We start from the raw sequence: 57,671 nt of genomic DNA, 5'->3' as shown, positions 1-57,671 counted from the left end.
TTATTTTTCACAGGATTTTAAAAATCAGATATCGGGAGCCAACAGTATTACCGCATTGCAGGGCTTGTTAGGAAAAGATTTTACAGATCAGGAGCTTAATTACAGAGGTCTGGAAAGAAAAGATTTCAGTCTGAGAGCGGGACAATCTAAATTACAATCAGGGCAGCTTTTTTTCAACTCTGAAATTCCGGTGAATGAAGACTGGAAAGTGTATTCCTTTGGAGGCTACAGCTACCGTTTGGGAAATGCAGGAGGATTTTTCCGTCTTCCAAATACAGAAAGAAACATCAATGCCGTTACGCCCAATGGATATTTGCCGCAAATTGAAGCTAATGTGAATGATTATTCCTTAGCCGGAGGAATCAAAGGAAAATGGAACGGCTGGAATGTAGATTTGAGCAATACTTTCGGAAAGAATGTTTTTAATTTTGGGGTGGTCAATACATTTAATGCCTCTCTGGGCGACAATTCACCGAGAACCTTTAAAGCAGGAGGATCTGAATTTTCACAAAATACCCTGAATCTGGATCTCTCAAAAAAATATGACGTACTTCATGGCTTAAATGTGGCTTTCGGAGGAGAATACCGCTATGAAAATTATAAAGTGAATGCAGGAAATGAAAATTCTTACGTCTCCTATGATATTTTTGGTCGTGTAGTGACCGCTGCTACCCCTGACAATGAAAAGGTATCCGACTTCTTTGGAGCTACAAGACCTGCCGGTTCTCAGGTATTTCCAGGTTTCAGCCCGGATAATGCCGTTTCAGGAAGCCGGAACAGTTTAGCGGCCTATGCTGATGTTGAGATTGAACCAACGGATTGGTGGTTATTGGAAGGAGCGGTACGTTTTGAAAATTATTCAGACTTCGGTTCTACCTTTAATTATAAATTGGCTACCAATGTAAAGCTGGCTAAAAACTTCAACTGGAGAGGAGCGGTTTCCACAGGATTCAGAGCGCCTTCTTTAGCACAGATTTACTACAGTTCTACCTCTACCCTGATCCAACAGGGACAGACCACGCAGGTGGGTACTTTCAGAAACAATTCCGAAGCAGCTCAGGCCTTAGGAATCCCGAAACTGAAACAGGAAACGTCACAGTCTTACAGTACGGGAATTACCTGGAAGATTCCTTCTTTAAGTTTGGTATTTACAGCGGATGCTTATCTGATAAAGATTAAGGATAGAGTGGTACTTACGGATCTGTTTTTCCGTCCGTCCGGAAGCTTTACCCCGGGATCAGACCAGGCAGTTCTTCAGGGAGCCTTTGATCTTGCGAGAGCCAGTGCGGCGAATTTCTTTGCCAATGCAGTAGATTCCCAGACCAAAGGACTGGATATCACGGTTTCCCAGAACACAAAGATATCAGAGGGAATAGCTTTGGAAAACAATTTAGGACTTAACCTAAATCAGACCAGAAGAGTGGGAGATATTCATGCTTCGCCGAAATTGGTAAGCCAGATTAATAATTATTTTTCTGAGCCCAATAGAGTCTATTTTGAAGAAGCTGTTCCCCGCATCAAAGCGACGCTGGCCAATACCCTGAAATTTTCCGCGCTTACGGTTGCTCTCAGAAACTCCTACTTTGGAAAAGTGACAGATGCGGATGTCCTGGATGCCAATTTTGACGGCGTTACCGAAAACAGAGAACACTTCATTTTAAATGACCGTTTTGTGACCGATCTTTCCGTAGGCTATGATTTCAACAAAAACATTTCAGCCACAGTTGGAAGTAATAATATATTTAATGTAATGCCTTCCAAAAGCCCAAATATCAATTCATTGACGGCGGATAATCAGTTTGTGTATTCCAGACAGGTTTCGCAATACGGGATAGGTGGACGTTTTGTTTTCGCGAGGGTAGAATTTAAATTTTAAAAACAGATAAAGATAAAAGCAAAAAACAGAGAACCATTCTCTGTTTTTTTGTTTGAGCGAATAACAAAAAGTACTAATTGCAAAACGTGGGAATGGATAGAGATCACATCACTTTAAAATTTCACGCAGATTTTTCAGATGATGCAGATTTTTCATCATCTGTGAGAAAAAAAATCAAACCATTAAGATTCTGTTAAGCTTTTAAGAATATTAAGTTTTTAGCTTCGCTTTAAGACGTGCAACTTAAAAAATCATTTGATTTTTTCTTAACTGACCTTTCATCCTTCATTGATCTTAATGTTTAAAAAAGCGTGAAATGGAAATCTGTTCCATCAGCCAAATCTGCGAGAGCCCATTATTATAAACCCTGTTTTGTAGTTTTAAAAAATCAAAATGTATATTTTAGACAACGAAACCTTATAGGTTTTTAAAACCTATAAGGTTTGATTGCATTTATCTTACTCCTAAAATTTTGAAATTGAGGCAGCAAAAACAATTACTCTGCTCTTTCTTTTTCCTCAAATTTGATGTTCTTCTTACTGATTTTCTTTTTACTGCTTCCAAAAGTATAATTAACACTTAATCTGAAGCTTCTGCCGTCCCAGTAGTTATTCATGTATTGCGTATTATCAGAGAAATACAATTCCCCTCGGTATCTCTGGGCAAAAATATTGGTCACCGTTGCATTGATCTGAAGTTTCTTTTCCATGAGTGAAATCTTTAGTCCTGAAGCCATTTCCGGGAAAGCATGGAAATAGGAATTCACGTTTTTATAAGCAAAGCTGTGGCTGTAATTCAGGAAGAATACAAGCGTCTTGTTTTTGTTTAAAGTAAATGTATTGCTGATGTAATAGCCGAATGAACTGCCTTTCTGAGTTTCCGCATCAATATTGAATACAGATGAATTCTGAAGCGTGGCATTCATCGCGATGCTGGTTTCCCAGAACTTGAAAAAAGTATCCGTATAAGAAGCATTAAGACCCCAAGAATTATTGTTGTAATAGTTCAGATAGGTTGAAATCTGTGAAATATCATCAATGGTAGAGATTTGACCGAATGCATTCTTCATTCTCAGATAATACACACTGGTTGAGAATTTATTATTGAAGGTATATCCCAATTCCCAGTTATTGATGTAAGCCGGTGTCAGCAAGGGATTTCCTGAAGAATAAGAATAGGGATTGGAGTACCAGCGAAACGGATTAAGATTTCCCATACTCGGGCGGTTGATCCTTCTGGAATAGGAAAAACTGAATACATTTTTATCTTTTTTATACGAAATGTACGCAGATGGAAACCATTGTCCGTAATTGTATTTGTTTTCTGAATTGGAAGAGGGTGTAAAACTTTCTGCATTGGTATGTTCATAACGAACACCTGCTTTGGTTTCCCAGTGCTCCCCGAATGTTTTGGCATAACTGAAATATCCGGCATAATTTTCTTCCTGATAGGTGAATAGGTTAGCTCTTGAAAGATCCGGAACATATTGTCCGCCATTCAGATTAAAATACCGAATGTCCGAACTGTTTTTAAACTGATTAAACTTCACTCCGGTTTCAATGGTTCCGAAAGAGAAAGGAAGTTCCAGATCTGCCTGAGCAGAAAAGATCTGTGGCGAGATCAGAGACGTTGTTTTTACATCCTGAACAGAATGATCAGAAAGGGTAAGGGTAGAAAAATTCACTTCCGTATCCGAATTGTTCTTGTAAAAATTTCCTGCAATGCTCAGTTTCTTCCCCAATGTATCAAGCTTAAGGTCATAATAGGCGCTTAAGGTATGAGTTGGAAGTTTTTCCCGGTGAAAAGTATTGGTTAAAAGGTTTTCCTCATTAAGACTAGTATCAATATTTTTTGTGGTATTGACGATGTCCATCCCGGATTTTTGATGCGCATAGATGTACTCCATTCCAATCTCAGCGTTTTTACTGATTTTATAAGACATATTAAGGGTTGGCGTAAGTTCCTTCCACATGTCTCTTCGGATGGAGTTGCTGTAGTTTTGGGAAGCTCCGATAATATTGTAATTTTCGTCGGTACGCTTGGCTGAATCATAATACGTCAGTTTCAGGCTGCTGCTGAATTTTTCGGTCTGATAATTAAGCGAACCATTGGAACTGAAGCCGGAATAACTTCTCTGGATGAGGTTCGAGTTGATATTTCCGCTGAACCCTAAATTCGGATTCTTTTTCAGGATAATATTAATGAGTCCGCTGTTGCCCTGGGCTTCGTATTTTGAAGGAGGCGTTGTGATCACTTCTATTTTGGAAATGTTCTCTGAACGGATGGATTTCAGATAATTCAAAAGAGCATTTCCTGAAAGATTCAGCATTCTTCCGTTGATCATTACGTTTACGCTGCTTTTTCCGGTAATTGAAATAGAGCCCATGTTTTCATCTACTTTCAGCATAGGAACATTGGCAAGGGTTTCCGTTGCGTCCATTCCCTGGGAAGCTATCGATGCTTCTACATTAAAGATAAGACGGTCTGCTTTTCTTTCAATAAGTTTTTTCTTGACCAAAAGATTGATCTGTTCCACATGTTTAATGCTGTCTTTTTGAACCTGTGCAGATAGCGCTGCTGATAAAAGGGTGCTGATAAGGATATATTTCAGTTTCATAGTTTAAAATCTTGGCCCAAAGGTATTTTCAAACTTTTTTTTATGAAATGGCGTTTAGATTTCAGCACAGATTAATCCGCTCAAAATATTTTCATCGGAAAAAAAACGGGTTTCGTCGGAAATGTGTAGGAATTTAAAACGTATGAAGCTTAAATTTGGGCATGAAGCAAAAACAAGTTCTCCTCCTGCACGTTTTTTATTGGCTGTTGATTATTTTTAACGGCCTCCTTTCCAGGGCAGTGTACAGTAAATCTGGTCTTGATGTTTTGGATGTAACCATCTTTCTAGCCAATTTTCTTGGTTTTTACGTTAATTATTTTTTCATCGCGCCACGGTTTTTCAATCCGAATAGATTCTATATGATGATCGTCGTTTTTTTTGTGGGTGTATTTGTTTTTGTTCTTTTCAGATATTCAATGGAAGAACTGTTGCTTCCTGCGCTGACAGGTTTTAGAAATTATGCAGAAGGAACAACGTTTTTGTATTATTTTTACGACAATATTTACTATTCGAGCTTAACGGTTTTCGTGAGTACCAACCTGTGGTTCTTTAAGTATTATTTTAAAGTTGAAGAAGAGCGTAACAGGCTTGTTGAAGAAAGAAAGCATGCTCAGCTTCAGGCATTGAAAACGCAGATCAATCCTCATTTTATTTTTAATTCTTTAAATAACATCTATTCTCTGGTGTATCAGAATTCGGATAAAGCACTTCCCGCTATTGAAAAACTGAGTGAACTGCTGAGGTACAGCACCAAAGATCTTGAGAAAGATGTCATCAGTCTGGATAAGGAAATAGGCTATATTGAAAGTTTAATTGGTTTGGAAAAGCTCAGAATCAAAAATCCTGAACTCTTGATTATTGAAAAGAACATCAATCATCCTAAAATCAATATTTCACCCATGCTGTTGGTCCCGTTTGTGGAAAATGCTTTTAAACATGGGGATTTCCGGGATAAAGGTTTTGTATTAAAAGTGTCGGATGACAATAAAGTTCTTCATTTTTACCTTCACAATTATAAAAACCAGAAAGTCAAAGATACCGCATCCGGAATCGGGATCGATAATGTGAAAAAAAGACTGGAAATTCTGTATCCGAAGAAGCACGAGCTCTATATAAAAGACCTGGAATCCGAATTTATTGTAGATTTAAGAATTATTTTCCCTTATGAAAACGATTAAATGCATCATTGTAGACGACGAACCGCTGGCGATATCCCTGCTGGAAAATTATGTCCGGAAAATTCCTTTTTTAGAACTGGTTTTCTCTGCGGAGAATCCTATTCTGGCATTGGAATATATACAAAATAATGAAGCGGATCTTATTTTTCTGGATATTCAGATGCCTGAACTTTCAGGAATTAATTTCATGAAAATTGTTGGGGAAAAGAAAAAATATATTTTGACAACAGCCTATTCCGAATACGCACTGGAGGGGTATGAGCACAATATTATTGATTATCTTCTGAAACCGGTTTCTTTTGAACGTTTCTATAAAAGCGCAGTGAAGGCACAGGAGCGTTTCTCCTTTTCTGAAAATAATGAAGAATACTATTTTTTTGTGAAATCTTCCGGGCAGCAGCATCGCATCAGCTTTAATGATATTCTGTATATCGAAAGCATCAAAGATTATGTGAACATTAAAACTTCAAATGAGGAATATATTGTTTTGGATACACTTAAATCTCTGGAAACCCAGCTTTCTGAAAGATTTGTCCGCGTTCATAAGTCATTCATCGTGAATCTGGATCAAACTAAAAATATTGGGATCAAGAAGATTGTTTTAGTCTCTGAACAGGAAATTCCGATCGGAGAAAGCTATCGGAGCCATCTTCTGAGTAAGATAAAATGAAAAGCGGCTTCCTTAGAAGCCGCTTTTCTATGATTAATTAAATCTAACAATTAATTTTCCTGTCTCTTAATCAGGTTAAGTGCAGAACCTGCCTTAAACCAATCAATCTGCTGATCATTATACGTATGGTTGGCCATGATAATGTCTTTAGTTCCGTCAGCATGAACGAATTCTAACGTCAGCTGTTTTCCCGGAGCAAACTGATCTAGATCTAAGAAGTTAACCGTGTCATCTTCCTGGATTTTGTCATAATCAGCCTCATTAGCGAAAGTGATTCCCAACATCCCTTGTTTTTTAAGGTTGGTTTCATGGATTCTCGCAAATGATTTTACCAATACCGCTTTTACACCAAGGTGTCTCGGCTCCATAGCTGCGTGCTCTCTTGAAGAACCTTCCCCGTAGTTCTGATCTCCCACAACGATGGTAGGAATTCCAGCGGCTTTATAAGCTCTCTGTACGGCCGGAACTTCACCATATTCACCCGTTATTTCACTTTTAACGTGGTTCGTTTCCATGTTGTAAGCATTAACAGCTCCAATCAACATATTGTTTGAAATATTGTCAAGGTGACCTCTGTATTTCAACCATGGTCCCGCCATAGAAATGTGGTCAGTTGTACATTTTCCGAAAGCTTTGATCAATACCTTGGCTCCTTCGATGTTTTTACCATCCCAGGCCGGGAATTCTTCCAATAGCTGAAGTCTGTCTGAAGTAGGACTTACATTTACCACAACTGAAGAACCGTCCTCAGAGGGTGCCTGATATCCGTTATCATCTACAGCGAATCCTCTTGGTGGCAATTCAGAACCTTTAGGCTCATCCAGTTTCACCTGCTCACCGTTTTCGGCTGTTAATGTGTCTGTAATCGGGTTAAAGTCTAGTCTTCCTGAAATCGCTACTGCTGCTACCATTTCCGGGGAAGCTACAAAAGCATGGGTATTCGGGTTGCCGTCAGCTCTTTTTGCAAAGTTTCTGTTGAAAGAGTGGATAATCGAGTTTTTCTCCCCTTTATCAGCGCCTTCTCTGTCCCACTGTCCGATACAAGGCCCACAAGCGTTCGTAAAGATTCTCGTATTCTCAAATTTTCTGAAAGAATTTAAGAATCCGTCTCTTTCTGCTGTGAATTTCACCTGCTCAGAACCCGGGTTGATCCCAAGGATTGCTTTAGGTTTAACCCCTTTGGCTACGGCATCTTCTACGATAGAAGCAGCTCTTGATAAATCTTCATACGAAGAATTGGTACAAGAACCGATCAATGCCCATTCTACCTCTATTGGCCATCCGTTCGCTTCAGCTTTAGCTCTGAATTCAGCGACTGGTGTCGCTAAGTCCGGAGTGAAAGGTCCATTTAAGTGTGGCGTAAGCTCAGAAAGGTTGATCTCGATTACCTGATCAAAATATTGTTCAGGGTTGGCGTATACTTCAGCATCACCCGTTAAGTGTTCTGCAATTTTATTAGCGGCATCTACTACATCCTGTCTTCCTGTTGCTGCCAGATATCTTCTCATGGAATCATCGTATCCGAAAGTAGAAGTGGTCGCTCCAATTTCAGCACCCATGTTACAGATGGTTCCTTTACCTGTTGCTGAAAGAGATTCTGCTCCTTCTCCGAAATATTCTACGATGCATCCTGTTCCACCTTTTACGGTTAGAATTCCTGCCACTTTTAGGATAACGTCTTTGGCAGACGTCCATCCGCTCATTTTACCGGTTAATTTTACCCCGATAAGTTTTGGCATTTTTAGTTCCCACGCCATTCCGGCCATAACGTCTACTGCATCTGCACCTCCTACACCAATGGCCACCATTCCTAAACCTCCCGCATTTACCGTGTGAGAGTCGGTACCGATCATCATTCCTCCCGGGAATGCATAATTTTCAAGGACCACCTGGTGAATGATACCGGCTCCCGGCTTCCAGAAACCAATTCCATATTTATCACAAACAGAGCTCAGAAAGTTGAAAACCTCCGAGTTTTTGTTGATACCTTCCTGTAAATCTGCTTCTGCACCTACTCTTGCCTGGATCAGGTGATCCGCGTGAGCTGTTGAAGGTACCGCTACTTTAGCCTTTCCAGCCTGCATAAACTGTAAAAGTGCCATCTGTGCGGTGGCATCCTGCATGGCTACTCTGTCCGGTGCGAAATCTACATAAGAGTTTCCTCTTTCATGCGCTGATGTGGCATTTCCTTCCCAAAGATGGGTGTAAAGGATTTTTTCTGAAAGGGTAAGAGGTTTTCCCACGATTTGTCTTGCCGAAGCAATTCTTTCCGGGTAACGCTCGTACACTTTTTTGATCATATCAATATCAAAAGTCATATCTTAATTTAATTTTTCTCTTTTTAAATATACTTTCCCGTCATTCACTGAATGCTTAAACGGAAAAAATCTTTCGTTACTACGATTCATCAAATTCTGTTCCTTAGGCTTGTAAAAAGGATATTTCTAATCAATAATGGGGATGTTTTATTTCTATCAAGTTAAGAAAAAATGGAATTTCAAGTCCCAATTTTATGTAAAATAATTCTTAATCGGTCTTAAATGGAAAGGTTCTAAACAAAAATTGAAAGATTTTAAATCCCTCAGGACTAAAATCTTTCAATGATATTATTTTAAAAAAGTCCTGAGACTTCGTTACATTCTATTAATGGCCAACCTGAACCAGCTCCTTGATCGGTGGAGCAAATTTAGTCAGGTCAATACCTTCAACCGCTGCTTTGTACTCGTCGATATTAGGAATTCTTCCGATAATCGCTGAAAGAACAACAACCGGAGTTGAAGCTAATAAAGATTCTCCTTTTTTACGTTCAGAATCTTCAACGACTCTTCCCTGGAAAAGGCGGGTAGAAGTGGCCAATACAGTATCTCCTTTAGCCGCTTTCTCCTGGTTACCCATACAAAGGTTACATCCGGGACGCTCCAGATACATCATGTTTTTGTATTCAACACGAGCTTCGCCTTTTGGAGCATTATCATCAAATTCGAAACCTGAATATTTTTCTAAAAATTCCCAGTCTCCTTCTGCTTTTAACTCATCGATGATGTTATAGGTTGGAGCTGCTACTACAAGAGGTGCATTGAATTCTACCTTACCTTGCTGCTTTTCGATGTTTCTAAGCATTTGAGAAACAATTTTCAAATCTCCTTTGTGAACCATACAAGATCCTACAAAACCAAGATCTACTTTTTTCTCTCCACCATAGTAAGAAAGGGTTCTGATCGTATCGTGAGTATATCTCTTGGAAACATCATCATTGTTTACATCCGGGTCAGCAATCATAGGTTCCACGATGATATCAAGGTCCACAACAACTTCAGCGTAATATTTAGCATTTGAATCCGGAGTTAAAGCAGGTTTCTCACCTGATCTGATCTCTGCAATTCTCTTATCTGCTTTATTGATTAATCCCTGAAGAACCTGGTTGTGATTATCCATGCCCTTGTCGATCATGATCTGGATTCTGCCTTTTGCAATTTCCAGTGATTCAATCAGGGTTTCGTCTTCAGAAATGTTGATAGAAGCTTTTGCCTTCATCTCTGCCGTCCAGTCTGTAAAGGTAAATGCCTGGTCAGCTGGAAGTGTTCCGATGTGAACCTCAATGATTCTACCCTGGAATACATTTTCTCCTCCAAACTGCTTAAGCATCTGAGCCTGAGTCGCATGAACCACATCACGGAAATCCATGTGTTCTTTCATGTCTCCTTTGAATGTTACTTTCACGGATTCAGGGATTGGCATAGATGCTTCACCGGTAGCCAGTGCAAGAGCCACTGTTCCTGAGTCTGCTCCGAAAGCAACTCCTTTAGACATTCTTGTGTGAGAGTCACCACCAATGATGATTGCCCACTCGTCTATCGTAATATCGTTAAGAACTTTGTGAATTACGTCCGTCATGGCGTGGTATTCACCTTTCGGGTCACGGGCTGTGATCAAACCGAAATCGTTCATAAATTTCATTAGTTTTGGAATATTAGCCTGAGCTTTTTTATCCCATACTGAAGCGGTGTGACATCCTGATTGGTAAGCACCGTCAACAATCGGAGAAATCACCGTTGCGGCCATTGATTCCAGTTCCTGAGAAGTCATAAGACCTGTCGTATCCTGAGATCCAACGATATTAACTTCTACACGAACGTCAGAACCTGCGTGCAATACTTTTCCCGGTGTAGAACCTACAGCATTTCTGTTGAAGATTTTTTCTACTGCGGTAAGACCTTGTCCCTCGTGAGAAATCTCTTTAGATGGAGCGAAAACAAGAGGAGTCTCTATTCCTAAAAGTTTCGCAGCAAATGTCTGAAGCTTTTTACCGAATACAATAGCGTAAGATCCACCGGCTTTGATGAATTCCATTTTCTGAGGCGTGAATGCCTTGGCAATGTCAATAAGCTCCTGGTCGCCGTTATAAAGTTTTTTTGTTTTAGTGTTGATGGTAAGAACAGTTCCTGTAGCCACAGAATATGCTTCTTCAAGAATCGGCTCTCCTGCTTCGTTACGGATTGGCTGTCCGTTCTCGTCCAGCTTTTTTACCCAGTTTTTAAGGTCAAGACCAATACCACCGGTAACGTCTACTGTCGTAAGGAAAATCGGAGAAATACCGTTTGTTCCTCCAACGATTGGAGCAATATTTACGAAAGGAATGTATGGGCTCGCCTGCTTACCAGTCCATAAAGCCACGTTGTTTACCCCTGACATTCTGGATGAACCTACACCCATCGTACCTTTTTCAGCAATAAGCATCACGCTTTTGTCAGGATGTTGTGCCTGTAAAGCTTTAATTTCTTCCTGTGCCTGAGGAGTGATCATACATTTTCCGTGAAGTTCACGGTCTGATCTTGAGTGAGCCTGGTTACCCGGAGAAAGTAAATCGGTTGATATATCACCTTCACCGGCGATAAATGTTACCACTTTAATTTCTTCAGCAATTTCCGGAAGTTGAGTAAAGAACTCAGCTTTTGCATAACTGTCAACTATTTCCTGTGCGATTTCATTACCGCTATTGAATGCTTCCTTCAGACGGTTCGTGTCCGCATCATAAAGGAAAACCTGTGTCTTAAGAACATTGGCAGCCTGCTTAGCGATAGAAATATCATTACCTAAAGCTAAATCCAGCAATACCTCAATGGAAGGACCTCCTTTCATATGAGATAATAACTCAAAAGCATACGCCGAGGTTATTTCTTCTACTACGGATTCACCGAGAATGATTTCTTTTAAAAACTGAGCTTTCACACCTGCTGCACTGGTAGTTCCGGGTAAGGTGTTGTAAATGAAAAATTGAAGAGAATCTGATCGGTATTCGTTACCTGAGTCTTTAATTTGTGCAATGATTTCGCTTAATAATCCGGCACCGTCAATTGGCTTTGGATTTAGCCCCTGGTTTTTTCTTTCCTCAATCTCTTGGATGTAATCCTGATACATATTCATAATAATAGAAGTCTTTTAAAATTTTAAAAGTAGAATCAATTCTGTTATTCTTAACAGGGTTATAAATTACAATAAAACATTTAAAGTTGCCGCAGCAAAACGACTATAGTAATAAACAACATCATCTACCTCCTTAAAAAATGCGAGATAATGTTCAGTTTCGAAGTGAAGTATAGATGATCTCTAATAGAAGTGTACGTAGTTTACCTGCGGTTTGTCCTGTTGAAAAACTCTCTTTGGGTAAGATTTATACACCTTTTTGACAGCATGACTGCCAGAAATTATATCTCCAAAACGTTTTTAGATTATCAAACACTTAAAAAGTGTTCCCAAATTTACGGATTTTTAATATTTTTTATACTCTAAATTATTTAGATTCTTTATAAATATGATTTTGATAATTTCTATTTTTGGCCGTAGTTTTGCACGCAAATGGTGAATATGAAAAATATCCTGAATTTTTTATGCGTATTTATTTCGATTTTCGTTTTTTCTCAGACGAAATCCGTGAAAAAACTACCGGTGAAAAATGTAACGAAAACTGTAGTAAAAAAGGTGCCTTCAGCTCCTAAGCCAAACCCGGATCTTGTAACGATCCATCAGGATCTTCCTGTTCTGATCCCGAAAAAGGAGAACGGAAAATTCGGATACGTGAATCAAAACGGAAAATTCATCATCAAGCCTGAATATCATATTGCGGTCTTTTTCTATGAAGACTGTAATTTGCTGAATTCTCCCAACCTGAAGGCAAGGAAGTTCGGAACTGATGACTATGCTACGGTTGAAAAAGATATGATCTCTTACCGTGTAGACAAAACAGGAAAAAGAGTGTATCAGTTCAAAGATGCTGATCTCGGAAAGTGTAAGTTTGGAGACTATAAACAACAGCTTTATCAGGCCTATGTTCTGAATGGTTTTTACGGAATCATTGAAAAAGCCAAATTCGTGAACGCGGCAGATTACAGACAATATCAGATCTATCCTCAATACCAGTATTTGTATATCATGGAAGGCGATGACACCTCAGATCCGATGATTGTAGCTTCTCACAACGACAGATTCGGAGTGATTGATGTGAATAATAAAGTGATCATTCCCTTTGAATATTCCAATATCAAAAGAAACTTCAGCTGGAAACTGGGAAGAATGTTTGAAGTCACAAAAGACGGGACGAACTATTATTATATTGATGTGAGGAATAAGACGTATTAATGGCATTGGGCTGTTGGCGGCTGGCTTCTTGCTTCTTGCTTTTTGAAATGTGGAGAGAATGAATCTTTAACGTTTAAAAATCTCGCGCAGATCAAACAAATTGAACAGATCTATATAATTGGATTAACCTCTATAACTCAAATCCCGCACCTCGCATCTCAAAACCTCGAAACCCGTTTCCCGAAAACCCGTATTTTTTTTGTAATTTCGCGGCTGAAATAAAGGGGTGCTTTAACAGGCTGAGATTATACCCAATGAACCTGGAACGGATAATGCTGTTTAGGGAAATTTGAAAATGTACCAATGGAACCGTATAACAATATACCAATCTCATTGCTAGACTGTTAAATTAGTAAATTGTTACATTATTTAATCCGCCCCTTTTATTCATTAAATTTTAAAGATTTATAGAATGAAGGGATTATTTTTTTTAGGGCTTACTGTAGGCTCTGCAGCCTTTATCCAGGCTCAAAATAAGGATTCTCTGAAGATCAGGGAAATTGAAGCGGTCAGTTTCACAAAAAGACTGCCCGTTGCTAAGGAAATCATCAACGTACAGAAAGATGTAGACAGCAGAAATCTGGGCCAGGATCTTCCGATCCTCCTGAAAAATCAAACTTCCATTATCTCTACTTCTGACGCCGGAAACGGGGTGGGCTATACTGGATTCAGGATCCGTGGGGTGGCCGGAAGAGGAATCAATGTGATGATGAACGGAGTTCCGTACAACGATTCTGAAAGTCAGGGAACTTTCTTTGTGAATGTTCCGGACCTTACAAGTTCAGCCTCACAAATCGTGATTCAGAGAGGTGTGGGGACTTCCAATAATGGTGTTTCAGCGTTTGGAGCGAGTATCAATGTGATCTCCAAAGAACCGGACGAGAAGATGTATTTCAAGACGGATGACAGTTATGGTTCATTCAATACCTATAAATATTCAGCGGAGGCAGGTTCCGGGAAATTCTGGAAAAACAGACTTTCGGTGATGGGTAGATATACGAAAATTCATTCCGATGGATATATTGACAGGGCTTCCTCTAATCTTGACTCTTACAACTTCACAGCATTATTTGAAGAAGGAAAAACAAGGCTTCGTCTGATGGCTTTCGGAGGAAAAGAAAAAACGTATCAGGCCTGGAACGGGATCGACAGACCGACTTGGGAAACGAATCCGAAGTTCAACTATTCAGGACAATATACAGACCTGGTTACCGGAGAAGAGAAGTTTTATGATAATGAGACAGATAATTACAGACAAAATCATTATCAGCTTTTGTGGGAGCAGAAATTCAATGACAACTGGAGTTTAGAAACTACGCTTCATTACACAAAAGGAAGAGGATATTACGAAAACTACAAAAGAGTAGATGAAACGGATGTAGAGGCTACCCATTATTCCAATTATAATCTCCCTGTACCTGTAGTGAATGGCGCTCCGGTAGAAATAACCGATTTTATCAGAAAAAAGTGGCTGAACAATGATTTTTACGGTGCTGTTTCCACATTGTATGGAAAGCTGGATAATGTAGATCTTAATTTCGGTGTGGTGGCTAACCAGTATTACGGAAGACACTTTGGAAATGTGACCGGAGTTTATTTTCCGCAGATCAATGAATATGAATACTACAGAAACCGTTCTGTGAAAACTGAATTGGCAGGTTTTGCAAAAGCGTTGTGGAGAACGGGAGATCATTTTGAATTCTTTGGAGATCTTCAGCTCAGAAATATTGATTACGATACAAAGATCCTGACAGCAGGAGATGGAGAAGGCGGTAATCTTGATAAAAACTGGCTTTTCTTTAATCCAAAAGCGGGTGTGAATTATAAGATCGGAAACGGAAAAGTATTCCTTTCCTACGCCCATGCACAACGTGAACCGAACAGGGATGACCTGATGAGCGACAATAATGTGAAAGCTGAAAAATTACATGATTTCGAAGCAGGTATTGAAAAGCAGTTTGGAATAGTATCCTTAACGGCCAATCTATATTATATGTACTATCTGAATCAGTTGGTGCTGAACGGACAATTGAACAATGTAGGCGCATTTATCAGAACAAACTCAGGGAAAAGCTACAGAAGAGGAATTGAGATAGGAGCATTGGCTAAGCTTTCCAAACAATGGGAAGTGACCGGAAATGTCAGCCTTAGCCAGAATAAAAATCTTGATTTTAATATTAAAAATAATGGCGTTCTTCAGAATCTTGGAGATACCGAAATATCATTCTCCCCGAATGTGATTGCCAATCTGGGGCTGAAATTTAATCCCAACAAGAATTTCCAGTTTGCTTTGATGAACCAATATGTTGGAAAACAGTATCTGGATAATACAGGGGATAAAAACCTGCAGCTGAAAGATTATTTCTTAACCGATTTTAATGCCCAGTATCATTTTACCATCGCACATAATGATATCGCTTTAAAATTATTGGTGAATAATCTTTTCAACAAAAAATATCTGAACAATGGAGCCGTTTACAGTGGCGATCCATATTATTTTTCACAGGCAGGAACTAATTTTATGTTTGGGATCAGCTGGAAAATTCAATAATCTGTAAAATAATTTACCAAACAGGTTTTAATACTTTCAATTTTATACATATTTATCAAAAGACTGTTTCGGCAGTCTTTTTTTATATCCGTTAAATCTCTTCAAAAAGTCACGAAAAAATTATAAATTTGCTGCCAAATGAATATTTCAGCTTACATTTTAGAATATCTGAAACAATTTGGAACTGTGACGGTTCCGGGCTTCGGTGTGTTTTCGCTTAAAAACTCCAAGGCAATTATTAATTCTGAGAACGGAAGCATCCTTCCGCCCGCGAGCGAGATCGTTTTTGCGGTGGATTATGAAATACAGTCTGATGAGCTGGCTGCTTTCATTGCGGCACAGAAACAGATGTCTCTGGAAGCATCCAAAAGCGATTTAAAGATTCAGACCGATTTTTGGAAGAAAAAACTTCAGGCAGATCAGGTTCTGGACATTCAAAACCTTGGATTCGTCAATATTGAAGAAGATCATACCCACTTCAAAGGGAAAAGAATAGAATCGGGACACCCGGACTTTTACGGACTCGAAGAGATCAGGATTTCGGATATCAATAACGGTGAAAAAATAAACACCACAGTTAACAGGGAAAAAGATTATCGATTCAAAAAGACAATCCTCTGGATTTTCCTTCTTGTGATTCCTGTTCTGGGAATTCTGTATCTGGCATTTACCCAGCAGGAACTTCTTTTCGGAAAAAAATCTTTTGATAAAGTTTCTGTACAGACTTCTACGCATAGAATTGTAAAAGATACTGTCAAAGCTATCGTTGCTCCCAAAACAGCAATTTCAGATTCCCTGAAAAAAGATTCATTATCAAAACCTGCCGGAAAAGTGGTAAAACCTGCTCCGGTCGTTCAAAACAACACTAAGACTCAATGGCAAAAGTAAAAAAAGCGTCAGAATCCCTGACCATCATGACCAATATTGTTCTTCCGAACGAAACGAACTCTTTAAGAAACCTTTTCGGAGGTGAACTTCTGGCAAAAATGGACCGTTGTGCTTCCATTTCTGCAGCCAGACACTGTGAAAGAAGAGTCGTAACAGCATCTGTAAATCACGTTTCTTTCAATCATCCTATCCCTGAAGGTGGCGTGGTGGTTCTGGAATCTAAAGTGTCCAGAGCTTTCTCAACTTCAATGGAGGTATATGTAGACGTATGGTTGGATGACCCGATCAATCAGAAGAAAATTCACACCAATGAAGGAATTTATACTTTCGTTGCCGTGGATGAATTCAACCGTCCTATTCCGATCCCGGATATGATCCCGGAAACTGAAGAAGAAAAGCTGAGACATGCTGCGGCGATCAGAAGAAAAGAACTTTCCCTTATCCTTTCCGGAAGAATGAAGCCTCTTGATTCTGTAGAGCTTAAAAAACTGTTCCAGGAGCCGGAAGAAACAAAGGATTCAAAGAAGGATAAAAAATAAATTCTGCCTTTGTAAGACTTAAACACAAATAACACAAGTGGCTGCACAAATTTCACAAATGGTTTGTGCGGAATAAATGAAAAAAAATGATAACATCAGGTATTTCAGAGAATGATATATCAAGAATGGTGTATGAAGCAGGATATATTGTTCATAAAACTTTAGGTCCCGGACTTTTGGAGAGTGCCTATGAAGAATGTATGTTCTATGAGCTTGGTAAGCATGACCTCCTGGTTGAAAAACAAAAACCAATGCCTTTGGTTTATGATGAAGTGAAATTGGATGTGGCTACAGGCTGGATTTTCTGATTGAAAGTAAATTTGTCCTGGAGATTAAAGCTGTGGAGTCATTGAATGACATACATCTTGCTCAAATTCTGACCTATCTTCGCTTAAGCAATTGCAAGCTTGGAATGCTGATCAATTTTAATACCCTCCAGTTTAAAAACGGGGTAAAAAGAGTAATCAATGGGACACTATGAAATTCACATTGGTGTCATTTGTGAAAATAATTAGTGTCATTAGTGTTTAAATTATGAAAATTCTCCTTTTAGATAAAAACCATCCTCTCATCACAGAGCAGCTTCTGGCTAAAAACTTTGTGCTGGAAGAGGATTTCACATCTTCCTATGATGAGGTCTGCCATAAAATTGAAAATTATGATGGAATCATCATCAGGAGCAGAATTCCTTTGGATAAAAACTTTCTTGAAAAAGGAAAGAATCTGAAATTCATCGCCAGGGTAGGAGCGGGAATGGAAAATATTGATATTCCTGTTGCAGAGCAATTGGGAATACAGTTGATCAATTCTCCCGAAGGCAATAGAGATTCTGTCGCGGAACATGTTGTAGGCATGTTGCTGATTCTGATGAACCGCCTTTTCATCGCTTCCAATGAAGTGAAAAACGGAATCTGGAAACGGGAAGAGAACAGAGGCGACGAGCTGCTTGGAAAGACAGTAGGCCTTATCGGATACGGAAATATGGGAAAAGCTACTGCGAAAAGATTCTCGGGATTCGGATGTAAAGTTGTTTTTCATGATATCCTTCCCGGACTTGCTGACGAATATGCTTCACAGGTCAGTCTGGAAGAGCTGCAGCAGTCTGCAGATGTTGTAAGCCTGCATATTCCGCTTACTTCTGAAACCCATTATCTTATTGATGAAAAGTTTATTTCAGGAATGAAAAAAGACTTCTATTTTGTCAATACTGCAAGAGGAAAAAATGTAGAAACTAAATATTTAGTTGATGCTTTGAAGTCAGAGAAAATAAAAGGTGCCTGTCTGGATGTTCTCGAATATGAAAAAGCATCCTTTGAAAACCTTGAAACAGAAAATGAAGATCTCAAGTATCTTCTGGAATCTGAAAAAACAATTATAACCCCACACATTGCCGGCTGGACACATCAAAGCAAAGAAAAGCTGGCGCAGGTGATTGTAGATAAAATTGTGCAGAGCTTTGTAAGCTAAACTTTCCAAATCATTTTCAGTACATGATATTTTTATTTTCAAATATAAAAAAGCACAGATCGTAAGATCTGTGCTTTGTCATTTATTGCCGGAAGCTGGTATATTTACTTAGCAAAAGGCAATTTTTACGTATTGTTTATTTTTTTATGAGTTTGTGCATACTCTCAGATCCATCGGCTGTTGCAATTTTAATAAAATAGGTTCCGGTAGGAATTTGTTGCAGGTCTAATTGATTTGTTTCACCCACTTTGTTCAATAATGCTTTTCCTGAAGCATCTAAAACCTGTACTGATTTAGTGATGTATTCTGATTTTATAAAGATCTTTTCTGAGGCAGGATTTGGGTACAGCAGTAATTTTGTCTTGCCTGATTTTATTTCTTCAACAAGTAACGAAGGCTCCGAGCAGTTTGGAGAAAAACTGTCTCCAACAAATGTCCAGCCCTTGTTGTTAATTAATTGGTTACGATATAGTTGGCCCCCGTTTCCATAAGTTCTTCCAACTGCTCCTACGAGTCTTCCCAGTGGAGAATTAGGATTTTCAGCCCAGCCTTTTAATGTTGCCCCATAATTTCCACAATCTAAACCACTATAACCAAAAATTTCTGTCAAATTGACTATTGGAGAAAGTGTCCAATTGCCTAAATTCTTATTAAAATTATTATTAGACCAAAACATACGGGACATGTCGGTAACATTAGATACATCCCAAGAGGAAATATCTTGGTTAAAACTTGGATAAGAAAACATTTGAGCCATATTGGTGACATTTGAAGTATTCCAGTTGTTTAATGGTTGGTTAAACGCCTGAGATGCCTCGAACATCAGTGACATATTCTGAACATTTGAAACGTTCCAGGTATTAATATTCTGGTTGAATGCCTTCGCACGATTAAACATTGAACTCATGTTAGTCACATTTGAAACATTCCAATTGCCAATATCCTGATTGAATGCATCAGCATAAAAGAACATCTGGCTCATATCTGTAACTTTAGATGTATTCCAACTACCGATTGGCCTATTAAAAGCCTTGGCATTAAAGAATAAATTACTCATATTGGTCACGTTGCCCACATTCCAGTTGTTAATATTGTTGACAATGGATAAGTTGGTACAACCTGAAAAAAACGAGCTGAGATTAGTAACTTGTGAAAAATCGGGAACATCAGTTGCTGTAATTTGAATATTCGCATATCCGGAAAACATTCCTGATAAATTGGTATTCCAGGTAATTTGCCCCCATTGTGTCAGTTCAACAACTTTATCTGCATCAGTTCCGGAACCAAGTCTGAAAGTGCCGGTAGGCGTAATTGAAATAGTATATGTTCCTATTGAAGGAACGCTTATTTCTGTTAAACCCGTATTTCCATTTCCATTACCTGTAATAGTAGAATTGTTGGTCTTTACATATGAGTAGCTGTAAACGCCTTGGGTATTTAATTTTATTTTTAGGTTGTTAGCATCGGTCACCAAAAATTTTAATATCAGTGGCGTCTGTGCCCCTAGAGCACTAATGGCCAAAAAGAAGAAAGAGAAAAAGTAAATTTTTTTTAACATTTTTATTAATTTTTATTGAGCGCAAAAATACATATTTCCCATAAATAAGACATAAAAACAAAAATTAAAATTGCAAATAATCACCTGAATTCCGTATAAATTATCCTTTTTAGCGTGGATTTATTTATAATATATATTTATAAAAGAGATCTTATTAATTTTTTACACTTTAAAAAATAAGTACTTAATCTAAATTATAAGAAAGTTTCCACATTGAGAAGATTTGCGTCATGTGATTTTATATTTTTCAAAAGCGCATTTAATAATGTTAAATAATTCATAATGTACGCTCCGGATTGAGGATTTATTTTGAGTTTTATTAAATTGCTGCTCATTTTTTGATACTCATGACGACGCGTAATTTAGTACTTATTGTAACTGTTTTTTTATCCCTTATTTCCTGTAAAAAAGATGCTGATTCCAAAAAGGCTTCCGCAGAAAATACAACCAACCTTCCGAACTATGGAAACGTAGATCTGAACAGTGTTTTTACCAAAGCTGACAGCCAGCTTGGTGACAAAGGAATACTCACGGGATACATCGATCAGTATTACAAAAAAATCTGGGAAGGAGGAAACCTGAGTGGAGGGATTCTGGTAGCAAAAGGAGACGAAATTCTGTATGAAAACTACAGAGGTTTTGGCAGAGAAGGAAACCAGATGCCCATTGATAAAAATACACCACTTCATGTGGCTTCCGTTTCAAAAACTTTGACGGCCATGGCGATGTTAAAGCTGGTAGAAGCCGGAAAAATTAAACTCACAGATCACCTCACCCAATATTTTCCGGGATTCCCTTATCCGAACGTTACAGTTCAAACCTTACTGGATCAGAGAAGCGGTCTTCCGAAATACGAATATTTTATTCCCAAAATACAGCCGGCTCCGGCAGAACTGTCAAAGCCTTTCATTACCAATCAGGATGTTCTGGATATGATCATCAAGTATAAGCCGGATCTTGCAAGAGATACAGATACAGGTTTTATGTACTGTAATACCAATTTTGCGATGCTGGCTCTCCTGATCGAAAAGATCACAAAAACTCCTTTTCCACAGGCGATGAAGGAAATGATATTTCAGCCTCTGAAAATGGAACATACTTATATTTTCCAGGAGAAAGATATTCCCACGGCGGCACAGTCTTTTTATTACGGTGGAAACAGATTATATCCTTTGGACAGACTTGATCTTATTTACGGAGATAAAAATGTCTATACCACGCCAAGAGACCTTTACAATTTCTCAAAAGCCATGTATTCAAAAGATTTCTTAAAACCTGATCTGATGCAGATGGTTTTCACGCCATACAGCAATGAAAAATCAGGGATGAATAATTATGGACTTGGCTTCAGGATGAAAATTTTTGACAACGGAGAGAAGCTTACCTACCACAATGGTTGGTGGCACGGGACCAATTCCGTATTTGCACACCTTCTGAAATCCAAAGTGACGATCGTAGCGATTGGAAATAAATATTCGAATCAGGTGTACACAGCCCTTGCTTTATCAGGATTATTTGAAGATTTTCCTGTTCAGAAAGATAAACTTCACAGTGTAATGAACGACAATAAAGATACTTTGAGCGCAGGACATGAAGTTTTTGGAGAATAATGTTTAATTTTGTTAAACATATATGAAAAGACTTCTTCTATTATTCGTTATCTGTTTTCTTGTACACTCATGTGCAAGAGTGGGGGCTCCCGTTGGTGGCCCGAAAGATACCCTGGCGCCAAAGTTTTTAAGTTCAAATATTGACACTACAAGAGTCAATGTGAAAAGAGACATCCACGAGCTTAGGCTGGATTTTGACGAATATATTACCTTAAAGGATATTAATAAAAACCTGATCATTTCTCCGCCCATTAAAAATATAAAGCGGATTCTTCCTTCCAATATCGCCAATAAATATGTGATGATCCAATGGGAGGACACGCTTCAGGCCAATACCACCTATAATTTCAACTTTGGAAATTCAATTGCAGATAATAACGAGGCCAATATTCTTCGTTACTTCAATTTTGCTTTCTCTACGGGAGATAAACTGGATGACCTGTACATCAGTGGAGATATCATTGATGCCACCGCGATTAAAAAGAAACAGGGCGAAAATAAGCTTGTTGTAGGCCTTTATCAGGTAAAAGATACCATTAATTATAAGCAGAAACCATATTACATCACCAAGGTGGATGAAGATGGTTATTTTGAGCTTAATTATCTGACAAAGGGAAAATATAAGATCATCGCCTTTGAAGATGAAAACGGTAATTCCGTGTATGATCCGGGGAAAGAAAAAATTGGTTTCCAGAAAGATCCTGTGGATGTAGAAAAATCTATTTCAGGATTAAAATTAAAAGTATATCCTTCTAAAAAGCCTCTGAAATATGCTGAGATGAAAGAAAATCCGGGCGGAGTGGTCATGACCTTTGAAGGAAATCCTGAGAGTGTAAAAGTAGCTGCTGTGAGCGATAAACTTAAGGATATCAAATTCACCCACCGTCCGAAATCAGATACCGTAAAGATTTGGTTTGATGCGGTGAAAAGCGATGTAGGGCAGACCGTAACAGAGAATATCAAATTCAGTTATGATACCGGCACTAAACAGGATACTGTATCCGTTTTCTACAAGTACAATAAGAAAAATGCCATGGATCTTGAGAATGATAACGGGGGACCTGCATTAGCCCCGAATTCTGATTTTAAGATAAGATCCAATTATATCATTGATAAGATCAGCCCTGAAAAATGGGTCCTGAAGAGCGACAGTTTAACCACTCAGGAATTTACAGCGAAAATTTCAGAAACAGATCCGTATCAGATCATGATTCATTCAGATTTTGTACCGGGTAAAAAATATCAGCTTACCGTTCCGAAAGAAACCGTTTCATCGTATTATGCTAAAAATGTACAGTCAAAACGTTTTGATTTTGAAGCGGAAAAAGTAGATCAGTTCGGAAGTCTGGCGTTTGCCATTCAGAATGCTCCGGAAGCCAGCTATTGGATCCAGCTTCTTGATGCTTCGGATAAAGTGGTTTATTCAAGATATACCAAAGGAAACAACGTAAAATTTGATATCCTCAAACCTAATGAATACATCGTCAGGATACTGGTAGATAACAATGGAAATAAATTCTGGGACGTAGCCGATTTCGAAACGGAAACTCCGGCAGAAGATTCGTATGTCTTCTACAAAAAAGCCATTGTAAGGCCACTTTGGGAAACCAAGGAAGACTGGGATCTGAAAGACACCAGAACACTGGATAACCCTAAAGGAACTGTTGCTCCTGCACCTGCAAAAGCTCCAACGGAAGAAATCCCGCAAGAAACCGTACAGAAGGAAGTAAAAAAAGAACTGAAGTCAGAATCCGGAAATGCAGTACTGACACCGGTAAAATAGAAATATGAAAACGGTAAAAAAAGTATTGTTCTGGACGCTGGTCGCTTTTGCGCTGATCCAGTTTATTCCTATTGACAGGGTGAATAAGCCTGTTGATAAAGCAGCTAATTTTGTGGAGGTAAAGAAAACCCCTGAGAAGATCAGGGATTTGATAAAAGGAGCATGCTACGACTGTCATTCCAATGAAACGGTATATCCTAAATATGCTTACCTCGCACCTATCTCATGGTCTGTAAAAAGCCACGTGAATGAAGGCAGGGAACACCTGAATTTTTCCATTTGGGGAACTTATAACCAGGAATTAAAGGAGAATATGCTGAGCAAAGCTATTCAGACGGTTCAAAATAAAACGATGCCCATGCCGGGCTATATTGTGTATCACAAAGAAGCCAACCTTTCAGATGCCGAAAGAACACTGATGGTTCAGTACTTCGAAGAGATGCTGAAATCTAAATCTTACTAAAAACTGAGGTTGGGTTAAAATGTTTTTTTCAGACATCAGACATCAGACATCAGATTTCAGATTTGAAATTGGAGACTTTTCTTGGGAATTTTTTTAGCTCAGTACGTTTCGGGATGCGGGTTTCGTTGTTTATACCAGGAACGAACTGTTACACCCATATACTTTCAACCTCCAATTCCGTACTTCTGAAACTCATAACTCATCATTTATAACTCATAACTCCCTCAAATCCGTAACTTCCAAAAAAAATCCCACAGATATCACCGTAACACAGTACTATTGAAAATAGCTGTGATTTTTGTGAGATCTGTGGGAAATATTATAAGTTTTTATTCACATATTCCTCAAAAAACTTCTTCTGAGAATCAAAAGCAATGTCGTTAAGATCCAATGTGCTCAAAGGAATCCAGACTGCTTCTGATATTTCAGAAAGCTCAAGACTGACCTCAAACTTTTCCTGAACGGTATATTCGTAAAAGAGATCGATGGTATTATAATCAATTTCCTTATACTGATACACATTAGGAAGGCTGGTCAGATACTTTAAATTTGAAATATCCACATCAAGCTGAAGTTCTTCGAAAAGCTCTCTTTTACAGGTTTCCTCGGCACTTTCCTTCGGATCTACAAAACCTCCGGCCAAATCCAGTTTTCCCTTTTTAGGGTCCCTGTTTCTTCTGGTAAGATAAATTTCGTCACCACACCGGATAACAACGGCTACTGCGCCGGCTACGTTATTGTAAAGGGTAAACCCGCATTCAGGACAGCTCCATTTCTTTTCACCGTCCCAGTGAAGCGTTTCTTTGCCACAGCTTGGGCAATATTTCAATACTTTCATCTGTTTATAATTGTTTTTTCAAAATCCAGATGGAACTTTATCACTGAGCAATATTAATATTTCTCGGATGATAGTTCAGGATCACATCCCGAAGTTCTTCTGTCTTCAGATGGGTATAAATCTCCGTAGTGGTAATACTGGAATGTCCCAGCATTTCCTGGATATAACGAAGGTCTGCACCATTCTGTAAAAGGTGTGTCGCAAAAGAATGTCTGAACGTGTGTGGAGATATTTTTTTGCTTACTCCCGCTTTGTCTGTAAGTTCCTTGATGATCAGAAATACGATCACTCTGGACATAGATGTTCCACGGCTGTTAAGAAACAGCGTATCCTCATACTTTTTATTGATCTTATTGGTAGAACGGACCTCGTTAATGTAGGTTTCCAAAAGTTCAGCAGTATAATCTGCCAAAGGAACGAAACGCGTTTTATTGCCTTTTCCGTTTACTTTGATATACTGTTCTTTGAAATTGATGTTCGAAATTTTAAGGTCAATAAGTTCCGAGACACGTAATCCGCATCCGTACAGAACCTCAATGATACAATGATTTCTCTTTCCGAGATCAGAATTGGCCTCGATGGCTGCGATGATCTTATTGATATCCGGCAGGCTCAAGGTGTCAGGAAGATATAATCCCAGTTTCGGGCCTTCAAGCAGTGACGCAGGATTGTCTTCTCTGAACTCATCTTCAAGAAGAAACTTGAAGAAAGCTTTAATAGAAGAAATCCATCTTGCCTGAGATCTTTCGCTGAACTTCTGTTTGGAAAGATTGAAGATATATTCCTGTAAGTTTTCATAGCCTATAGCATCCGGACCGACGTTTTCCAGATCCACTATGGCATAATCTTTTAATTTTTTGATGTCTCGAATATAGGCATCGAGCGTGTTTTCTGAAAAATTTCTTTCGAAGCGAAGAAATATTTCAAAATCTTTGATCTTTTCATCCCAAGTCATTTGTGCTTATTTTTTTAGTTCACAGTCCGATATTTGTTCTATTTCAATATGATGGTTTCTCAAGAACGCTATCCCGTCGTCGTCCGAATACTCATTGATATACACAAGTCTTGTAATTCCTGCCTGCAGAATCAGTTTGCTGCATTCTTTGCAGGGCGACAGCGTTAAATATAACGTGGCACCTTTTGCAGACTGAGTGGAAGCGGCCAGCTTTAATATCGCATTGGCTTCCGCATGAAGTACATACCAGTGTGTTTTCCCCTCTCCATCTTCACAGCAGTTTTCAAACCCCGAAGGCGTTCCGTTGTAACCATCTGAAATAATCATCCTATCTTTTACGATAAGTGCTCCTACCTGTTTTCTCTTACAGTAGGATAGTTTTGCCCACTCCTGGGCCATTTTTAGATAAGCTTTATCAAACTTATTCATACCGCAGCATTAGTTTTTTTCGAAATAATTTGGATTAAAAATCTTAGAAGTTAGGCTTTCTTTTCTCTAGGAAAGCGGTAACTCCTTCTTTCTTGTCTGCAAGATCAAAAAGTTCTCCGAAATACTTGATTTCAGATTCAAAACCTTTATCCGTATCAGACAAGTTAACGGCTTGGATGGCCTTTGATATAGCCATTGGTGAGTTGCTGGCTATAATACTTGCTAATTCTTTTGTTTTGGTTAATAATTCTTCAATTGGGTATACTTCATTCACCAATCCGATTTCCTTTGCTCTTTGAGCGGGAATCATTTTGGCAGAGAAGATCAGTTCGTTGGCGATGCCTTTTCCTACCAGTTTAGGAAGTCTCTGTGTTCCTCCATAACCCGGAATTAATCCTAAAGTTACTTCCGGAAGCCCCAGTCTTGCATTCTCTGATGCATATCTGATGTGGCACGCCATGGCAAGCTCTAAACCACCTCCTAATGCAAAACCGTTTACGGCCGCAATCACGGGTTTAGATGTATTTTCAATTTTGTTGAACAGGCTGTTTTGCCCGTTTCTGGCCAGTTCTTCGGCTTTTTCCTGTCCAAAATCACTGAATTCTTTTATATCTGCTCCGGCTACAAATGATTTTTCTCCGCTTCCTGTTAGAACAATTGCTCTACAGGTGGTGTCAGCGTTCAGTTCATCTATAGCTGAGCCAATTTCCTGAATAGTCTTTGCATTAAGAGCATTTAAGCTCTGAGGTCTGTTGATCGTAATGACAGCAATCCTGTCTTCTTTTTCTAATAATATATTTTCGTAACTCATTTTTCCACTTTAAAATATTATTTTCTGCAAATTATAAATTTTTTACAAAAAAAAGGAAAAAATATTGGTTTTTTTTCCTTTTAATTGATTTATCTTTCAAAATACTATTTCGAATGATTCATCATATTCGCATCTATATTGACATGAAGTTGAGATGCCACTTTCATGCCAAGTTCAATATTAGTCCTGAAAAAGTGACATAACTGACGGTTGATAATCTCATCTTTTTTCGGTCCCGTGATTCCTTTCATACTTCCTACGATGTTGCTGATTAAGTGATCTCTATCTTCAGCGGTCATCGATTTTGTGTACAATAATCCCGGTTGGGTATAGTGATCATCATCGTTTTCGTTCCTGTTGTAGCTTGCAACATGGGCACTGTCCAGTTCATACTCGTAATTTTTATACGAAGGATCCGGTTTTACATCATCAAAACTGTTCGGGAAATAATTAGGTTTATCCTGGTATTCACTTGAATCTGCCATAAAGCCGTCTCTCTGGTAATTGTTGACCGCAAAAGGACATCGGTTCACTTCCAGAAGATGGGCATTGACTCCCACTCTGTACCTGTGGGCATCAGGATAAGAGAACAGTCTTCCCTGAAGCATTTTGTCCGGAGAAAAACTGATTCCGTTAATCAGGCTGCTTGGTGAAAAAGCAGATTGCTCTACGTGCGCAAAATAATTAACAGGTACTTCATTCAGCTCCATTTCTCCCACTTCGATCATCGGGTAGTCATCGTGGAACCAAACCTTCGTTACATCAAAAGGATTCCATCTGAAATCTTTGGCCTGCTCTTCCGTCATCACCTGGATAAACAAGGTCCATTTCGGGAAATCTCCGTTTTCGATAGCGTTGCAAAGATCTTCCTGTGCAAAGTCCGGATTTTCTCCGGCCATTTTTACCGCTTCGGCATCTGTAAAGTTTTTAATGCCCTGTTTTGTCTTAAAATGGAATTTTACCCAAACCCTTTCATTCTTATCATTGATCATAGCGAAAGTATGAGATCCGAATCCATGCATATGTCTGTAGCCGTGAGGCGTTCCTCTGTCGGACATTAAAATAAGAACCTGATGAAGAGATTCCGGATTGTGGCTCCAGAAATCCCACATCATCGTGGCACTTTTTAAATTGGTCTTCGGAACTCTTTTTTGTGTGTGGATAAAGTCCGGGAATTTTTTAGCATCCTTAATGAAGAATACCGGAGTATTGTTTCCCACCAGATCCCAGTTTCCGTCTTCGGTATAAAATTTTAAAGCAAAACCTCTCGGGTCTCTTGCGGTGTCTGCGCTTCCTTTTTCTCCACCCACGGTAGAGAAACGGGCAAACATCCTGCATGAGTTTCCTACTTTTGAAAATAATTTGGCTTTGGTATACTGGCTGATGTCATGAGTCACCGTAAATGTTCCATAGGCACCGCTTCCTTTGGCGTGTACAATTCTTTCAGGGATTCTTTCCCTAACAAAGTGCGCGAGATTTTCCTGAAGGATAAAATCCTGCAGCAGGACAGGCCCTCTAGGACCTACGGTTTGTGAGTCCTGGTGTTCAAAATAAGGAGCGCCATTGCTTAGCGTTAATTTTTTAGAATCCATAGAGTTATGATTTGTATGATTGATTTACCTTGTAAACTGTCTTATGCAGACGTATGAAATATCAAATTTACTTGAATTTTTGATTACTAATAGCAAAAACCTTTTATCTTTGTAATAGATAATATTAATCAGATGAACATTCAGCAACTGGAGTATCTTATCGCTGTAGATAAGTACAAACATTTTGGTAAAGCAGCTCAGGCATGCTTTATTACGCAGCCCACATTAAGTGCGATGATACAAAAATTTGAGGATGAACTGGATGTGAAGGTGTTCGACAGAACTACACACCCGATCCGTACTACAGATGTAGGGCTTCAGATCATTGATCAGGCAAAGGTAATTATAGAATCTGTCAATGAGCTGAAAAATAAAGCGAATCTTCTGAATAATATTTTAGGCGGAACGATCAATTTAGGAATCATTCCTACCGTTTCCTCTTTCATTTTACCAACAGAAATCTTTAAATTTTTGGAAGATAACCCGAAAATCCAGATGAATGTGAAGGAAATGACCACAGATAATATTATCAAGGCTTTAAAAGCCGGTGAACTGGATGCTGGAATTATTTCCACACCGTACGACACGGCTGATGAATTCTATCAGGATTTCCTTTTCAATGAAGAACTGATGATCTACAGCTCGAATACGGAAGCGAATAAAAAGAATTCTTATATCATCCCTGAAGAGCTGAACGTTGAAAAAGTATGGCTTCTGGAGGAAGGGAACTGCCTTAGAAATCAGTTTGAGAATATCTGTCATCTGAAAGAAAATACACTGAAACCTAAAAATCTTGATTTCCTGGCTTCCAATATTCAAACATTGGTGCATATGGTAGACAAGGTAGGAGGGATCAGCATTCTGCCGGAACTGGCATTGAGTCAGCTTTCTGATGAGCAGAAAGAAAATGTGTTCAGATTCAAAAAACCTTTCCCTTACAGAGAGATCAAAATCATCTATTATAAGCCGACATTCAAGCAGAAAATCATTGATGAATTATCTCATTCTATCAAGAGTTCTTTAGAGCAGAAGCTTAATTATCACATCAACCCGAAAGAGTTTGTGAGCATTAAACCGCAATGAACTAAGAAGTCCGCAAAGTGATATAAATCATTAATCCTAAGAAAATTATAATTAATAAGCAAAAATCTTGAGTATTAAAAAAATAGTACTTAAATTTGCAGACGTTTATAAACGAGGAAAAATTTGACCTGATTGCAACCTCTCTAAAAATATGCTAAAACAGTATTCTTTTTTGGGCAATTTATTCTTATTTTTCTTCACTTATTTTAATCTAAAAAACAAAGAATAATATGTCTTATCTATTTACATCTGAATCCGTTTCAGAAGGACATCCGGATAAAATTGCCGACCAAATTTCCGATGCATTAATCGATCATTTTTTAGCATACGATAAAAACTCTAAGGTAGCTTGTGAAACCCTTGTAACCACAGGACAGGTAGTACTTGCCGGTGAAGTGAAGTCTGACGCATATCTTGATGTTCAGACCATTGCAAGAGACGTTATCAACGGAATAGGCTATACTAAAGGAGAATATATGTTCAATGGTGATTCTTGTGGGGTAATCTCCGCAATCCATGAGCAGTCTCCGGATATCAACCAAGGGGTAGACAGAGCAGTAAACGACGAATCTTTCGAAGCTAAGGCCAACGCACAGGGAGCCGGTGACCAGGGGATGATGTTCGGTTATGCAACCAACGAGACGGCTAATTATATGCCTCTTGCTTTAGACCTTGCCCACACGATCCTTAAAGAACTTTCTGTATTAAGAAGAGACGGAAGCGAAATCGCTTACCTTCGTCCTGATGCAAAAAGCCAGGTGACTATTGAATATTCTGATGACCATAAGCCGGTAAGAATTGATTCTATCGTGGTTTCTACACAGCACGATGACTTCGGTACTGAAGAAGAAATGCTGAACAAGATTCGTGAAGATATCAAAAGTATCCTGGTTCCAAGAGTAGTGGCTCAGCAGACTGAAGAGATCAAGGCGTTGTTCAATGATCAGATCAAATATCACATCAACCCTACAGGGAAATTTGTGATCGGTGGTCCTCACGGAGATACAGGTCTTACAGGAAGAAAAATCATCGTAGATACATACGGTGGAAAAGGAGCTCACGGTGGTGGTGCTTTCTCCGGAAAAGATCCTTCCAAAGTAGACAGAAGTGCTGCTTATGCTACAAGACACATCGCTAAAAACCTGGTAGCTGCAGGAGTAGCAGACGAAGTTTTGGTACAGGTTTCTTACGCAATCGGTGTTGCTGAACCTTGTGGTTTATACATCAATACCTACGGAACTGCGAAAGTAGATCTTAACGACGGTGAAATTGCTAAGAAAGTGTCTACCATTTTCGATTTAAGACCTTATGCTATCGAGCAGAACTTAAAATTAAGAAACCCGATCTATCTGGAAACGGCTTCTTACGGACACATGGGGAAAGAGCATTATACTGCTGACAAAACATTTAATAAAGGTCAGAAGAACGAAATCACCCTTACAGGTCTTGAGTTCTTTACCTGGGAAAAACTTGACAAAGTAGACGAAATTAAAGCCGCTTTCGGTATTTAATTTTTTCTTCAGAAATAATAAATAGACTGCTTTATCTTTGGGTAAGGCAGTTTTTTTTAATTTTACACCTTAAATAATTTAGAGATGATGAATTTTAGAACAGCAGCAACCGTAGTATTTGTATTTTTCCTGAGCATAATGGCGAAAGCACAATATACCATGCATAAGATGGTTAGTGTAGGGTATACGTACCAAAACCAAAGCTTTGGAGAAGTTGGGGGCAAGCTGCTTTTCCTGAAGAATGATGATGTGATATACAGGCTTGGCGGGTCTGCTCTGATGGGTTCAGCCGGTTCCAAATTTGCAATCATGCCTAAACTGCAGGCCGATGTCATGCTTAATTTTGAGAAAAATGTAGATTTCTATCACGCGTACTATCTTTTGATCGGTGCGGAAGGAACCAATAAATATATCGCTCCGAAAATAGGAGTTACGCTTTTCGGACTTCTGGATCTTGCCGGAGGTTATGCTTTTCCGATCGGAGATGCGCGTTTGAACGGAAAAGAGATGAAAGGTTTAAATATTAATTTAACATTAAATATCCCTACAGTGTTTATTCATGATATGTTTAAATAAGTTTTTTTACATTTTTATTGTAAAAATTTAATAATTGCTTAACAGTTATTAAAAAATTATTATATTTACACCATATAATAATTGTACCGCCTATTGATTTTACTTTACTCCAAAAAACTGTTTTGTATTTACAGCTAGGGCCAGATAGAATATCTGGAGAATTGCTGGTCTGCAAATTTTTTATTATTGAGAAGAGTTATGAAATCAAAAACGGACAGCCTACTAATTTCCCTTTACCAGAAAGGAGACGAAGAAGCCCTATCAGCCCTTATTCATCGTCATCAGAGAGAACTGTTTACATTCATTTTTTACAAAATTAATGATGAAGACCTGGCCAATGATGTTTTTCAGGATACATTCATGAAAATCATCCTGATGCTGAAAGAAGGACGGTATAACGAAGAAGGCAAATTCATTCTTTGGGCAAAAAGAATCGCACACAACCTTATCATCGATCATTTCAGACTGAAAGCGAAAAACGTTAAAGTTTCGGAAACCACTTTCGAAACAGACGAGTATTCTATTTTTGATCTGATCAGAGAGCCATCGGAAAACATTGAAGATCAGTTGGTAACCCTTCAGATCCAGGAGGATCTTTTAAGAATGCTTCAGTTTCTGCCACAGAACCAGCAGGAAGTCATTAAACTGAGGTTTTTTGACGGGCTGAGCTTCAAAGAAATTGCAGATCATACCAATATGAGTATCAATACCACATTGGGAAGAGTACGCTATGCATTGATCAACCTGAGAAAAATCATGGACGAAAATAATATTGTATTGACACGTTAGGATAATAATTTCAGAAAATTCACGTTTAAAGGAAAACATGCTTTCGCCTATGAAAAAAAATGATTCCTTAAAAGTGAAAACTTTGAAACCTAAGAAACAAACAATTGATTTTCTACTGAATTACTCAAAAAGTATTGAAGTGGTACCAACTAAAAACAAGAATTTCCCAATTTCCAAAAATTAAATTGAGTAATTTTGTGCTGTATGAAAATTCAGCACATTTTTTTTGACCTGGACAATACGCTCTGGGATCATCGTAAGAACGCATATCTTACCATTAAAGACCTTTTTGAAAAGCAGGAAATCACTTTACATTATCATATCGACTTTGAAAGCTTCCACACCGTATATCACGACATCAATGAAAGTCTTTGGGAGAAGATCAGGGACGGGCTTATTGATAAAGAATACCTGAGAAAGCATCGTTTCTATGATACGTTCAAACATTTTGGAGTGGATGATGAAGAGCTTTCCCAATATTTTGAGGAACATTTTCTGGATAAAATCCTTAACCACAACGAGCTGGTAGAAGGAGCGGAATATATTCTTGAATACCTGAAATCCAAACACTATACACTGCATGTCATTTCCAACGGCTTCCAGGAAGTAACGGAAAGAAAATGTATCCTATCCGGAATAGATAAATACTTTAAAACCATTACCAGCGCTGATTCTATAGGTGTGAGAAAACCCAACCCGAAGATCTTTGAATATTCTCTTGGACTGGCAGAAGCCACTAAGGAAGAAAGCATCCTGATCGGCGACGACTGGATCGCAGATGTAGTGGGTTCTCAAAATTATGGACTGGATGTGATCTTCTTTGATGTATACAAAGAAAATAAGCAGGAGGAAGGATTAAAAGCCATTACGCATCTTCTGCAGATCAAAGAATATTTATAAAATACACAGTTTTCAATAGCTGTAAAACTGAATTTTTAAACCATTAAGGTGATTGAAGGTTTTAAGTTTAATTAAGAAAAATCAAATGATTTTTTAGGCAGCAGCCTTCTTAATTTTCTTAAACTCTTATCTGATCTTAATGGTTTATTTTATTTCTATTCAGCACTTTTTTTCTCCTTGATTTCGTTTTTCCTAATTCTTTCCTAAATTGATTCTGAACTTTGCTCCATCATAAAGACAGAAAAAATTTAACATTATGAAAAATTTTAGAAAAATCACCGGAGCGCTTGTTTTATTATTCTTATTGGCAGGCGGACTTATTTTTGCACAGGACAAAGCGATTAACGCCAACCAACTTCCTAAAACAGCTAAAGTTTTCCTTTCGACCCATTTTAAAGGGATTGCGATAGGATCTGCTATTGAAGACAGAGAAATCTATGGCGTTGACGAATACCAGGTATATCTGGCCAACGGAACGAAAGTAGAATTCGATAGCAAAGGGAACTGGAAGGAAGTAGACGGAAAACATCAGAAGCTACCTTCTGGATTTATTCCTGCATCAATCAGGAATTATGCAGCTAAAAATTTCCCAAACACCTACATCGTTAAGATAGAAAAAGAAAGATGGTCTTATAAAGCCGAACTTTCAAACGGACTGGATCTTGAATTTGACAGAAACGGAAATTTCAAAAAAATCGACGATTAATTCAAATTAAATAAACACCTTAAAATCTTAATATGATGGTTAACTGGAATATCATAAACAGCAGCGGAGGAACTCAGTCTTCCCAAAGTGTAAGAAAAAATATTGTTTCTTTCCTGACAAGGAATTATCCATGCAGCGTGGTGGATGCTATTGAAAAGAAATACAATGCATATAAAATCTACCTGATGAGCGGTCTTTGCCTTACTTTTGATGCAGAGGGACGGGCTGTGAAAACGGGATAAGTTTTACGAAGGAAGAGAGAAGATGGAGGATGGAAGTTGGTTGTCTAGGATTAAGTTCAATCGTCTATCCTCCGTCTTCCTTCTCATTTTTCATATATTTGATAAGCCAATACTGCAGCATGAAGATATTAATCGTAGAAGATGAGCCGGAACTGAAAGACACTGTACAGACTTTTCTGGAAGCAGAGCATTTTATTGTAGAATTTGCCCTTACTTACAATGCCGGGCTTGAAAAGATCATTTCTTATGAATATGACTGTATTCTTCTGGATATCATGCTCCCGGACGGAAACGGAATAGATCTGCTGAGAGAAATCAAAAATCTGCATAAAAAAGATCCTGTGATCATTCTGTCGGCGAAGGATTCCGTAGATGATAAAGTCGCCGGACTGGAGATCGGGGCCGATGATTATCTGGCGAAACCTTTTCATCTTGCTGAATTGATGGCGAGAATCCGTTCAGTGATCAGAAGGAAAAACCAGGATGGAGAAAATACCATCACGTATAAAAACATCAGTATTGATCCGGAAAACAGAACAGTAAAAGTAGGTGGTGAAGATCTGATCCTCAACCGTAAGGAATATGATCTGCTGTATTATTTTGTGATCCATCCGGAAAAAACACTGCAGAAAACTACCCTGGCTGAAGCCATCTGGGGAGATTATATAGATCAGGCAGACAGTCTGGATTTTATCTATTCACAAATCAAAAATCTTCGCAAAAAACTAAAAACCCTTAATGCAGAAGCCGATTTCCAGGCCGTTTACGGAATAGGTTATAAATTTGTCTGATGAAAGTTTCATTAAAATATTACACCATCAAATACATGATCGTGATCCTGCTGCTCATCATTGCAGTCTGGGCAGCGCTCTTTTACGCCTATATTCTGGATGAAGTGTATGATAATGTAGATGACGGACTGAAAGACAGAAAGATACAGATTATTAAAGCGGTTTACCACGATCCTAAACTGTTGGACAGTAAGGATTTTGGATTTAATGAATTTAAAATCAAACCGATTTCGGAATCTGAGTATAAAGACAAGAACCGACTCTATAACAAGATGTTTTATATGGAGTACGACGACAAAGACCAGCCTTATCGCGTACTTGAGACGGATTTTATAGATCAGTTTGGAAAACGGCAGAGACTTGAAATACGGACCTCTACGGTAGAGCAGGATGAATTGGTATATGATCTGACTACCGCTTTGATCGTGTTGTACATTCTTCTTGTGATAAGTATTTTGGCAGTCAATGGCTATCTGCTGAATAAAGCGATGCGCCCTTTCTATACCATCCTTGACCGGCTTAAAAAATATCAGTTCGGGGTTTCTGTTTCCAATGAGGCTCAAAATTATGCCATCAAAGAATTTGAAGAGCTGAATGTGGAAATAGAGGAAATGATCGAGCGTAATGAATTGGTCTTCCATCAACAGAAACAGTTCATTGAAAATGCATCCCATGAACTTCAGACGCCTTTGGCTATCGTAATTAATAAAATTGATCTCGTGATCCAGAATGATGATCTGGACAAAAAGAATATGAATTTCCTTACCGAAGTGAAGGGAGATCTGAGAAGAATGGCGGGACTGAATAAATCCCTCCTGATGCTTTCAAAAATAGAAAATAGCCAGTTCAATAAAACATCGAAAGTAGATTTTAATGAAATGATTGCGGAGCTGGTGAAAAGCTACGAAGACTTTATTGAGTTTAAAAAAGTTAAGGTCAGCATTATAGAGAAAGGATTCTTTGGAGCAGACTTTAATCCTGATCTGGCGGATATTCTGCTTTCGAACCTGCTTAAAAATGCAGTGAAGTATAACAGTCAGGATGGAGACGTCAATATCATTATAGAAGACAACAGGCTGGTTTTTCAGAATAGCGGCAGCGGTGTTCCATTGGACAAAACACAGATTTTCAACCGTTTTTACAAGCAGGGTTCAGACCACAGTTCTACAGGTTTGGGACTGTCTATTATCCGGACGATAACCAAACAATATCCCGGTTGGGATATCGTCTATGAGTTCCGGGATGGAATGCACTGTTTTATTCTTTCGAAAAACCAACTGTAATTTATTTTTCCTGAATTAAAATATTGGGAGATGAAGCGGGATGATCTTTAAACAGGTACCGATATCTGGAATCTTCGTAGGCGCTTATAATAAATCTGTCCCGATTATTGTTCTGAACTTCATGAAAGCTTTTCAGATCAATGAAATCTTTTAATTCAAGAACCTGGTCTTTGTATAGAACATAGTTGAAAAAGCGGGTAACCTTTCCTGAATCTTCAGGATTTCTGCTTTTAAGAATGATCGTATGCTTTAAGAACAAACCATTTTCATTTTTATAGATCAATTCATCCTTAATATTGATATAACGAGGTTCTTTTTTGCATGAAGTCAAAACAAGAAGAATAAGTAACCCTATATTTTTCATGACAATAAAATTACAAAAAAGCAAAAGCCTTTCGATGGGAAAGGCTTTTTATATTTAAATAGCAGGCTTTAAATTCCTAAGCTTGCTCTTACTTTTTTAATGGTTTCAGTAGCAACCACTCTTGTTTTTGCTGCTCCTTCCTGAAGTTTAGCTTCCAGCTCGTCCAGATTGTTCATATAATAAGTGAACATCTCTCTTTCTTTTGCAAAACGGGTTAAGATCAGATTTAGCAGTTCTAATTTAGCGTGTCCGTAACCGAAATTTCCGGCCAGATATTTTGCTCTTAATTCCTCCGTCTGTTCAGGAGTGGCGATCAGTTCGTAAATCGCAAAAACCTTATCTGTTTCAGGGTCTTTTGGTTCTTCCAGACCTTTAGAATCGGTTTCTATACTCATCACCTGCTTTTTCAGTTCCTTTTCAGGTAAGAAGATGTTGATGATATTCCCCATAGATTTAGACATTTTACGGCCATCTGTTCCGGGAACATATTTCGTGTCTTCCTGAAGTTCAGACTGAGGCAGTACAAAAACTTCTCCCATCTGATTGTTGAACCTTGAAGCTACATCACGGGCGATTTCCAGATGCTGAAGCTGGTCTTTTCCTACTGGAACAACTTCTGCATCATACAGTAAAATATCTGCAGCCATCAGAATAGGGTAGGTAAACAGCCCGGCGTTCACATCCTGAAGTCTGTCTGCCTTATCCTTAAACGAATGGGCAAGGGTTAGTCTCTGGTAAGGAAAAAAACATGATAAATGCCAAGAAAGTTCACAGGTCTCAGGGATATCACTCTGTCTGTAAAAATATGTTTTTTCTGTATCCAGCCCACAAGCAAGCCAAGCCGCAGCGATCTCGTAGGTATTTTGTTTGAGCTCCTTCGCGTCTTTAATCTGGGTAAGAGAATGAAGATTCGCAATGAATAAAAATGATTCATTTCCTTCCTGCTTGGAAAGTTCAATAGCAGGAATGATGGCCCCAAGGAGATTTCCAAGATGGGGTGTTCCGGTGGCTTGAATGCCGGTAAGAATTCTTGACATTTGTTTAAATTATTAAGTTTAAAATAAAGAACAAAAATAGGAAAGATTGCGATGGCTGGCAAATCCTTTTTAATGGGGAATGATTTAAGGTGCTCAGTAACAGTTTTTAAATTATATTTGTAGAAACACCTCTTCCATATGGGAAATAACAATTTTTTGTCTCCAAAGCTCTTTAATGCTCTTAAAAGCTTGTGGATCTTATTACTGATCTTCGTTGTATTGGATTTTGCAGGCAATTATTTTTATCCCGAAACGGATAACACCCTGTCTAAAATTCTGGATTATCTTTCCTATACGTTAAGCAGTCTGTTTTTCCTCTGGTATTTCCTCGTGAACAAACGATGGAAGTCTGTATTGATCATCCTTCCTTTTTTTATTATCCTGTTCTTTTGTATGAAGGGAATCCGGAATATGGTGGATTATTATGTCCCGTTTGAAGAGACCATCAACTCTGATACGCTGAGAAAATGGACCTATCTGATCATACAGTTTGTCACTGTTTTTGTAGTTTCAAAGCGATATCTGGTAGAAGAGGAGATGAATATCAAACAGCCGCTACTTAAGCTGTTTCTGTTAAATCTCGGACTTTTTGTTCTGTACAATACAGATCTCGGCCTGATTGAAAAGCTGATTGGATCTGCTTCTTATGACTCCAAAACAACGGAATTCATAGTTAATTTCGTTTATTATACCCTTACCAGCATAAAAAATGTGGCTTATCTGGGAGCGTTTTTCTTTTTAACAGCCTGTCTTGCCAACCGTGAAAGCTTTTATACATTTTCAAAGGAGGCATTACAAACTGCCAATAAGTATTTTGTTCCTGCCATGCTTATTGTGATCAGTTGTATTATATTTTCATTTGGAGGTCTTCTGGAAAGTGCATTATCAATGGAACTGGACTTTTTCGGAAAAGATCTTACCCTTATCGGATGGATGAATATGGTGGTCATTGTCGTATTTTTTGTGATCTGCACAAGATTTACAGGGCAGTTGCTTAAAGAAAGAAGGCTACTTAAACAAAAATATTACGGAGCAGTAGCTGCTTCGATCTGGGTACCATTGATCAATATAATCTCGCTTTTAATGATCAGGTTTGATGATAAAATTAAATTTCTGGCTCCTTCCAACATTGAAAAGGCTAAAAAGGTACATCTTGCTGTTATCTCCCTTCTGATTATATTCCAGTTCAGAAACGGATTGATGGAAAAGAAGGTGGATGATATTCTGATGTGTATTATCTATATGACTGCTTTTTGGATCGTGGCGTATATCAAGAAATTCACGTGGCTTTTTCCGGTTGTTCTGGGAGCAGTAGTGACTGTGATTAAAGTATATCCTTTTTATAACGGAGTTTATGATCAGGAGTTTGTGTTCAAGGATTATGTGTTAGATCTTTTTAAACATACCTTCTCCATTGCACTTGTGCTGACAGTTATCGTGTTTTATGGGATTTACTATATCGCTTACCAGGCTTTGAATACCAAAAAATAAGGCCTATTTCTTTCTCAGAATAATAGCAGCTTTGTTGAACATGCTGTTGCTTTCAGCATCCTTCGGTTTTACTTTATAGTCAAGCGTGTATTTGCCGTCTTTTTCTACCGGGATTTCAATGACTTTCTGCTCGAATTCCCATGAAGCGCTTACTTCCTTCTGTTTTTCCACTTGGGTGGTATCGGAATCATCGCTGTATCCGGAAGTCTGTACCGTCATTGGCTGTTCTTCCTCTTCCTTTTGTTGGGTATAAGTAGAATTGATGATGTGCTTTTTATCACTGAACATAGCAACGGAAGAATTGGCTACAGTATTTCCGTTCAGGCTTAGGTTGTAGATAAAATCAAAGGATGGCAACACTCCGTTTTTTACGAAAGAGGCTTCCAGCTTGCTCCAGACAACAATCACATCCCCTTTTTTCAGATCCAGACCGTCAATGGTATTAACCAGTTGCATATCTGCGGGTGTTTCTTCCGTTATTTTTTCACCTACGGGATTGCAGGAAAAAGTAAACAGAGAACATAATATAATAAGGTATAGTGGCTTCATAATTAGATTTTTAAATGTTTACTGAAGTAATCATTCATTAAAGCGGTCATGTCATTTCCATCTTTATTGGTCTTGCTGATCAGATAAAACTGTCCTTTTGGAGTTTTGATGGAGCTGATGATGAAATACTCCGTCGTGTCATTCACATAGCCGTTATCATTCTTTGCACTTACCAGAATGCTGTTGCTGCTGAGTCTTCGGACAAATGCAAACATATCATCATTGCTGAACTTGCCACTGAAATATCCGGAAATCAGATGATTTTCAAACGGAAGGTCTTCAAAATGCCCCGAGAAGTTGGAATCAGCGATAAGCGCTGTCTGATCCATTGCTTTTTGGGTATGAACATTGTCACGGTACAGATAAAGGTCAAAATGATCCTTTCTGATCTCCGTGCTGTCATTGTTTTTCAGGAAATATTTAAGTTCTTTTTGAAGGGAATTGTAATAAACATTGTAATTTTTCAGTTCTACTTCAGAAATACCCGGCTTTACCTTTTCCCATGTTAAGTTTTCCGGCAGAGCTTCTTTATCAAATGAGAGCAGATGCTTTGCTTTGCTGTATATTGAATACAGGGCAGCGTACTGGAGCTTTTCACTGCTGTATTTAGGAACTTCTGCGATATAAAGATAATAGGTTTTGGTAGCCGGAACGTATTGTCTGTAATACAATTTTTTGTGTCCGAAAGCATCGATGTAGAGCAAAGAATTTTTGTCTTCGGAGAGAATCTTTTCCGTCTCGTTAAATTCTTTGATATCAGAAACAGGAAATACATCCGGGCTATTGGATTGTCCAATCAGTACCACTTCATCAGAGCTGCTGTCAGAAAAATCATTCTGTATATTCAATCCTTGAGTATACGTAGTTTCATCCTTTGTTTCTGTCGTCTTTTGAGGGTCAGTAAGATTGATGCCCGGAGAAAATGAATATTCTTTTACATAATTACTGACGGGCAGCATGATCTCAACGGAACTGGCAGAATCAGTCTGATAAGAAACTTTCTTCAGAAGAACCTGTTTCTGATCTTCAGCCTTTCGGATAGAATCTATCTGGGTCTGAGGAATTCCCAATGCAGGATCTGTATATCCGTCATCTTTTACCACTTCTTTCTTGCACGAAAGCAGAAACAAAAGTCCGAATAAAAGGAATGTAGAATAAATTTTTAACATAGCCTAATTTAGGACTTTAAAGTAAGAAAATTATTTTATTTCAATCTTTTCTCCTCCGAATTTAGGCTGCACCCCAAAAAGCAGGTCCCAGTACACTTTTGCTTTCGCGAGGTACTCTCTCAGGTTGGTTTTTAAACCTGCATATTTGTTCACATCTGCCGCATTGAACCCGAAAGCTTCCATTCCGTTTTCCTTTGCCAGAAAGACTGCTCGCTCATTGTGGAATTTCTGCGAAATGATCACCAGTTTATTCTGTCCGAAAATTTCCTTGGCTCTTACCACAGAATCCAGCGTTCGAAATCCTGCATGATCCATCACAATTTTATCTTTTGGAATCCCGTATTGCATGAGAGTGAGCTGCATATCTTCCGGTTCATTATAATCCTTGCTGCTGTTGTCTCCGCTTACGATGATGTATTTGATCTTTCCGCTTTTATACAGATCAATGGCAGCCTGAATCCTGTTGTAGAAATAGGCGTTGGGCATTCCGTTGCTTAATGTTTTTCCGGTTCCCAGCAGTAAAGCGGTTTTGGTTTCAGGAACATCGGCAATGTTGTAAGAAACAAAGGCGCTGCTTTCTTTTCTGATGCTGTAGTTAGCCCAGGCTATAAAAATAATTCCCGCCGCAAGCAGCAGCAGGAATATTTTAAAAATATTTTTAATTACTTTTTTCATCCGGAATGCTGTTTTTAAAACTCAAGTCCGTTCGGGAAAGCTTTTTTTCTGAATATTAATAAGAATGCAGCGCCTACCGTAATGGCAGAATCGGCCACATTGAAAATATATTTGAAGAATTCAAGGTGTTTACCTCCGATCAAAGGGATGTTTTCAGGAACATACCAGTCTACCAAAGGAAAGTGAAGCATGTCTACCACGCAGCCTTTCATAAAGGAAGAATAGCCCTGTCCTATCGGAACAAACTTGGAAACGCCGCCGTATCCGATCCATCGGTCGATGCTTTGGTCGTAAACGGTTCCGCTGTCGAAGATCAATCCGTAGAACATACCGTCAATGATATTTCCGATAGCACCGGCGAAAATAATAGCCATTGGAATCAGAAGATAATTGGAAGCCCCCTGTTTCAGCCATTTCTTAAACATATAAACCATTCCTCCGATTAAGAAAAGTCTCAGGATCACCAGGAAATATTTCCCGATGATTCCTCCGAAATGAAGCCCGTAAGCCATTCCCGGATTCTCTACGAAAGTCAGTTTAAAGCCTGGAAGAACAGTGACGCTGTCGTCCAGATTGAAATGGGTTTTGATGTAAATTTTTGAAGCCTGATCAATTAACAATACTAAAAATGTTATAGCTAAGATCTTTTTCATTATTCTCCTTTTGGTTTAGAAGGTTTTTCCGTGTTTTTCTTATCGAAAATTTTCTTCGCCACCTTTTCCGTATGGAACGTATTTTTGGTCTGAGTACGCTCATATCTGATGTTCATATCTTTTAAAACACTTTTCAGTGCACTCATTTCCATAGGATTTTTAGGATGTACTATGATAGATTCCATTTTCTTTTCTGTTTTAAATGTTACATTTTGGACAATTCATCGAGCCTTTTCCGGTCTTTTGCAGACAGGTCACTGATCCCGTTTTTGCCCATCTTACTCAAAAGTCTGTCGATTTCTTTTTCCCTTTCCCGTTTATCAGAATTAAACTGATCATCGATGGTGTAGTTCTTATGCTGCTCGGGGAAGAATCTGTTTTTGATCCAGGCCCTGTTTACAAACAGCAAAACTGCGGCCACGATGATGCCTAAAATTAATACTCCGCTCATGGGTATACATTAAAAATTAGGTTTATAAAGTATCCGCGAATACGATATAAACCCAATATTATTTTTACAAACCTTAATGGTTTATTTTTGCATATTTTTCGCTTCAATGCTCAGCGTAGCATGTGGAACGGCTAAAAGTCTTTCCTTAGGAATCAGCTTTCCTGTCACTCTGCATACACCATAGGTTTTATTTTCAATACGGATCAAAGCATTCTTAAGATCACGTACGAATTTTTCCTGGCGCCCTGCCAATATAGAGTTCTGCTCCTTGCTCAGTGTTTCTGCTCCTTCTTCAAAAGCTTTGAAGGTAGGAGACGTATCATCCGTACCATTATTCTGGTCGTTGATGAAACTTTCTCTGATCAGCTGAAGATCTCTTTCTGCTTTTTCTATTTTTTCTTTTATGATAGCCTTAAATTCCTGTAAATCAGCATCGCTGTATCTAACTCTTTCGTCTGACATATTCTTTTCTCTTTTTTAATAAAATTATGAAATGGAATTTGAAATACAATAACTATATGTTAATTTTTTTCGACATTTATCTTAAAATTAACCTCATCTATTTCGATTTCGTTAAAATTTGAAAGTGAAGATACAATTTCTATTTTATTTGACAAGACCTCTGAAGAAATATATTCCTCATTTTTCTTAACATCTTCAATGAAAGGTGAGTTTTCTTCAATGGAGATTTTGATCCTGTCTGTCAGTTCAAAGTCCTTCTCTTTTCGCAGGTTCTGAATTCTGTTGATGAACTCCCTTGCGATACCTTCAGATTTTAATTCTTCTGTTAACGTCAAATCTAATGCCACAGTTGTTTTCCCGTCGGAAGTTACCGTCCATCCCGGGATATCTTTTGTAGAGATTTCCACATCATCAAGGGTGATTTCATACCCCTGAATATCTACTTTTCCGTCTTTTTCAAGACTGGCAATCTGCTCTGTGTTAAGATTCGCAATTTCTCCTCCTACCGTTTTCATGTCTTTCCCTAATTTAGGTCCTAAAGCTTTGAAATTCGGCTTGATTTGTTTTACAATTAAATGAGATGCTTCTTCAGCATTAATTAACTGTAATTCTTTCACGTTCACTTCTTGTTTGATCAGGTCTGCAACAGCTAAGATTTGCTCTTCCGTTTTAGCATCCAGAACCGGAACCAATACTTTCTGTAACGGCTGGCGAACTTTCACATTTTCTTTCTTTCTGAGGGAGAAAACCATGCTCGTGATGTTCTGAGCCAGGTGTGTTTTTTCTACCAGATCCTGATCGATCAGACTTTCGTCGGCTACAGGGAAATCTGTTAAATGCACAGATTCACAGTTTTCTTTTCCTGTTACCTTATTTAAATCCTGATACAGCTGATCCATAAAGAACGGAGCAATAGGCGCAGATAATTTCGCCACGGTTTCAAGACATGTATATAAAGTCTGGTAAGCTGAGATCTTATCATCAGAATATTCTCCTTTCCAGAAACGTCTTCTGCACAGTCTTACGTACCAGTTGCTCAGGTTATCATTCACAAAGGTGCTGATTGATCTGGCTACTCTTGTTGGTTCGTAATCTTCGTAGAATGCTTTTACTTCTTTAATTAAAAGATTAAGCTCGGAAAGGATCCATCGGTCGATTTCCGGTCTGTTTTCAACTTCTTTTTCAGAATAATTGAAACCATCCACATTCGCATACAGGGCAAAGAATGAATAAGTGTTATAAAGTGTTCCGAAGAACTTTCTTCTCACTTCGTCGATTCCTTCAATGTCGAACTTCAGGTTTTCCCAAGGATTCGCATTCGAGATCATATACCATCTGGTAGCATCCGGACCGTATACAGAAAGGGTTTCGAACGGATCTACTGCATTTCCTTTGGATTTTGACATTTTCAGTCCGTTTTTATCCAAAACAAGACCATTACTCATTACATTTTTATAAGCAACTGAATCAAAAACCGCAGTTCCGATCGCGTGAAGAGTGTAGAACCAACCACGCGTCTGGTCAACGCCTTCTGCGATAAAATCTGCCGGGAACGCTTTATTGTTGTCAATTAATTCTTTATTCTCAAAAGGATAATGCAGCTGGGCGTAAGGCATCGAACCTGAATCGAACCAAACGTCGATCAAGTCACTTTCACGCTTCATTGCTCTTCCTGAATCTGAAACTAAAACTATTTTGTCTACTACATTTTTATGAAGATCCACCAATTCGTAGTTCTGCTCAGACATATTTCCAATGATAAAGCCCTGGAAAGGGTTTTCTTTCATCAATCCTGCCGCAACAGACTTTTCTATCTCGTTGTATAATTCTTCTACAGAGCCAATGATCTTTTCTTCTTTAAGGTCTTCAGTTCTCCAGATCGGTAATGGGATTCCCCAATATCTTGAACGGGATAAATTCCAGTCATTTACATTTTCAATCCAGTTTGCAAAACGTCCTTCTCCCGTAGATTTAGGCTTCCAGTTGATTTCTTTATTTAAATCTACCAATCGGTCTTTCACAGCGGTCATTTTTACAAACCATGAATCCAGCGGATAGTACAATACAGGTTTGTCAGTTCTCCAGCAGTGTGGGTAACTGTGGACGTATTTCTCTACTTTGAAGGCCTTATTTTCAGTCTTCAGAACGATGGCAAGTTCCACATCCCATGATTTCTCAGGCGCAGTTCCGTCATCGTAATATTCGTTCTTGATATATTTTCCTGAGAATAATTCAGGAACATTTTCTCCTTTGATAAATCTTCCCTGCAAATCTACCAGCGGAACCAGATTATCATTTTCGTCTTTGATCAACATGGGAGGAATGCCGGCTTCTTTGGCCACTCTTGCATCATCCGCACCAAAAGTAGGCGCGATGTGAACGATACCGGTACCGTCCTCAGTCGTTACAAAATCTCCCAAAATCACTCTGAAAGCTTTTTCAGGGGAATTATTAGGGGTAAACCAAGGGATTAATTGCTCATATTGAGTTCCGGCAAGCTTTTCTCCAGTGAATTCTTTTACGATTTTGAAAGGAATCACTTTGCTTTCTGCAGTATAACCAGCGAAATCTTCATCGGTTCCTTCTGCATATTTCTTACCGAATACTTTAGGTAAAAGAACTCTGGATAAGACAATAGCTATCGGTTCAAATGTATATTGGTTGAATGTTTTAACCAAAACATATTCAATATCTCTTCCTACAGCCAATGCTGTGTTGGATGGCAAGGTCCATGGAGTGGTCGTCCATGCAAGAATGCTTACATCACCTTCCACATCACTAAATAAGTCAGAAGATTCTTTCTTCACTTTGAACTGAGCTACAACAGTAGTATCAGAAACATCGTGATAAGTTCCCGGCATATTCAATTCCGCAGAAGACAATCCTGTTCCTGCTTTCGGAGAATAAGGCTGGATCGTGTATCCTTTGTACAATAATTCTTTATTATACAACTGCTTCAGCAACCACCAAACCGTCTCCATATATTTTGACTTATACGTGATGTACGGATCTTCAAGATCTACCCAGTATCCGATTTTTTCCGTAAGGTTGTTCCATACGTCTGTATATCGCATTACTGCTTCACGACAAGCTTTATTGTAGTCTTCAATAGAGATTTTTTTGCCAATATCCTCTTTAGTAATTCCTAATTCTTTTTCTACGCCCAGTTCTACAGGAAGTCCATGTGTATCCCAGCCCGCTTTACGGAAAACCTGTTTTCCGTTCTGAGTCTGGTAACGACAAAAAATATCCTTTAATGCTCTGGCCATAACGTGGTGAATTCCGGGCATACCGTTTGCTGAAGGCGGACCTTCATAAAAAACAAACTCGGCATTACCCTCGCGAATCTCAACACTTTTACTGAACGTTTTATTCTGTTTCCAAAACTCCGATACATTCTCGGCTATGTCAATAAGGTTGAGGTTTTTGTATTCTTTAAATTGGCTCATTGTAAATATCTCAATATCGTTGATTAATTAAGTCTGCAAATTTACTAAATTTTGTCGGTTTATAATATATGTTTTATTTAGCTTATATCTATTAAAAAGTTCAATTTCAGAAATATAAATAAGGGAAGCGGTGAAATGGGAATGGTGAATGGTGAATACGTCCGTTTTTCCTGGTGATTTTGCAATGTTTTTTCAGCTATTTTCTTCAATAGGAGCGGGCTTTAGCCAAATCTTAGCCCCAAAAAATATTCAGACTATAAAAGCAGTCCGTTTTACACACAATCATCCGTGTAAATCCGTGTCATCTGTGGTTAAAATAAAATCATTCCTCATAAAGGTGAACAGAAAATCATGAAAATCCTATGGAGTATCATTTAAAATTTCGTAAATTTAAATAACCCCCAAACCCAGCCACTGCATGAAAACCCTGTCCAAATTTATATTCGCTATTTGTTTCATCAGTACAATTATTCTATCGGCTCAGAAAAACTATCCGCAAAATTATTTCCGGAATCCTCTGAACATACCCATGCAGCTTGCGGCCAACTTCGGTGCTGTCCGTTCCAATCATTTTCATATGGGACTGGATTTACGGACCAACAGTCAGGAAAATCTGTCCGTTGTTGCGGCGGCAGACGGTTATGTTAGCAGAATAAAAGTGGAAAGATATGGCTTTGGAAATGCCGTTTACATTACCCATCCGAACGGGTATACCACTCTGTATGCTCACCTGAATAAGTATTATGACAAACTGGATGAATTGGTAAAAGAAAGACAGTATAAAGACGAAAAATGGGAACAGGATATCACATTTTCTCCCGGACAGTTTCCCGTAACCAAAGGACAACTTATTGCTTTGAGCGGAAATACCGGAGGTTCAGCCGGCCCGCATCTTCATTTTGAAATCAGAGATACGAAAACGGAAGAATGCATCAATCCTTTGCTCTTCGGATTTAATATTCCTGATGGTATAGCACCTATTATCAGTGGACTTTATTGGTATGACCGACGTTTCAGTACCTATGAACCCGGTGCCAACGGAATTGCTGTAAAAAAAGCTGGCGGTACGTATACAACTGACGTGGTGCAGGTGAGTTCTCCAACGATAAGCTTTGCAATAAAAGCAGTAGATAAAGCCAATCAGGGTTTTAATCTTGGAATTTATCATGCAGAATTATTAATGGACGACCACCTGATCTACAGTTTTTCCATTGATCAGGTAGGTTATGATGATACCCGGTATATCAATGGATGTATCGATTATACCAGGTTTGCAAAAGATAAAATGAGCATTCAGCACTTATCTTCTTTACCGGGAATGAAACTGAAAAATTATAGCCAGCCGGATTTAAATGGATTGATCACGCTTCAGGATGAAGATATTCACCAGATTGAAATTATTTTAAAAGATGTCAATGGAAATACAAGTCGTCTGAAAACAAAGGTTCGTTTAAATAAGGTTTCAGATCAGGTATCACCTGCCGGAAAAACTGTAATACCAAACGAGGGAAAAACAGTTGCGAGTGAAAACGCTGAGATCAGTTTCAGTAAAAATGCAGTATATGATGCCGTTAATTTTCAAATGTCTGAAAAGCAAAACTTAAGTGCAGATGGAGTTTCAAATACCATTGTTTTGCAATCTCCCTACATTCCGGTGCATGACGATTACACCTTAAAAATAAAACCCAACAGAAAATTAACGGTTGAAGAAAAAGGAAAAGCGATTGTTCTCTTTGATTATGGCAGCGATACAAAGGTGATCAAAGGAAAATGGGACGGTGATAGAATAGAAACACAGTTCAACAGATTGGGTACAGCCACATTGTTGTTGGATCAGAGTTTACCGTCTGTCTCACCGGGTTGGAAAGACGGAGCCCCAGTAAACAGCAGTACTTTGCGCTTGAGCGGAAAAACTAAAATTGGAGACATCGCATTCTTCCGTGCAGAGCTGGATGGGAAATGGCTTCGTTTTTCTCGCGTAAAAGATGATTTTATCTATGTTTTTGATGAAAAATGTCCTAAAGGTTCAGGTTTACACACTTTAAAAGTAACCACAATCAATACCGCAGGAAACACAAATACACAGACTTTCACCTTTCAGCGTTAAAATGATGAAGCCTTAGATTTTTTAATCTTTTAATCATTCAATCTTTTAATTTTAATTAAATAAATTTGTTCCTTAAAATTAAAATCATTGGAATTCTATCCGGACATCGAAAGATCAGACCTTCAGGACATCAAAAAGTTTCAGGAGCAAAAGCTTCAGGAGCTTCTCGTTTATCTTGAAAAAAACTCACCTTTTTATCAGAAACTGTTTCAGGAAAACGGAATCAATATCTCGGATATTCAGACATTGGAAGACCTGCGGAAAATTCCTACAACCACGAAAGATGATCTGCAGCAGCACAATCACGACTTTTTCTGTATTCCTCCGGATAAAATTGTAGACTACAGTACCACTTCAGGAACGTTGGGTGATCCGGTTACGTTCGGGCTTTCCGACAGCGACCTTGAAAGGCTGGCTTACAACGAAGCGATTTCCTTTGCCTGTGCAGGAATTCAGAAAGGAGATGTTGTACAGATGATCACTACCATTGATAAAAGATTTATGGCTGGTCTGGCTTATTTTCTTGGGTTGAGAAAAATGGGTGCCAGTGTGGTCAGAATGGGACCCGGTATTCCTGAGCTGCAGTGGGATTCTATTTTCAGATACAAACCCAAATACCTGATCACTGTTCCGTCTTTTCTATTAAAGATGATTGATTATGCTGAAAAACATGGCGTGGATTATAAAAATTCCAGTGTCTATGGAGCCGTTTGTATCGGAGAAAGCATCAAAAATCAGGATTTTACAGACAATATTCTTTCACAGAAAATCAAAGAGAAGTGGAATATCAAATTATTCTCCACGTACGCTTCCACAGAAATGAGCACAGCCTTCACGGAGTGTGAATTTCAAACAGGAGGTCATCAACATCCGGAACTGATTATCACAGAAATTCTTGATGATAATGAAAATCCTGTGGCAGAAGGAGAAAACGGAGAACTTACGATCACTACTTTAGGTGTTGAAGCCATTCCATTATTACGTTTCAAGACGGGAGATATTGTAAAAGCCCATTACGAACCTTGCCGTTGTGGAAGAAATACAATGAGGCTTGGCCCTGTTGTCGGAAGAAAACAGCAAATGATCAAATATAAAGGAACAACGCTCTATCCACCGGCGATGACTGATATTTTAAATGATTTCAATACTATTTTATGCTATCAGATCGTTATTCAGTCTAATGAAATCGGGCTGGATGAAATTATCATTAAACTCAGCACAGATCAGGATCAGGAAACCTTCGTGAATGAAGTTCGTGATCATTTCCGTGCGAAACTCAGAGTAAGCCCTAAAATTGAAATCATAGACTTTGATATTTTGTCCAAAACTGTTTTTAATCCAAACAGCAGAAAACCGATCACATTTATAGATTTGAGATAGAAAAATCAGAACATCAACACAAAAACTAAACCTATTAAATTAAAAATATAAACCATGAAAAAATTATTACTGTTATTGCTGGTGGCTGTTTCTACCGTTGCAATGGCACAAAAATTTAAAATTAAAAGTGGAGATGCAAAATTCTTAAAAGGAACTGAAACAGTGAACGTTGTTTTTGATTATTCAGAGATGAAACTGCTGAAAGAAAATTACACTGAAGCAGAATATATTCCGAGAAGAATAGAAGAACTGAACAAAAAAACAGAAGGAAGCGGAGAAATCTGGAAAAAGCAGTGGGAGCGTGTTAAAGAAGAATTGTGGAATCCGAAATTCATCACGATATTCAATAAGGTTTTGTCTAAAGAAAATATCAATACAAAGCTTAAAGAAAATGCTCAGAGTCCTTATGCATTAATGGTTAAAGTAAAGTGGGTGTATCCGGGTTGGGATGCCGGAATCATGAAGCAGCCTGCAAAAGTAACGACACAACTTACCTTTGTGGAAACAGATTCTAAAAAGGTGATGTTCGATATTGAAAGTGTAGATGCGCCGGGAGATCAGTGGGGAAGTAATTTTAATAACGAAACCAGAGTGGGAGAAGGATTTGCGAAAACAGGTAAAACACTCGCCCAGAGAATGGAAAGAGATTTGGAATAAAACAAAAACCGGCCTGAAATTCAGACCGGTTTTTTTATGATTGTTCCTGCTGTTGCTGTTTTTCAAGCTTAATCAGATTCGCAAGATTTTTAATAACCGTATCGTGCTTTTTGACAAACGGATTGTCTTTATTCCAGACATAACCCGCTAATACTGCACAAATTTTCTTTTTAACATCAGGGTTTTCCGGCTGATGGAAAAATAATTCCTGAAGATTTCCTGTATACCATTCCTTTACATACGTCGTAAATACATCTACGCCATAAAGAATATAATCTGTGTATTCTGTCTGCCAGTCGATTTTCTCGCCGTTCAGTTGTCGTAGAGCCAGTTTTGCAGCAAGCATTCCTGATTCCGTAGCAAAGGCCATTCCCGATGAGAACACCGGATCGAGGAACTCAGAAGCATTTCCGGTAAGCGCATATCCGTCCCCGAATAATTGTTTTACCGAACACGAATAATCTTTCAGATGTCTTGGTTCAAAAAGGAAATCTACACCCCCGAAACGTTTTACATAATAATCTGACAGAGAAATTGCTTTTCTTAAAGCTTCTGCAGTATCACCGTTTTCAGAAAGTTTGTCGATGTATTCCGTAGGGCCTACAATTCCTACACTCGTATTTCCATTAGAGAAAGGAATCACCCAAAGCCATACTTCAGTTTCTATAATATCAAAAGAGATCAGCGTTCCCTCTTCACCTTCCTCTCTGTTACTATCTTCTACGTGGGCAAAAATTGCAGAATGAGGAGACAGTTTGGATGGTTTTTCAAGATCAAGAAGTCTTGGAAGTACTCTTCCGTATCCACTGGAGTCGATGACGAATTTGGAATGAATTTCTTTTGTTTCGCCATCCTTTGTTTTTACTGTTGTGATAGAGTCTGTACCGTTAAACTGGATATCTATGACTTCAGTTTCAAATTCAAGATCGATGCCTTTGTTGATCACTTCCTTGGCAAGAGTATTATCAAAATCAGCTCTCGGAACCTGCCAGGTCCAGTCCCAGCCTTCTCCGAACTTATCACTGAAATCAAAAATGCAGACTTCATCGCCACGTAAAAAACGTGCGCCCAGTTTTTTTTCAAAGCCCATTTTATCCAAAGCAGGAAAAAGTCCGGCCTCGTCAAAATGATCCATAACCCTGGGTATTAGGCTTTCACCTACTACAAGTCTGGGGAATTTTGTCTTTTCGACCACTTTTACGTTGACATTGTTCTTCTTTAAGTATGAAGAAGATACGCAACCGGAAGGCCCAGCCCCGATTACAAGAACATCAACAAATTCTTTGCTCATCTTGATTTTTTATTTTAATAATAACTTCTATCTTTGCCGCAAAATTAGTGACAATTAATTAATATTTTACAAAATTATCAACTATTACTTTTAATTGATGAAAATAAATAGCTTTTTAGAACTGAAGGATTTTCAAAAAATTATCATTGAGAACGAAAAAATTGAACTGGACGAAACACTTTTGGATAGAGTGGAAACAAGTTTTCAGTTTTTAAAGGAATTTTCGCGAAACAAAGTAATATATGGTGTGAATACCGGATTTGGGCCTATGGCTCAGTTCAAAATCAGTGATGAGGATACCCACCAGCTTCAGTATAACCTGATCAGAAGCCATTCTTCAGGGATCGGAAATCCACTGCCTGCTCAGGAAGTAAAAGCCTGTATGCTGGCGAGATTGAATACCCTTTCGCTTGGGAATTCAGGCGTTCATCAGTCTGTCGTTTATTTACTTAAAGAATTGATCAACAGAGATATTACGCCGTTGATCTTTGAGCATGGAGGAGTAGGAGCAAGTGGGGATTTGGTGCAGCTTGCACACCTTGCTTTGGTACTGATAGGAGAAGGAGAAGTATATTATAATGGCGAAAGAAAAACGACAAAAGATGTTTTTGAAGCAGAAGGATTAGAGCCTATCAAAGTGGAGATCCGTGAAGGACTTGCTTTGATGAACGGTACTTCCGTAATGTCCGGGATAGGAATTGTAAATGCCTATAAAGCGAATCAGCTGACCGATATTTCAATCAGACTTTCATGTGCGATCAATGAGATCGTTCAGGCGTATGATGACCATCTTTCGGAAGCTTTGAACGGTACGAAAAAACATTACGGTCAGCAGAAAGTAGCCGAGAGAATGCGTGCCCACTTGGCTGACAGTAAACTGATCAGAAAAAGAGAAGATCATCTTTATACCCATTTCGAAGAACAGGAAAAAGTATTTAAGGAAAAAGTTCAGGAATATTATTCATTAAGATGTGTTCCACAGATCTTAGGACCTGTTTTGGATACTTTGGAATATACTGAAAATGTTCTTGAAAATGAGATCAATTCAGCAAATGACAACCCGATTATCAATGTAGCAGACAAGCACGTTTATCATGGAGGAAATTTCCACGGAGATTATATTTCATTGGAAATGGACAAGCTGAAAATTGTTGTGACCAAGCTGACGATGCTGGCAGAAAGGCAGTTGAACTACCTTTTAAATGCAAAGATCAACGAAATCTTGCCTCCTTTTGTAAATTTAGGTAAATTAGGGTTCAATTTCGGAATGCAGGGCGTTCAGTTTACAGCGACATCTACTACAGCGGAAAGCCAGATGTTGTCCAATTCAATGTATGTACACAGTATCCCTAATAATAATGATAATCAGGATATTGTAAGCATGGGAACCAATGCTGCGGTGATCTGCAGAAAGGTGATCGAGAATGCATTTGAGGTATTGGCGATTGAAGCGATTACCATCATTCAGGCTGTGGAATACCTTGGATTTCAGGATAAAGTTTCGTCTTCTACCAAAGAGCTGTATGACGAAATAAGAAAGATTATTCCTGCGTTCTCAGACGATATGGTGATGTATCCGTATCTGGAGGAAGTAAAGCAATATCTTAAAAACTTAAAATAAGACATGAAAAAAATACTGATTTTTTCAATGATAGCTATGGGACAAATACTTTTTGCCCAGGAATTAGCGTTGGTAAAGGAAAAATCAAAAATAGGATATATCGATAAATCCGGGAAATATATTATTGAACCGAGTTTCGATACCGCCAAAAGCTTTTCAGATGGTTTAGCCGCTGTAAAGATCAAACAGCTTTGGGGATTCATAGGTAAGGATGGTAAAATGGTTATTGAACCTTCATTTACTAATATAAGAGAATTCCATGATGGAATTTGTGTCGTTGAAAAAGACGGAGCATGGATGTACATCAACAAAAAAGGGGAAAAACTGACCATGCCTTCTTCAGAAAAGCTGTATGACTTTAATGAAGGGCTTGCTTTTTTTAAGATTAATAATAAAATCGGGGCATTCAATACTGAAGGAAAAGTAATTCTCCGTGCAGAACATGAGGTGATTAAACCTTTTCAAAACGGTTTTGCAAGAGCTTCTAAAAACGGCAAATGGGGAATTATCAGTACCAAAGGTGAAACCATTGTTCCTTTTGAATATGACAATATTGGAGAATATTCAAACAGAATTACATGGGCACAGAAAGATAAATCATTTGGACTTGTTGACGGCAAAGACTTTAAAGTAATTGACGGAGTAGATAAAATCTGGGATTTTGATAATCAGCCAATGACTTATGCAAAGAAAGAGGGTAAAATCGGTTTTGTAGATAAAACAGGAACATGGATTATTGAACCTCAGTTTGAGAAGGCGAGAAGTTTTAGTCAAAACCTGGCGCCGGTTTGTCTGGAAAATAAATGGGGCTATATTGATCCCACAGGAAATTTCGTGATAAAGCCTGAATACAGTGATGCAGAAGTTTTCAGCAGCGACAATCTTGCTCCGGTAAGAGGAAAAGGTTGGGGATTTATTGATAATACAGGAAAAATAGTGATTCCCATGGGATACGAAATCTCTGCAAGTTTTGGCTTCGGAGAAAAAAATAAAGGATTTAATCAAGGGGTTTCAAGAGTGAAGAAAGGAGGAAAATGGGGTTTTATCGATACATCCGGAAATCTACTTGGCGATAAATGGTTCTACAATGCAGAACTTTTTCAAAATTAAAAAAACTAACACTAAGACATGAAATGTGCAATCGTAACAGGCGGATCCAGAGGAATTGGAAGGGCAATCTGTCTAAAACTGGCAGAAGAAAAGAACTACCATATTTTAATTAATTATACTTCCAATGATACCGCAGCAAAGGAAACTTTAGCTAAAGTACAGGAATTGGGTGCTACAGGAGAACTCCTTAAATTTGATGTAGCCAATGCCGAGGAAAGCCTGAATGTTTTGACCCAATGGCAGGACAGCAATCCGGACGCCATTGTTGAGGTGATTGTAAACAACGCAGGGATTACAAGAGACGGATTATTCATGTGGATGCAAAGTGAAGACTGGAACAGTGTCATCAACACCAGTCTGAACGGTTTTTTCAACGTAACCAATTTCTTTATCCAAAAGCTTCTCCGCAATAAATACGGAAGAATCATCAATATGGTTTCCGTTTCCGGAGTAAAAGGTACAGCCGGACAAACCAATTATTCTGCAGCAAAAGGAGCGTTGGTAGGCGCTACAAAAGCTTTGGCTCAGGAAGTGGCTAAAAGAAATATCACGGTAAATGCCGTAGCTCCGGGATTCATCAGAACCGATATGACTCAGGACTTCAATGAAGACGAACTTAAAGCGATGATTCCGGCCAACAGATTTGGAGAAGCGGAAGAAGTAGCGGATCTGGTTGCGTTTTTAGCTTCAAGAAAAGCGTCATACATTACCGGTGAAATCGTGAACATCAACGGAGGAATTTACTCTTAAATCAGGTAGCAGATAATAGGTAGCAGGTAGCAGTGAATAGATGTAACCTAAAACTTGGAATCTAAAACCTTTAATTATAAATCAGGTAGCAGATAATAAGTAGCAGTGAATAGCTGCAACCTAAAACCTGCAATCTAAAACCTTTAATTATAAATGGAAAATAGGGTTGTAATTACCGGAATGGGAATTTATTCTTGCATCGGGACCTCTTTGGAAGAAGTCAAAGAATCCCTATATCAAGGAAAATCCGGTATTGCTTTAGTACAGGAAAGAAAAGAATTCGGATTCAGGTCTGGCCTTACAGGCGTAGTACCAAAACCGGATCTTAAGAATCTGCTCAACAGACGTCAGCGTGTAAGCATGGGTGAGGAAAGCGAATATGCTTACCTTGCGACCAGTGATGCACTAAAGCAGGCAGGTTTAGACCAGGATTTCCTGGACAGCCATGAAGTAGGAATTCTGTATGGAAACGACAGTGTTTCTCAGGCAGTCGTTGAGTCTATCGATATTGCCAGAGAAAAGAAAGATACAACATTGATGGGATCCGGAGCGATCTTTAAATCAATGAATTCTACAGTAACGATGAACCTTTCAACCATTTTTAAACTGAAAGGAATTAATCTTACCATCAGTGCAGCGTGTGCCAGCGGCTCGCATTCTTTGGGACTCGCGCATATGATGATCAGCAATGGTTTTCAGGATATGATTATCTGCGGCGGTGCCCAGGAAACAAACAAATATTCAATGGCAAGCTTTGACGGACTGGGCGTTTTTTCTGTGAGAGAAGACGAACCTACCAAAGCATCAAGACCTTTTGATTCAGGAAGAGACGGACTGATTCCAAGCGGAGGAGCTGCCAGCCTTGTGGTGGAAAGTTTAGAATCTGCACAGCGAAGAGGCGCTACCATTCTTGCAGAAATCGTAGGATATGGTTTCTCATCAAACGGTGGTCATATTTCAACGCCCAATGTGGATGGTCCGGCTTTAGCCATGCAGAGAGCCCTGAAACAATCAGGATTAAAAGTGGAAGATATCGACTATATCAACGCTCATGCGACCTCTACACCCATTGGGGATGCCAATGAAGCCAAAGCGATTCACGAGATCTTCGGAAGCGAGATTCCGGTAAGTTCTACCAAGTCTATGACCGGTCATGAATGCTGGATGGCAGGGGCAAGTGAAGTGGTTTACTCCATTCTGATGATGCAGAATGATTTCGTTGCACCGAACATCAATCTGGAAAACCCTGACGATGAGGCTAAAAAGATAAATTTAGTCTCAAAAACGAAAACTCAAAAAATTGACGTATTTTTGTCGAATTCTTTCGGATTTGGGGGAACCAACTCCGCATTAATAGTTAAAAAATTTGATTAAAAACATGGAAAGGGAAAAAATTGTTGACATCGTTAATGATTTCTTAGTGAACGAATTTGAGGTAGACGGTGATGAGATCAGTAATGACGCCAACCTGAAAAAAACGCTTGGGCTGGACAGCCTGGACTATATCGACATGGTCGTAGTGATTGAATCTAATTTCGGAGTGAAATTAGGTGAGGCAGATTTTAAAAAAATGGTCACGTTTGATGATTTCTATACGACGATTGAGCAGAAGATTGCTGAAAAAAACGCATAAGCTATCGATTAAACTTTATTCTTTTTAATAATGTAACAATAAAACAATGTACCAGTGTAACAATACCTTCACCCGAAATATTGTTACACTGGTATATTGATAAATTGGTAAACTAAGATATGAACAAGTGGAAAGGTAAATCTAAAGGAACCATACTGGGATATAAAATATTCGTCTGGTGTATTAGAAATATCGGGATCCGGAGTTCATATGTTGTGCTCTATTTCGTAGCGTCCTATTACTTTTTATTCTTAAAAAAGAGCAACCGCTACATTCTTTATTATTTTCAGAAAAGACTCGATTACGGATACTGGAAATCCAAAGCCAGTGTATTCAAAAGCTATTTTACTTTTGGAAAAGTTTTGATTGATAAAACCGCAATTTCCGCCGGTTTAAGAGAAAAATACACCTACGAATTCGATGGGATAGAAAATCTCAGAAACCTTTTGGCAGAAAAAAGAGGTGGAGTGCTTATCAGTG

General features: G+C 38.6%; 50 protein-coding genes and 1 pseudogene (2 of these 51 cut by a window edge). 31 read left to right on the top strand and 20 right to left on the bottom strand.

All coding sequences use genetic code 11. The annotated features are described in order from the left end of the window. Positions 1–1,876, top strand: the 3' portion of a protein-coding gene (locus tag BM143_RS19135) for a TonB-dependent receptor plug domain-containing protein (RefSeq protein WP_090026457.1). 869 nt of this gene lie to the left of the window's left edge; the window shows 1,876 of its 2,745 coding nt (coding positions 870–2,745); the start codon falls outside the window, past its left edge; it ends in the stop codon at positions 1,874–1,876. Positions 1,877–2,372: 496 nt separating this feature from the next. On the opposite strand, the gene BM143_RS19130 is transcribed toward BM143_RS19135, so the two are convergent. After that, entirely contained in the window at positions 2,373–4,493 is a 2,121-nt protein-coding gene (locus tag BM143_RS19130; protein WP_090026455.1) for an outer membrane beta-barrel family protein, read from the bottom strand. Positions 4,494–4,654: 161 nt separating this feature from the next. On the opposite strand from BM143_RS19130, the gene BM143_RS19125 reads away from it, so the two are divergent. After that, on the top strand, positions 4,655–5,671 hold the full coding sequence (locus BM143_RS19125) for a sensor histidine kinase (protein WP_090026452.1): 1,017 nt from the start codon (positions 4,655–4,657) through the stop codon (positions 5,669–5,671). After that, entirely contained in the window at positions 5,658–6,341 is a 684-nt protein-coding gene (locus BM143_RS19120) for a LytR/AlgR family response regulator transcription factor (protein ID WP_090026450.1), read from the top strand. The genes BM143_RS19125 and BM143_RS19120 overlap by 14 nt, the downstream gene beginning before the upstream one ends. 50 nt (positions 6,342–6,391) lie before the next feature. On the opposite strand, the gene BM143_RS19115 is transcribed toward BM143_RS19120, so the two are convergent. Then, positions 6,392–8,659, bottom strand: a complete 2,268-nt coding sequence (locus tag BM143_RS19115; protein WP_090026448.1) for an aconitate hydratase — start codon at positions 8,657–8,659, stop codon at positions 6,392–6,394. Positions 8,660–8,984: 325 nt separating this feature from the next. Then, positions 8,985–11,765, bottom strand: coding sequence for a bifunctional aconitate hydratase 2/2-methylisocitrate dehydratase (locus BM143_RS19110; RefSeq protein ID WP_090026446.1), 2,781 nt, complete (start codon positions 11,763–11,765; stop codon positions 8,985–8,987). 507 nt (positions 11,766–12,272) lie between these two features. Here BM143_RS19110 and BM143_RS19105 point away from each other — a divergent pair. The 6 genes and pseudogenes from BM143_RS19105 (at position 12,273) to BM143_RS19080 (ending at position 18,422) form a co-directional block, all read left to right on the top strand. Continuing rightward, complete coding sequence (locus BM143_RS19105) at positions 12,273–12,977, top strand: WG repeat-containing protein (RefSeq protein WP_228430895.1); 705 nt, start codon at positions 12,273–12,275, stop codon at positions 12,975–12,977. Between the two features lie 412 nt (positions 12,978–13,389). After that, the gene (locus BM143_RS19100) at positions 13,390–15,528 is read left to right on the top strand and encodes a TonB-dependent receptor (RefSeq protein ID WP_090026442.1); all 2,139 of its coding nucleotides are present in this window, start codon (positions 13,390–13,392) and stop codon (positions 15,526–15,528) included. 138 nt (positions 15,529–15,666) lie between these two features. Further along, on the top strand, positions 15,667–16,416 hold the full coding sequence (locus BM143_RS19095; RefSeq protein ID WP_090026440.1) for an HU domain-containing protein: 750 nt from the start codon (positions 15,667–15,669) through the stop codon (positions 16,414–16,416). Next, positions 16,404–16,955 (top strand): acyl-CoA thioesterase, encoded by a 552-nt coding sequence (locus BM143_RS19090; protein WP_034726956.1) that lies wholly within the window; start codon positions 16,404–16,406, stop codon positions 16,953–16,955. The genes BM143_RS19095 and BM143_RS19090 overlap by 13 nt, the downstream gene beginning before the upstream one ends. An 86-nt stretch (positions 16,956–17,041) precedes the next feature. Continuing rightward, positions 17,042–17,436, top strand: a pseudogene (locus BM143_RS24310) (GxxExxY protein). A 53-nt stretch (positions 17,437–17,489) separates the two neighbouring features. Beyond that, the gene (locus BM143_RS19080) at positions 17,490–18,422 is read left to right on the top strand and encodes a 2-hydroxyacid dehydrogenase (RefSeq protein ID WP_090026438.1); all 933 of its coding nucleotides are present in this window, start codon (positions 17,490–17,492) and stop codon (positions 18,420–18,422) included. A 136-nt stretch (positions 18,423–18,558) separates the two neighbouring features. Here the strand turns inward: BM143_RS19080 and BM143_RS19075 are convergent, their stop codons facing one another. After that, positions 18,559–19,980 (bottom strand): BspA family leucine-rich repeat surface protein, encoded by a 1,422-nt coding sequence (locus BM143_RS19075; protein ID WP_090026437.1) that lies wholly within the window; start codon positions 19,978–19,980, stop codon positions 18,559–18,561. Between the two features lie 347 nt (positions 19,981–20,327). Here BM143_RS19075 and BM143_RS19070 point away from each other — a divergent pair, with 347 nt between their 5' ends. Genes BM143_RS19070 through BM143_RS19060 form a run of 3 tightly spaced genes read left to right on the top strand, consistent with a single transcriptional unit; the run spans position 20,328 to position 23,836 of the window. Then, the gene (locus tag BM143_RS19070) at positions 20,328–21,590 is read left to right on the top strand and encodes a serine hydrolase domain-containing protein (protein WP_090026435.1); all 1,263 of its coding nucleotides are present in this window, start codon (positions 20,328–20,330) and stop codon (positions 21,588–21,590) included. Between the two features lie 22 nt (positions 21,591–21,612). Continuing rightward, on the top strand, positions 21,613–23,373 hold the full coding sequence (locus BM143_RS19065) for an Ig-like domain-containing domain (protein ID WP_090026432.1): 1,761 nt from the start codon (positions 21,613–21,615) through the stop codon (positions 23,371–23,373). Between the two features lie 4 nt (positions 23,374–23,377). After that, positions 23,378–23,836, top strand: coding sequence for a heme-binding domain-containing protein (locus tag BM143_RS19060; protein WP_090026430.1), 459 nt, complete (start codon positions 23,378–23,380; stop codon positions 23,834–23,836). A gap of 319 nt (positions 23,837–24,155) precedes the next feature. On the opposite strand, the gene BM143_RS19055 is transcribed toward BM143_RS19060, so the two are convergent. From BM143_RS19055 to BM143_RS19035, 5 genes are all read right to left on the bottom strand, one after another. Beyond that, entirely contained in the window at positions 24,156–24,674 is a 519-nt protein-coding gene (locus tag BM143_RS19055; RefSeq protein WP_072925554.1) for an NUDIX hydrolase, read from the bottom strand. 40 nt (positions 24,675–24,714) lie between these two features. Then, positions 24,715–25,629 carry a site-specific tyrosine recombinase XerD gene (xerD, locus tag BM143_RS19050; RefSeq protein ID WP_034726960.1) on the bottom strand — a complete coding sequence of 305 codons (915 nt, stop codon included), beginning with the start codon at positions 25,627–25,629 and terminating at the stop codon, positions 24,715–24,717. Between the two features lie 6 nt (positions 25,630–25,635). After that, on the bottom strand, positions 25,636–26,058 hold the full coding sequence (locus tag BM143_RS19045) for a deoxycytidylate deaminase (protein WP_034726961.1): 423 nt from the start codon (positions 26,056–26,058) through the stop codon (positions 25,636–25,638). Between the two features lie 43 nt (positions 26,059–26,101). Continuing rightward, entirely contained in the window at positions 26,102–26,869 is a 768-nt protein-coding gene (locus BM143_RS19040) for an enoyl-CoA hydratase/isomerase family protein (RefSeq protein WP_034726962.1), read from the bottom strand. A 104-nt stretch (positions 26,870–26,973) separates the two neighbouring features. Next, positions 26,974–28,461 (bottom strand): catalase, encoded by a 1,488-nt coding sequence (locus tag BM143_RS19035; protein WP_090026429.1) that lies wholly within the window; start codon positions 28,459–28,461, stop codon positions 26,974–26,976. Between the two features lie 132 nt (positions 28,462–28,593). Here BM143_RS19035 and BM143_RS19030 point away from each other — a divergent pair, with 132 nt between their 5' ends. From BM143_RS19030 to BM143_RS18990, 9 genes are all read left to right on the top strand, one after another. After that, the gene (locus tag BM143_RS19030) at positions 28,594–29,544 is read left to right on the top strand and encodes a LysR substrate-binding domain-containing protein (RefSeq protein ID WP_034726964.1); all 951 of its coding nucleotides are present in this window, start codon (positions 28,594–28,596) and stop codon (positions 29,542–29,544) included. A gap of 230 nt (positions 29,545–29,774) precedes the next feature. Beyond that, positions 29,775–31,055 (top strand): methionine adenosyltransferase, encoded by a 1,281-nt coding sequence (metK, locus tag BM143_RS19025; RefSeq protein ID WP_090026427.1) that lies wholly within the window; start codon positions 29,775–29,777, stop codon positions 31,053–31,055. An 84-nt stretch (positions 31,056–31,139) separates the two neighbouring features. Further along, positions 31,140–31,631, top strand: a complete 492-nt coding sequence (locus BM143_RS19020) for a hypothetical protein (RefSeq protein ID WP_072925544.1) — start codon at positions 31,140–31,142, stop codon at positions 31,629–31,631. 198 nt (positions 31,632–31,829) lie between these two features. Next, positions 31,830–32,420 (top strand): RNA polymerase sigma factor, encoded by a 591-nt coding sequence (locus tag BM143_RS19015; protein WP_034726967.1) that lies wholly within the window; start codon positions 31,830–31,832, stop codon positions 32,418–32,420. Positions 32,421–32,624: 204 nt separating this feature from the next. Continuing rightward, positions 32,625–33,320: a YjjG family noncanonical pyrimidine nucleotidase gene (locus tag BM143_RS19010; protein WP_072925541.1), complete on the top strand. Its 696-nt coding sequence runs from the start codon at positions 32,625–32,627 to the stop codon at positions 33,318–33,320. A gap of 256 nt (positions 33,321–33,576) precedes the next feature. Continuing rightward, positions 33,577–34,026: a PepSY-like domain-containing protein gene (locus BM143_RS19005; RefSeq protein WP_090026425.1), complete on the top strand. Its 450-nt coding sequence runs from the start codon at positions 33,577–33,579 to the stop codon at positions 34,024–34,026. A gap of 32 nt (positions 34,027–34,058) precedes the next feature. Further along, entirely contained in the window at positions 34,059–34,268 is a 210-nt protein-coding gene (locus tag BM143_RS19000; protein ID WP_090026423.1) for a hypothetical protein, read from the top strand. 119 nt (positions 34,269–34,387) lie between these two features. Further along, on the top strand, positions 34,388–35,059 hold the full coding sequence (locus tag BM143_RS18995; RefSeq protein ID WP_090026421.1) for a response regulator transcription factor: 672 nt from the start codon (positions 34,388–34,390) through the stop codon (positions 35,057–35,059). Continuing rightward, a complete protein-coding gene (locus BM143_RS18990; protein ID WP_090026419.1) occupies positions 35,059–36,342 on the top strand; it encodes a sensor histidine kinase in 1,284 nt (427 codons plus the stop codon). The genes BM143_RS18995 and BM143_RS18990 overlap by 1 nt, the downstream gene beginning before the upstream one ends. A 1-nt stretch (position 36,343) precedes the next feature. Here the strand turns inward: BM143_RS18990 and BM143_RS18985 are convergent, their stop codons facing one another. Both BM143_RS18985 and trpS read right to left on the bottom strand, forming a co-directional pair. Beyond that, positions 36,344–36,706: a hypothetical protein gene (locus BM143_RS18985; protein ID WP_090026417.1), complete on the bottom strand. Its 363-nt coding sequence runs from the start codon at positions 36,704–36,706 to the stop codon at positions 36,344–36,346. 68 nt (positions 36,707–36,774) lie between these two features. Continuing rightward, complete coding sequence (trpS, locus tag BM143_RS18980; protein ID WP_090026415.1) at positions 36,775–37,743, bottom strand: tryptophan--tRNA ligase; 969 nt, start codon at positions 37,741–37,743, stop codon at positions 36,775–36,777. Positions 37,744–37,881: 138 nt separating this feature from the next. On the opposite strand from trpS, the gene BM143_RS18975 reads away from it, so the two are divergent. Further along, positions 37,882–39,234 carry a hypothetical protein gene (locus tag BM143_RS18975; protein WP_090026412.1) on the top strand — a complete coding sequence of 451 codons (1,353 nt, stop codon included), beginning with the start codon at positions 37,882–37,884 and terminating at the stop codon, positions 39,232–39,234. Positions 39,235–39,237: 3 nt separating this feature from the next. On the opposite strand, the gene BM143_RS18970 is transcribed toward BM143_RS18975, so the two are convergent. The 8 genes from BM143_RS18970 to ileS form a co-directional block, all read right to left on the bottom strand. Then, positions 39,238–39,783 (bottom strand): hypothetical protein, encoded by a 546-nt coding sequence (locus BM143_RS18970; RefSeq protein ID WP_090026410.1) that lies wholly within the window; start codon positions 39,781–39,783, stop codon positions 39,238–39,240. Between the two features lie 2 nt (positions 39,784–39,785). Then, positions 39,786–40,952, bottom strand: coding sequence for a hypothetical protein (locus tag BM143_RS18965; RefSeq protein ID WP_090026408.1), 1,167 nt, complete (start codon positions 40,950–40,952; stop codon positions 39,786–39,788). Between the two features lie 30 nt (positions 40,953–40,982). Further along, positions 40,983–41,627, bottom strand: coding sequence for a SanA/YdcF family protein (locus BM143_RS18960; RefSeq protein ID WP_090026406.1), 645 nt, complete (start codon positions 41,625–41,627; stop codon positions 40,983–40,985). Positions 41,628–41,641: 14 nt separating this feature from the next. Then, entirely contained in the window at positions 41,642–42,280 is a 639-nt protein-coding gene (locus tag BM143_RS18955) for a lipoprotein signal peptidase (RefSeq protein WP_047452685.1), read from the bottom strand. Then, positions 42,280–42,465, bottom strand: coding sequence for a hypothetical protein (locus BM143_RS18950; RefSeq protein ID WP_047452684.1), 186 nt, complete (start codon positions 42,463–42,465; stop codon positions 42,280–42,282). The genes BM143_RS18955 and BM143_RS18950 overlap by 1 nt, the downstream gene beginning before the upstream one ends. Before the next feature lie 20 nt (positions 42,466–42,485). Then, positions 42,486–42,731, bottom strand: coding sequence for a DUF6576 domain-containing protein (locus BM143_RS18945; protein ID WP_034726981.1), 246 nt, complete (start codon positions 42,729–42,731; stop codon positions 42,486–42,488). 81 nt (positions 42,732–42,812) lie between these two features. Then, positions 42,813–43,193 (bottom strand): TraR/DksA family transcriptional regulator, encoded by a 381-nt coding sequence (locus tag BM143_RS18940; RefSeq protein WP_034726982.1) that lies wholly within the window; start codon positions 43,191–43,193, stop codon positions 42,813–42,815. Positions 43,194–43,252: 59 nt separating this feature from the next. Next, positions 43,253–46,642 (bottom strand): isoleucine--tRNA ligase, encoded by a 3,390-nt coding sequence (gene ileS, locus BM143_RS18935; RefSeq protein ID WP_090026405.1) that lies wholly within the window; start codon positions 46,640–46,642, stop codon positions 43,253–43,255. A 418-nt stretch (positions 46,643–47,060) separates the two neighbouring features. On the opposite strand from ileS, the gene BM143_RS24245 reads away from it, so the two are divergent. The 3 genes from BM143_RS24245 (at position 47,061) to BM143_RS18920 (ending at position 50,786) form a co-directional block, all read left to right on the top strand. After that, positions 47,061–48,749, top strand: coding sequence for a M23 family metallopeptidase (locus tag BM143_RS24245; RefSeq protein WP_090026403.1), 1,689 nt, complete (start codon positions 47,061–47,063; stop codon positions 48,747–48,749). An 87-nt stretch (positions 48,750–48,836) separates the two neighbouring features. Continuing rightward, positions 48,837–50,129, top strand: a complete 1,293-nt coding sequence (locus BM143_RS18925) for a flexirubin biosynthesis putative acyl-CoA ligase FlxY (RefSeq protein WP_090026401.1) — start codon at positions 48,837–48,839, stop codon at positions 50,127–50,129. A 54-nt stretch (positions 50,130–50,183) separates the two neighbouring features. After that, on the top strand, positions 50,184–50,786 hold the full coding sequence (locus tag BM143_RS18920) for a hypothetical protein (RefSeq protein WP_090026399.1): 603 nt from the start codon (positions 50,184–50,186) through the stop codon (positions 50,784–50,786). A 34-nt stretch (positions 50,787–50,820) separates the two neighbouring features. Here the strand turns inward: BM143_RS18920 and BM143_RS18915 are convergent, their stop codons facing one another. Continuing rightward, positions 50,821–52,077, bottom strand: a complete 1,257-nt coding sequence (locus tag BM143_RS18915; protein ID WP_090026397.1) for an NAD(P)/FAD-dependent oxidoreductase — start codon at positions 52,075–52,077, stop codon at positions 50,821–50,823. Between the two features lie 97 nt (positions 52,078–52,174). Here BM143_RS18915 and BM143_RS18910 point away from each other — a divergent pair, with 97 nt between their 5' ends. The 6 genes from BM143_RS18910 to BM143_RS18885 form a co-directional block, all read left to right on the top strand. Beyond that, on the top strand, positions 52,175–53,698 hold the full coding sequence (locus tag BM143_RS18910; RefSeq protein ID WP_185116559.1) for a flexirubin biosynthesis tyrosine ammonia-lyase FlxA: 1,524 nt from the start codon (positions 52,175–52,177) through the stop codon (positions 53,696–53,698). A 3-nt stretch (positions 53,699–53,701) separates the two neighbouring features. Then, a complete protein-coding gene (locus tag BM143_RS18905) occupies positions 53,702–54,808 on the top strand; it encodes a WG repeat-containing protein (RefSeq protein ID WP_090026393.1) in 1,107 nt (368 codons plus the stop codon). 18 nt (positions 54,809–54,826) lie between these two features. Next, on the top strand, positions 54,827–55,558 hold the full coding sequence (gene fabG / locus BM143_RS18900) for a flexirubin biosynthesis SDR family reductase FlxB (protein ID WP_034726992.1): 732 nt from the start codon (positions 54,827–54,829) through the stop codon (positions 55,556–55,558). 153 nt (positions 55,559–55,711) lie between these two features. After that, complete coding sequence (locus tag BM143_RS18895) at positions 55,712–56,932, top strand: beta-ketoacyl-[acyl-carrier-protein] synthase family protein (protein ID WP_090026391.1); 1,221 nt, start codon at positions 55,712–55,714, stop codon at positions 56,930–56,932. A gap of 4 nt (positions 56,933–56,936) precedes the next feature. Beyond that, positions 56,937–57,191, top strand: a complete 255-nt coding sequence (locus BM143_RS18890; RefSeq protein WP_034727052.1) for an acyl carrier protein — start codon at positions 56,937–56,939, stop codon at positions 57,189–57,191. Between the two features lie 119 nt (positions 57,192–57,310). Then, positions 57,311–57,671: the 5' end (the start) of an LpxL/LpxP family acyltransferase gene (locus tag BM143_RS18885; RefSeq protein ID WP_034726994.1), read on the top strand. The gene runs 524 nt beyond the window's last position; only the first 361 of its 885 coding nucleotides appear in the window; the start codon lies at positions 57,311–57,313; the stop codon falls past the right edge of the window.

The sequence above is a fragment of the Chryseobacterium oleae genome (assembly GCF_900115055.1).
Lineage (GTDB): Bacteria > Bacteroidota > Bacteroidia > Flavobacteriales > Weeksellaceae > Chryseobacterium > Chryseobacterium oleae.
The sequence above is the reverse complement of the archived record's forward strand: the minus strand, read 5'-3'. Positions and strand labels throughout refer to the sequence as shown.

Coding starts and splice junctions, on each gene's coding strand:
- BM143_RS19130 (WP_090026455.1), bottom strand. CDS start 4,493: ATGAAACTGAAATATATCCTTATCAGCACCCTTTTATCAGCAGCGCTA.
- BM143_RS19125 (WP_090026452.1), top strand. CDS start 4,655: ATGAAGCAAAAACAAGTTCTCCTCCTGCACGTTTTTTATTGGCTGTTG.
- BM143_RS19120 (WP_090026450.1), top strand. CDS start 5,658: ATGAAAACGATTAAATGCATCATTGTAGACGACGAACCGCTGGCGATA.
- BM143_RS19115 (WP_090026448.1), bottom strand. CDS start 8,659: ATGACTTTTGATATTGATATGATCAAAAAAGTGTACGAGCGTTACCCG.
- BM143_RS19110 (WP_090026446.1), bottom strand. CDS start 11,765: ATGAATATGTATCAGGATTACATCCAAGAGATTGAGGAAAGAAAAAAC.
- BM143_RS19100 (WP_090026442.1), top strand. CDS start 13,390: ATGAAGGGATTATTTTTTTTAGGGCTTACTGTAGGCTCTGCAGCCTTT.
- BM143_RS19095 (WP_090026440.1), top strand. CDS start 15,667: ATGAATATTTCAGCTTACATTTTAGAATATCTGAAACAATTTGGAACT.
- BM143_RS19090 (WP_034726956.1), top strand. CDS start 16,404: ATGGCAAAAGTAAAAAAAGCGTCAGAATCCCTGACCATCATGACCAAT.
- BM143_RS19080 (WP_090026438.1), top strand. CDS start 17,490: ATGAAAATTCTCCTTTTAGATAAAAACCATCCTCTCATCACAGAGCAG.
- BM143_RS19075 (WP_090026437.1), bottom strand. CDS start 19,980: ATGTTAAAAAAAATTTACTTTTTCTCTTTCTTCTTTTTGGCCATTAGT.
- BM143_RS19070 (WP_090026435.1), top strand. CDS start 20,328: ATGACGACGCGTAATTTAGTACTTATTGTAACTGTTTTTTTATCCCTT.
- BM143_RS19065 (WP_090026432.1), top strand. CDS start 21,613: ATGAAAAGACTTCTTCTATTATTCGTTATCTGTTTTCTTGTACACTCA.
- BM143_RS19060 (WP_090026430.1), top strand. CDS start 23,378: ATGAAAACGGTAAAAAAAGTATTGTTCTGGACGCTGGTCGCTTTTGCG.
- BM143_RS19055 (WP_072925554.1), bottom strand. CDS start 24,674: ATGAAAGTATTGAAATATTGCCCAAGCTGTGGCAAAGAAACGCTTCAC.
- xerD (WP_034726960.1), bottom strand. CDS start 25,629: ATGACTTGGGATGAAAAGATCAAAGATTTTGAAATATTTCTTCGCTTC.
- BM143_RS19045 (WP_034726961.1), bottom strand. CDS start 26,058: ATGAATAAGTTTGATAAAGCTTATCTAAAAATGGCCCAGGAGTGGGCA.
- BM143_RS19040 (WP_034726962.1), bottom strand. CDS start 26,869: ATGAGTTACGAAAATATATTATTAGAAAAAGAAGACAGGATTGCTGTC.
- BM143_RS19035 (WP_090026429.1), bottom strand. CDS start 28,461: ATGGATTCTAAAAAATTAACGCTAAGCAATGGCGCTCCTTATTTTGAA.
- BM143_RS19030 (WP_034726964.1), top strand. CDS start 28,594: ATGAACATTCAGCAACTGGAGTATCTTATCGCTGTAGATAAGTACAAA.
- metK (WP_090026427.1), top strand. CDS start 29,775: ATGTCTTATCTATTTACATCTGAATCCGTTTCAGAAGGACATCCGGAT.
- BM143_RS19020 (WP_072925544.1), top strand. CDS start 31,140: ATGATGAATTTTAGAACAGCAGCAACCGTAGTATTTGTATTTTTCCTG.
- BM143_RS19015 (WP_034726967.1), top strand. CDS start 31,830: ATGAAATCAAAAACGGACAGCCTACTAATTTCCCTTTACCAGAAAGGA.
- BM143_RS19010 (WP_072925541.1), top strand. CDS start 32,625: ATGAAAATTCAGCACATTTTTTTTGACCTGGACAATACGCTCTGGGAT.
- BM143_RS19005 (WP_090026425.1), top strand. CDS start 33,577: ATGAAAAATTTTAGAAAAATCACCGGAGCGCTTGTTTTATTATTCTTA.
- BM143_RS19000 (WP_090026423.1), top strand. CDS start 34,059: ATGATGGTTAACTGGAATATCATAAACAGCAGCGGAGGAACTCAGTCT.
- BM143_RS18995 (WP_090026421.1), top strand. CDS start 34,388: ATGAAGATATTAATCGTAGAAGATGAGCCGGAACTGAAAGACACTGTA.
- BM143_RS18990 (WP_090026419.1), top strand. CDS start 35,059: ATGAAAGTTTCATTAAAATATTACACCATCAAATACATGATCGTGATC.
- BM143_RS18985 (WP_090026417.1), bottom strand. CDS start 36,706: ATGAAAAATATAGGGTTACTTATTCTTCTTGTTTTGACTTCATGCAAA.
- trpS (WP_090026415.1), bottom strand. CDS start 37,743: ATGTCAAGAATTCTTACCGGCATTCAAGCCACCGGAACACCCCATCTT.
- BM143_RS18975 (WP_090026412.1), top strand. CDS start 37,882: ATGGGAAATAACAATTTTTTGTCTCCAAAGCTCTTTAATGCTCTTAAA.
- BM143_RS18970 (WP_090026410.1), bottom strand. CDS start 39,783: ATGAAGCCACTATACCTTATTATATTATGTTCTCTGTTTACTTTTTCC.
- BM143_RS18965 (WP_090026408.1), bottom strand. CDS start 40,952: ATGTTAAAAATTTATTCTACATTCCTTTTATTCGGACTTTTGTTTCTG.
- BM143_RS18960 (WP_090026406.1), bottom strand. CDS start 41,627: ATGAAAAAAGTAATTAAAAATATTTTTAAAATATTCCTGCTGCTGCTT.
- BM143_RS18955 (WP_047452685.1), bottom strand. CDS start 42,280: ATGAAAAAGATCTTAGCTATAACATTTTTAGTATTGTTAATTGATCAG.
- BM143_RS18950 (WP_047452684.1), bottom strand. CDS start 42,465: ATGGAATCTATCATAGTACATCCTAAAAATCCTATGGAAATGAGTGCA.
- BM143_RS18945 (WP_034726981.1), bottom strand. CDS start 42,731: ATGAGCGGAGTATTAATTTTAGGCATCATCGTGGCCGCAGTTTTGCTG.
- BM143_RS18940 (WP_034726982.1), bottom strand. CDS start 43,193: ATGTCAGACGAAAGAGTTAGATACAGCGATGCTGATTTACAGGAATTT.
- ileS (WP_090026405.1), bottom strand. CDS start 46,642: ATGAGCCAATTTAAAGAATACAAAAACCTCAACCTTATTGACATAGCC.
- BM143_RS24245 (WP_090026403.1), top strand. CDS start 47,061: ATGAAAACCCTGTCCAAATTTATATTCGCTATTTGTTTCATCAGTACA.
- BM143_RS18920 (WP_090026399.1), top strand. CDS start 50,184: ATGAAAAAATTATTACTGTTATTGCTGGTGGCTGTTTCTACCGTTGCA.
- BM143_RS18915 (WP_090026397.1), bottom strand. CDS start 52,077: ATGAGCAAAGAATTTGTTGATGTTCTTGTAATCGGGGCTGGGCCTTCC.
- BM143_RS18910 (WP_185116559.1), top strand. CDS start 52,175: ATGAAAATAAATAGCTTTTTAGAACTGAAGGATTTTCAAAAAATTATC.
- BM143_RS18905 (WP_090026393.1), top strand. CDS start 53,702: ATGAAAAAAATACTGATTTTTTCAATGATAGCTATGGGACAAATACTT.
- fabG (WP_034726992.1), top strand. CDS start 54,827: ATGAAATGTGCAATCGTAACAGGCGGATCCAGAGGAATTGGAAGGGCA.
- BM143_RS18895 (WP_090026391.1), top strand. CDS start 55,712: ATGGAAAATAGGGTTGTAATTACCGGAATGGGAATTTATTCTTGCATC.
- BM143_RS18890 (WP_034727052.1), top strand. CDS start 56,937: ATGGAAAGGGAAAAAATTGTTGACATCGTTAATGATTTCTTAGTGAAC.